A 56,656-nucleotide genomic window follows, 5' to 3' on the forward strand; every position below is an offset into this window, starting at 1 on the left:
CCCGTGGGATGATTGGCCACGACGACGCAACGCCCGGCGGCGGGCAGGCGGTCGAGATTCAGCGCCGCCACCCTGAGGTCCAGCAGGTCCGAGATCTGCTCCAGCGCTTCGTGACCGGGGCTGTCTGCGACCATGTCGGCCATGCGCCGGGCTTGGGCGTAGCCCAGCAGGCGGTACAGGCCCGGCCGCACCAGGGGCCAGGTCCACGACCCCGTCAGACGCGGGGCGCGCTCGGCGATCAGGACGTCGACGATGTGGGGCGAAGCGGCGCTCATCCATGCGGTTGTCGCCGCTCCCGCGCGGCCGGGCAAGCGACGATCAGGGCGGGGCTGACCGGGCGGCGCGCCCCGTGCTACGGCTCGGGAAAGCCTTCGGAGGATGCCCATGCGCAGCGCGCTTCTGTTCTCGACCGCCCTGGCGGCGCTGGCCCTGGGCGTCGCCGCCCCGGCCGCGTCGCAGGAGATCGACCGCTTCACCTATGACGACCTGATCCTGGTCAACCGCCTGTCGGACCCGCAGGTCTCGCCCGACGGCGCCGGTGTCGTCTATTCGGTGCGCGCCACCGACCTGCCGAACAACCGCGGCGTCTCCAGCCTCTATCTCCAGCCGCTGGCCGGCGACGGCGAGGCGCGGCGTCTGGCCATCTCCGACGGCGGGGCCAACACCGCGCGCTGGGCGCCGGACGGCAAGCTGTACTTCCTGTCGGGCCGTTCGGGCTCCAGCCAGGTCTGGGTCTCGGCCGATCAGGGCGCCAGCGCGTCGCAGGTCACGGACCTACCGGTGGACGTCCAGACCTATCGCCTCAGCCCCGCGGGCGACCGCATCGCCGTTGCCCTGGCCGTCCACCCCGACTGCGCCGACCTGGCCTGCTCGGTCGCGAGGACCGAGGCGGAGGCGGCTTCGAAGTCCACCGGCGTGGTCCACGACCGCGTCTTCGTGCGCCACTGGGACGCCTGGAACGACGGTACGCAAAACCACCTGTTCGTCGCGCCGATCGGCGCCGACGGCCGAGCCGGAGAGGCGGCCTGGGTGACCAAGGGCTTCGACGGCGACACCCCCTCCAAGCCGTTCGGCGACGAGAACGACTTCACCTTCACGCCCGACGGTCAAGGAATCGTCTTCTCCGCCCGCGTGGCCGGCAAGACCGAGCCATGGAGCACCAATTTCGACCTGTTCCGCGCCGATCTGTCCGGCTCGGGTAACTTCACCAACCTGACCGACGCCAACGACGCCTGGGACGCCGGCCCGGTCTTCTCGCCGGACGGCAGGACCTTGGCCTATCGCGCCATGGCCCGCCCGGGGTTCGAGGCGGACCGGCTGGTGGTGCAATTGATGGACGTGGCGACGGGCGAAACCCGCGCCCTGACCGCCGACTGGGACCGCTCGGCGGACGGTCTGCAGTGGTCGCCGGACGGCCGGACGATCTACGTCACCGCCGGCGACGTGGGTCAGACGCGGCTGTTCGCCGTGGACGTCCGCTCGGGCGACGTCGTCCCCATGACGGGCCCCGGTCACGTCGGCGCCTTCGACCTGACGCCGACCGGCTTCGTCTTCTCGCGCGACGCGCTCGATTCCCCGGCGGAGCTCTGGTTCAAGACCTATCGCGGGCGCGAGATGCCGCGCCGGATCACCCGCGTGAACCCCCAGCTGGCCGACGAGACCTTCGGCGAGGCCGAGCAGTTCAGCTTCCCCGGCTGGAACGGCGAGACCGTCCACGGCTACGTCATCAAGCCGGCCGGGCTGGCAGAAGGCGAAAAGGCGCCGGTGGCGTTCCTGATCCACGGCGGGCCGCAGGGGTCGTTCGGCAACGCCTGGTCCTATCGCTGGAACGCCCAGACCTACGTCGGGGCGGGCTATGCGGTCGTCATGATCGATTTCCACGGGTCGACCGGCTACGGCCAGGCCTTCACCGACTCGATCTCCCAGCACTGGGGCGACCGCCCGCTGGAGGATCTGCAGAAGGGCTGGGCCCACGCCCTGTCGACCTACGACTTCCTGGACGGCGACCGCGCCTGCGCGCTCGGCGCCTCCTACGGCGGCTACATGGTCAACTGGATCGCCGGCAACTGGAAGGAGCCGTGGAAATGCCTCGTGAATCACGACGGCATCTTCGACACCTTCGGCATGGGCTACGCCACCGAGGAGCTGTGGTTCACCGAGTGGGAAAACGGCGGCACGCCCTACGACGTCCCCGAGAACTATCAGAAGTTCAACCCGGCCAATCACGTCCGGAACTGGTCGACGCCGATGCTGGTCATCCAGGGCGACCTGGACTTCCGCGTGCCCACCACCCAGTCGCTGGCCACCTTCAACGCCCTGCAACGGCGCGGGATCGAGAGCCGTCTGCTGGTCTTCCCGGACGAGAATCACTGGGTGCTGAAGTCGGCCAACAGCCTGCAGTGGCACCAGACGGTGTTCGGCTGGCTGGACCAGCACCTGAAGGCCGAGTGACCGGGCACGAAAAAGGGGCTGAGTCGGCGACTCAGCCCCTCATGCGGTTCGCGATCGGATCAGCGCGCGCGGACACGGGCCTCGTTGACGCGCACCAGTTCGGCGTACTCGCGCTCGCTCATGCAGCGCGGGGCCTGCCAGCCGGCGTCGGCCTCCAGCACCTGGCGCGCCGTCATGAAGACGGGCCGCTCGCCATAGGTCCGCTCATAGCTGCGCGCCGTCGCCGCGTCCTGACCGCAGACCATGACGGCCTTGGTCACGGGGTCGGACGGGGTCGCGAGCGCGGGCGCCGCGCCGGCCGCGACGGCCGCCGCCAGGACAAGGGACGAAGTGAATTTCCGAAACATAGATGCGCCTCCAAAGCGATTAAAAAGTCAGAACCCGGAGCGAATGATGCGCCGATTTCGCTCGATGTAAAGCTTTTACGACAACTAATCCGCAATCGACTCATATGACGCGGAAATTTCACGCATCGGAAGGCGCCGCCGGGCCGTTGGTGGTCCCGTATCTGCCCACCATGACCCGTCGCGCCGTGATCGCCTCCGCCCTCGCCTCCCTGGCCGCCGCCTGCTCGCCGCTGGCGGCGCTGAACGCGCTCGGCCCGCGCGACCGCAACGCCCGGCGGGTCGCGCGCGACCTGCCCTACGGCGACGATCCGCGGCAGAGATTCGACCTCTACGCTCCGACGAACGGGAACGACGCCCTGGCGACCCTGGTCTTCTTATACGGCGGCGGCTGGGACTCCGGATCACGAGCCGAGTACGGCTGGGCCGCCCAAGCGCTGGCGGCCCAGGGCTTCCTGGTCGCCCTGCCCGACTATCGCGTCGTGCCCCAGGTCCGGTTCCCCGCCTTCATCGAGGACGCGGCGGCGGCGACGGTTCGCGTGGCCCAGGTCGCGCGCGATCACGGCGGCGATCCCGACCGGCTGGGCGTGCTCGGCCACTCCGCCGGGGCCCATCTGGCGATGATGATCACGTTGGACCGGCGCTACATGGCCGCCGTCGATCGGCCGGATCTGATCCGTGCGGCGGCGGGGCTGGCCGGCCCTTATGAGTTCCTGCCCTTCAACGTCCCGGCCTCGATCAACGCCTTCGGCCGCGCGCCGGACCCGACGCTGACCCAGCCCGTCACCTTCGCCCGCGCCGACGCCCCGCCGATCTGGCTGGGCCATGGCACGGCCGACGTGGTGGTCCACGCCGAGGACACCGAGATCCTGCGCGACCGGCTGCGGGCACTGGGCGCGCCGGTCGAGGCGAAGCTCTACGCCGACCTCGACCACGCCGACCTGATCGCGACCTTCTCCCCCCTGTTCCGCAAGAAGGCGCCGGTGCTGGACGACGTCGCGGGGTTTTTCAGAAGGACGCTGGCTTAAGTCCCTCTCCCGATGGGAGAGGGCTTGAGCGCCCGAGAGCGCAGCGATCGGTCTTGCGCGAAAGGGTGAGGGTCCGCTGGTTGAGGGTAGCCCCTCACCCTTTCGGCTGGCGGCTCGCAGGCTCACCGAGCCTCAAGCCCTCTCCCGCCGGGAGAGGGACCGGTGACCATCTCGCCTTCGTCACGTTCCTCCGTTAAGGGAGGCCATGACAGAACAGATGAACGCACAGGCGGCGCTGGACCGCCTCGAAACCCTCTACACGCAATCGGTCTCCAACCTCCGCGCGGCGGTGAAGACCTTCCTCGACACCGGCGAACGCGCCGACCCTCAGGCCCGCGCGAACGGCCTGTTCGCCTACCCCCGCCTGAAGGTGACCTGGTTCGGCGAGCGGCCCGCCAATCTGGAGGCCCGCGCCTATGGCCGCATGTCGCGCCCGGGCGTCTATTCCACCACCGTCACGCGGCCGGACCTCTTCCGGCCCTATCTGACCGAGCAACTGAACCTGCTGGCCCGCGACTACGGCGCCACCTTCGAGGTCGAACCGTCGGATCAGGAGATCCCCTTCCCCTATGTGCTGGACGGCTCCGACGTGGTGCTGGACCGCACCCAGACGGCCGCCATCGCCCGCTGGTTCCCGACCACCGACCTGGCCCACATCGGCGACGAGATCTCCGACGGCCTGTTCGATCCCGGCGAGGACTTTCCGCTGGCCCAGTTCGACGGCCTGCGCACCGACTTTTCCCTGGCGCGGTTGAAGCACTACACCGGCACGCCGGTGGAGGCGGTGCAGAGCTGGATCCTGTTCACCAACTACAACCGCTACGTCGACGAGTTCGTGCGTTGGGCCGTGGCCCAGCTACGCGACCCGGACAGCCCGTATGAGAGCTTGGTCTGCTCCGGCGGCGTCGTCGTGGACCGCAACACCGCCGATCCCGAGGCCGCGGTCATGGACGCGGCCTGGAAGAAGCACCAGATGCCGGCCTATCACCTGACCGCGCCGGGGCATGAGGGCGTCACCCTGGTGAACATCGGCGTGGGGCCGTCCAACGCCAAGACGATCTGCGACCACCTGGCGGTCACGCGCCCCCACGTCTGGATGATGATCGGCCACTGCGGCGGGCTGCGTCCCAGCCAGACGATCGGCGACTATGTGCTGGCCCACGCCTATCTGCGCGACGACCATGTGCTGGACGCCGTGCTGCCGCCGGACATTCCGATCCCGAACATCGCCGAGATCCAGCGCGCCCTCTACGACGCCGCCAAGGCCGTTTCCGGCATGCCGGGCGAGGACGTGAAGCGCCGCCTGCGGACCGGCACCGTGGTCACCACCGACGACCGGAACTGGGAGCTGCGCTACACGAAGTCGGCGCTGCGCTTCAACCAGAGCCGCGCCGTCGCCATCGACATGGAGAGCGCCACCATCGCGGCGCAGGGCTATCGCTTCCGCGTGCCCTACGGGACGCTGCTGTGCGTCTCGGACAAGCCGCTGCACGGCGAGATCAAGCTGCCGGGTCAGGCCAACCGCTTCTACGAAGGCTCCATCTCCGAGCACCTGCAGATCGGCATCCACGCCGTCGACCTGCTGCGTCAGGAGGGCCAGCGGGTCCATAGCCGCAAGCTCCGCGCCTTCGACGAGCCGCCGTTCAGGTGATCTTGCGGAACAGATACAGCCCGAACCCCACATAGGGCCGGCCGAAGTCGAACATGGCCTTCACCCGGTCGGCCGAGGCCCGCACGATCTTGTGCTCGGGCGCCTCGGGATTGGCGTCCAGCCAGGCGCGGGCCGCGCCGTCCATGGTCGCCAGATAGCGGTTCCACGTCGCTTCTGACGAGACCTCGGCGGACACCACCTCATAGCCCGCGGCCCGCGCCGCCGCCTGCCAGCCGTCATGGGTGTCGTGCAGATTGGTCATCTCCATCAGCTGGCGCAGGGGCTCGGGCGGCTCGGCGGCCCAGAACAGGTCGCCCCAGATCAGGAAGCCGCCGTCGCGCAGGTGCGGCCTCAAGCCTTCCAACATGGCGCGCGGCGCCCGCACCCCCTCCCCGACCGGATCCGTGACCCCGATCGCGGTGATCAGGTCCAGTCCGTCCATATCCGCCAGCAGCACCTCGGACCTCAGCCGGTGCAGAATGACCCGGTCGGCCACGCCCGCCGCCGCGATCCGCGCCTGGGCCAGGGTCGTCATGCCCCAGTCCAGCTCGACCGCCTCGACCCGCAAACCGAAATCCCGAGCCAGGATCACGCTGACGGTCCCGTTGCCTGCGCCGATCTCAAGCGCGCGGGCGCCGGGCGTCAGCCCCGTCCGCGCCACGCAAGCGGCCAGCGTCTCGGGCTCCAGCGCGTTGCAGACCTCCAGCGCCTCATAGGCGATCTGGTGGAAGTTGCGCCTCACCCGCGCGGCCCGAACGGCACGATCTTGTTGCCCCGGTCGTGGCCGATGTCGGCCGTGCCGAGGTAGGGGATGCCCGACCGTTCGCACCAATAGCGGGCGATCTCGTCGGCCGTCAGGCCGAAGTCCGGGTCGTTCTCGACCACGTTCGAGACCCGCCCCATGCGGATGCCGGCCACCTTGCGGATGCTGTCCTGACCCGTGACGTGGAACATCATCCGGTCGATCCGGTACATAGGCTCCGACACGTCCTCCAGCATCAGCACGTGGCCGGTCAGATCCGGCTCCAGCGCCGTGCCGACCAGGGCGTCGAGGATCGACAGGTTGAAGGCCACCGCCGGCCGCGCATCCTCGTGCAGGCTGGGCTCCCAGCCCTCGGCGTCGCCCGACTTCAGCCAGTTCAGCGCCCGGATCGCGGTCGGGTCGTTGCGCACCGCATCCGACGCCATCGGCCCGTGCGCGACCTCGCCGATTCCGTGCTTGTACAGCAGCGCCAGCAGACTGCCGGCGTCGGAGTATCCCAGGTACCGCTTCTTCCGCGCCGCCGGACCCAGACGAGGCAGCACGGCTTCCGCGATGCGGCAGGCGCCGTAGCCGCCGCGCGCGAACCAGACGGCGTCCATGCGCGGATCGTTGGCGAACTCCACGAAGGCCTCGGCCCGCGACCGGTCGTCGCCGCCGAAGTGGCCATGCTTGCCGAATGTGGCCGGATGGAACACGACCTGCACCGAGCGGTCCGGCAGGTGCTCGGCGAACCACTGCTGGATAGCGATCGCCCGATCCGGGTCGAAGCGCGAGCTGGCGTTGACGATGCCGATCTTCATCTGTGGTGCGCGCCCGAGCCCGTGCTAGTCACACCCGACCCTCCCCGGTTTCGCCCCTCCGGATCAAGCATGAATCAGGCCTCCTACTTCTTCTGCGGCATCGGCGGGTCCGGCATGCTGCCGCTGGCGCTGATCGTCGCCGCCTCAGGCGCGTGCGTCGAAGGCTCCGACCGCAGCCGCGATCAGGGCCGCACCCCGGAGAAGTTCGCATGGCTGGAATCGAAGGGCTTCACCCTGTGGCCGCAGGACGGCTCGGGCGTGACGTCTGCGGACCAGATCGTCGTGGCCTCCGGCGCCATCGAGGACACCGTGCCCGACGTCGCGGCCGCCCGACGCGTCGGCGCCACCCTGCTGACCCGGCCCGAACTGCTGTCGCGCCTGTTCAATGCGGCGAAGACGTCGGTCGGCGTCGCCGGCACCTCGGGCAAGTCGACCGTCACCGGCATGATCGCCCGCATCCTCGCAGACGCCGGGCGCGACCCCACGGTCATGAACGGCGCGGTGATGAAGGACGTGTCAGACCCGTCCAACCCCTTCGCCAGCGCCCGCGTCGGCTCGCCCGACCTGTTCGTCGCCGAGGTGGACGAGAGCGACGGCTCCATCGCCCGCTATGACGCCACCGTCGCGGTGGTGAACAACGTGGCCCTGGATCACAAGTCGCTGGAGGAGCTGCGCGACCTGTTCGGCGGCTTCGCGCGCCGAGCCGGACGCCTTTTGGTCAACCTCGACAACCCCGGCACCGCGGCGCTGGCGGCGGAGTTTCCCGACGCGATCACCTTCTCCCTGACCGATCCGTCCGCCGCCCTGTTCGCCGACCAGGTGACGCCGCGCCCCGACGGCATCGCCTTCCGCCTGACCCCGCGCGGTCAGATCCCCGTCTACGTCGCGCTCAAGACCCCCGGCGCGCACAACGTCGCCAACGCACTGGCGGCGATCGGCGCCGCGATGGCGCTGGGCGTCGAACCGGCCGAGGCGGCTCAGGCCTTGTCGCGATTCGCGGGCATCCGGCGCCGGCTCGAGGTCGTCGGCACGGCGGGCGGCGTCACCGTGATCGACGACTTCGCCCACAACCCGGACAAGATCGCCGCCACGCTGAAGACCCTGCGCGACTTCCCCGGCCGCCTGCTGGTCTTCTTCCAGCCGCACGGCCACGGCCCGCTGAAGCTGATGGGCGCGGAACTGGCCGCAACCTTCCATCAGGGCCTGGCCCCCGACGACGTCGTCATGATGCCGCAGCCCGTCTACTACGGCGGAACCACGGACCGCAGCGTGGGTTCGGAAGTCGTGATCGGGCCCCTGTCCTCTTCCGGCCGCACGGCCGAGGTCGTCGCCTCGCGTGAGGCCGCCGCCGACCGCCTGCTGGGCCTCGCGCGACCGGGCGACCGCATCGTCGTCATGGGCGCGCGCGACGACACCCTGACCGAGTTCGCCCAAGACCTGCTGGCCCGCCTCGCCTGATGTTTCAGGATCCGCCGGTCACCGTCGTCGACGAGGTCGTGGTCACCGCGCCGCGCCTGCCGCCCGCCGCCGGCGACGCGGCCTTTTCCGTCACCCGGATCGGACCGGAGACGCTGGACGGCGAGGCCCGGCTGGACGAGGCCCTGGGCACGGTTCCCGCCGTCGGCCTGTTCCGACGCACCACCAGCCTGACCGCCAATCCGACGACCCAGGGCCTGTCCCTGCGCGCCGTAGCCCCCACCGGCGCCGGCCGCGCGCTGGTCACCCTGGACGGCGTGCCGCTGAACGACCCTTTCGGGGGCTGGGTGATCTGGAGCCGCCAGCCGGTGGAGGGCCTGTCCGGTCTCGACGTGGTGCGCGCCGGCGGCACGGGGCCCTATGGCGCGGGGGCCCTGACCGGCGCGGTGGTCCTGCGCGAGCGCGACGACGGCGGCGCGATCACGGCCGCGGTCGGCCAGCGGGGATCGGCGCGCGTCGCCGCGTCCGGCACGGGCGACCTCGGTCCCCTGCGCTGGGTCGCCACGGCGGGGCATGAGAGCACCGAGGGTCACGTGCCCGTCCGCGCGCCCGATCGCGGGGCCGCCGATCGCCCGCTTGATCTCGACGCCCTGTCCGGCTCGCTGCGCCTCGACCTGCCCGCCGGCCCGGTCCTCATCTCCGCCCGCGCCTCGGCCTACCGCGAGGACCGCGGCTCCGGCCTCGACGGCGCCCGTGCCACCGTCGAGGGCACGGCCCTGTCCCTGACCGCCGCCCGCGCGCCGACGGACCAGGCTCCCGGCTGGCGCGTGCAGTTCTGGCGCGGCACGTCCGATCTCCAGAATTCCTCCGTCGCGGTTGCCGCCGACCGGTCCATGACCACGCCCGCCAACGACCAGTTCGCCACCCCGGCCGAGGCTTGGGGCCTCAACGCCGCCTGGCGCGGCCGGCGCGGCGGGCTTGAAGGCGAGCTGGGCCTCGACGCCCGCATCGCCGAGGGGGAGACCAACGAGCGCTTCCGCTTCATGGGCGGCCAGTTCACCCGGACGCGTCAGGCGGGGGGCGAGACTTCGGTCGTCGGCGCCTATGCGGAAGGGTCGTGGACCGGCGGCCCCTGGCTGGTCGCGGGCGGCCTGCGGCTCGACCGATGGGAGGCGACCGGCGGCTTCCGGCGAGAGGCCGACGCCCAGACCGGCGCGCCGACGCTCGACAGCCCCTCTCCCGATCGGTCCGGCGAGGTGGTGTCAGCCCGACTCGGTCTGCGCCGCGCGCTCACGCCCGACTGGTCCGTCCGCGCCGCCGCCTACACCGCCTTCCGGCCCGCCACGCTGAACGAGCTTCACCGGCCGTTCCGCGTCGGCGCCGACGTCACCGAGGCCAACGCCGCGCTGGAACCGGAGCGCCTGTCCGGCGCCGAGATCGGGCTCGCGCGCGAGACGGCGCGGCTGGACCTGCGCGCCACCGCCTTCGCCGTCCGCGTCGAGGACGCGATCGTCAACGTGACCGTCGGCGCCGGTCCCGGCACTTTTCCGGTCGCCGGCTTCATCCCGGCGGGCGGCGTCCTGCGCCGGCGGCAGAACGCGGGGAGCATCGACGCCATGGGGCTGGAGCTCGACGCGGCGTGGCGGCCGACCGACGGCCTGACCCTGCGCGCCGCCGTCTCCGCCACCGACGCCAGGCTGGACGGCGGCGCGGCGGCGCCCCAGCTGACCGGATTGCGCCCGGCCCAGGCCCCGATCTGGTCCGCGACGGCGGGAGCCGACTGGGTCTTCGCGGCCGGCTGGACCCTGTCCGCCGACGCCCGCTGGGAGAGCCGCCGCTTCGACGACGACCTGAATTCGCGCGCTCTCGATCCGGCTCTGACGCTGGACGCCCGCGTCGAACGCGCCTTCGGCCCGACCACCCTCTGGATCGAGGCCCTGAACCTGACCGACGCCGACCTTGAGACGGCCGAAACCGGAACCGGCGTCGCCTCCTATGGCCCGCCGCGCACGCTGTGGGTCGGGGTGTCGAGGCGGTGGTGAGACTTGGCGTCTCCCTGCCCGTCAAGGGAGGGTGGCCGAGCCGCTGGCGGGGTCGGGTGGGAGGGACGCGGCGCAACACGCTCGGGTCCGAATTCCGGGCCACCGCAGCCCTTCCAACCGGTCGCTGCGCGACTACCCTCCCCTGACGGGGAGGGAGACGCTATGGCGTGCACATGACCGACCCCGCACCGCTCGTCCTGATCCCGCGCGTTTCACCCCCCCCGGCCCCGGCCCCCGCCGGGCCGGTCTACGATCTGGCCGACGCGGCCTTCGGCGCCGCGTGGCGCGCCCAGGTCGTCGTGCCGCCGGGCGTTCCGGCGCCGGAACTGCTCGACGCCTGTCGCGACGAACTGGCGAAGATGGAGGCCGTCTTCAGCCGCTGGTCCGAGGCCAGCGAAATCTCGCGCTTCAACGCCGCGCCCGCCGGAACCTGGGAGCTGTCGAACGAGCTGTGGGAGCCGCTTATCGCCGCGCTGGACCTCGGCGACGACACCTCCGGCGCCTTCGACCCCACCCTGGGGGCCCTGATCGATCTGTGGGGCTTCGGCCCCAGCGGGCGGCGCCCGGTCCTGACGCCCACGCCCGACGAGGCCGAGATCGAGCAGGCGACGGCGCGCAGCGGCTGGATGAAGCTGCGCCTGAATCGTGAGGCGCGTGCGGCGGTCCAGCCCGGCGGCATGAAGCTGGACCTTTCGGGCATGGCCAAGGGACTGGCGCTGGAGCGGATGTCGCGGCGCCTGACCGGCATGGGCGCGACCTCGCACCTGATCGACTTCGACGGCGACGTGAAGGGCCGCGGCGTCCGCCCCGACGGCCGACCCTGGTCGGTGACCCTGCCGCCGCTCCCCGGACCCGCGACCCGGCCGCTGGTCGTCGCCTGCGCCGATCTGGCCGTCGCGACGTCGACGGTCTTCCGCAAGGGCTTCCGCCACGGGCCGCGCGTGGTGTCGCACCTGATCGACGGCCGCTCGGGGCGCGCCGTCGACGTCGACACCGTGTCGGTCACCGTGCTGCATCCCAACGCCGTGCGCGCCGACGCCCTGTCGACGGCCCTGATCGTCATGGGCCGCTACGAAGGCTTCGACTGGGCCGAGGAGGCCAAGGTCGCGGCCGTCTTCGTCAACGACGACCCCCGCGGGCGGACGGTCAAGCTGACCAGTGCGGCGGAGGCGATGGCGGGGGAGGGCTGAGGTTCTCCCTCCCCCTTGTGGGGAGGGACAGGTGGCGCAGCCGCCAGGGTGGGACATTTTCGGACCTCCACACCCTGTCGTCGCTGCGCGCCAACATCCCCACAAGGGGGAGGGAGAGGATTCAGCTCCCCGGACGCCCCACCACCGCGTCCACGCTGCCGGTCGTGATCGGGTGATACAGCGGCCGGGCCTTGGTGTAGATGCGCGTCGCCCAGCCGCGGCCCCAGTCGCCTTCGCCCCACATCGTCGTGAACAGCGGCAGCACGAACTTGCGCCGGCCCATCGACAGCAGGAACTGTTCCGCGCTGACCGCCGCCGGCTCGTACCGGTGCGCCAGCCCGATCTGCAGCCAGGCGAAGCGCACCTCGGCATTGCCTTCGTCGGCCAGGTCCAGCGCCTGGTCCAGCGCCGCCAGCCGATCGCGGTTCAGCCAGTCGGCGCCGGGCTGAAGCTCCTCCGGCCGCCAGGCCAGGAAGCGCTGACGCTGCTGGGTGTTCCAGCCTTCCCACAGGGCCCGCGGCGGCGGCGCGCCGTCGACGAAGGTCGCCCGGGCCGCCGCATCCACCGGCACGAAGGCGTCCGACGTCGGGGCCATGGCGTTGGACGGCAGGCCCGGTTGATAGATCCAGGCGTCCATCATCAGCTGGGCCTCCAGCGCCTGATCGCCTCGGATCAGGTGGGTGCGGATGTCCTCCAGGAACAACTCCGTCGTCATCGGCACGAAGGCGTTGCGCTCGAAATAGCCCTTCAGCCAGGCGTCGAACCGCTCGCGCCCGACCACGCGCTCGATGGTGCGCAGGAAGAAGGCGCCCTTCTCATAGGCGACGTCGGTCAGACCCTCGTCCGGGTCGCGGCCCTCCAGATCCAGCTTCAGCCGCGTGTCGGCCGTCGGCAGATCGGCGATCGTGTCCTGCAGGCTCTGCCAGCCCAGCACCTGCTCCATCATGGCCCGGTCGCGGCCGTAGACGGCCTCCATGATCCGGTTCTCGAAATAGACGGTGAAGCCCTCGTTCAGCCAGAAGTCGTCCCAGGTGGCGTTGGTCACCAGATTGCCCGACCAGCTGTGCGCCAATTCATGCGCCACCAGCGACACCAGCGACTGGTCGCCGGCGATGATGGTCGGCGTGGCGAAGGTCAGCCGCGGGTTCTCCATCCCGCCGAACGGGAAGGACGGCGGCAGCACCAGAATGTCGTACCGACCCCAGCGATAGGGGCCGTACAGCGCCTCGGCCACGTCCACCATCTCGGCGGTCGGCATGAGTTCGTCGTGCGCCGCGTGCAGTTTCGACGGCTCCGTCCAGACGCCGGTCCGTTCGTCGATGTCGGCGAAGGCCACGTCGCCGACGCCGAGCGCGATCAGATACGGCGGCACCGGATTGGTCATGGCGAAACGATAGGCCGTCCGCCGCTCGCCCGCCGGTTCGCCGTTCGGCGTCAGGCTCTCGGCGCTCATCACCGCCTTCAACTCAGACGGCACGACGATGCGCGCGGCATAGGTCTGGCGGATGCCCGGGCTGTCCTGGGTCGGCACCCAGGTGCGCGTCAGGATCGCCTGGCCCTGGCTGAACAGATAGGGCTTCTGACCACCCGCGGTCTGGGCTGGCGTCAGCCATTGCAGGGCCGCCGCTTCCGGCCGGGTGGCGTAGTCGATCACCACCTTGCGCGTCTCGCCCTCGCGCAGCGCCGGCAGGGTGATGGTCAGCGGGCTGCCCAGAAACTCCTTCGCCGCGCCGACGGTGAACGGCAGCGCCGCCCCGCTCGCGTCGCGCACCGCCCGCACGTCCAGATCGCGCACGTCCAGGATCAGCTCGGTCGCGCCCGCCCGCCCCTGAACGTCCAACGTCGCCGTGCCCGACAGGGACCTGGCCGCGAAATCGGTGGTCAGATTCAGATCGACGTGCGTCACGCGCGCGATCTCCGGCCGCGCATAGGAATGCACGTCGCGCACCCATTGGATGGGACGGGTGGCACGCGGCGGCGCGACGGGGTCCGGCTCACGCGCCGGAGGAATGAACAGGTCGGGTTCCATGCCGCCTCCCGAATTCATGCCGCCCATCTGGGCGCAGCCGGACACGGCGACGGCGCAGGCGCCGGCGAGCAGCAGGGATCGGACGGACATGGGGCAAGCTCCGGAAACATCGGGGCGCGGATCACGCCCCGCCCGGCCGCTCAGGTCAACCCTGCGTCGGGACGGCCGCCGCGTTGCGCGCCGTGAACAGCCGCCCGCCCTCGGCCCACAGCACGCAGGCCAGCGCCAGCAGACCCATGACCGTCAACCCGACCGCGAACGGCCGCGCCGTCCCGTCGAACGCCTGGCTGATGCCGAAGCCCAGCAGGGCGCCGAACGTCGACGAGATGAAGCCCTGCAACGCCGACGCCGTGCCGGCGATCCTGCCCATCGGCTCCATCGCCATGGCCCCGAAGTTTCCGGCGATGAAGCCGAAGAAGAACATGGTCAGCGTCTGCAGCACGCCGAAGGTCCAGATCGACTCCAGCCCCGCAAGCGTCACCGCCGCGTGGACGGCGCCCATGACGATGAAGCCGATCAGGGCGCCGTGCGACAGCAGCCGCGATCCGTGCCGCTCCACCAGCCGCGCGTTCAGGATCGACGCCAGAGCGATCCCCGATGCCATGATCCCGAACGCCAGGGCGAACACACCCGCCGCGTCGAACACGTCGAAGAAGACTTGCTGGGCCGACCCGATGAAGCCGAACAGGGCTCCGGTGATCGCGGTCATCGCCAGGGTGTAGCCCATGCCCTGTCGGCTCCTCAGCGCCTCGCCGAAGGCCGCGGCGATCCGGTCGACGCGGATCGGCACACGGTTCGCCGGATCCTGCGTCTCCGGCAGGCGGATCGCCGCCCAGATCAGATAAGCCCCGCCGCCCGCCGCCAGCACGCCGAAGATCCAGCGCCACGGCTGCCAGGCCTCCGGCACGATCGACAGCACGGCCTGTCCGACGGTCGGCGCCAGGATCGGCACGCCCAGGAAGACGAGGAAGCTCAGGGACATCACCCGAGCCATGGTGCGCCCGACATAACGGTCGCGCACGATCGACACGGCCAGCACCCGCGTCGCCGCCGCCCCCACGCCGGTCGCCACCCGCGCGGCGATGAGCGTCTCATAGGTCGGGGCGAAGGCCGCCACGGCGCTGAACGTCACGTAGACCGCCAGCGCCCCCATCAGCACAGGCTTGCGCCCGTACCGGTCCGCCAGCGGTCCATAGGCCAGCTGGGCCACGCCGAAGCCCAGCACATAGGCCGTCACCACCCACTGACGGTCGTTGTCACGCGCCACGCCCAGCGCCTCGCCGATCGCCGGCAGGGCGGGAAGCATGGCGTCGATCGCCAGCGCGTTCAGCGCCATCATCAGGGCGATCAGGCAAACGAACTCCGCGAAACCGGGCCCGGAGGTCTTCGTCGGATCGATCACGGAGGGCGCGGCGCTCATCCGGGCCAGATGCGCGCCCTTGCCCCGAACCGCAACCTTCGCAAGTGCGAAAAGCGCCGCCGGAAACGCGTCGTGACCGGCTTGCCGCTCGGGCTGCCCCGCCGCATCCTGCGGCCATGACCGTCACCGTCTTCCACAATCCGAACTGCGGCACCTCCCGCAACGTGATCCAGCTCATCCGCGACGCCGGGCATGAGCCCGAGGTGGTCGAGTATCTGAAGACCGGCTGGACCCGGCTCCAGCTGACCGACCTTCTCGTCCGCATGGGGGCCCGCCCGCGCGACGTCCTGCGCGTCATGGGCACGCGGGCCGAAGCGGACGGCCTGACCGATCCCTCGGTTTCCGACGACGTCCTGATCGACGCCATGGTCGCCGATCCCGTCCTGGTGAACCGGCCCATCGTCGTCACGCCCGCCGGGGCCGTGCTGGCCCGGCCGAAGGAGGCCGTCCTGCCTTTGCTGGACGGCCTGTGACCGACGCCCTTCCGGCCGAGGAGCTATGGCGCGGCAAGCCCGTGCCGCCACCCGATTCCTGGCCCGGGGCGCGCGTCTTCGACCGCTCGCCCCTCTGCCGCCAGGCGGATTTCGAGACCGGCTGGTTCGCCTGGTGGGCCGAGAGTCTGGGCGAACGCCTGCGCTATCACCGCAAGCTGTGGGAGTTCGCCTTCATCGCCCAGGCCTTGCACGAGCGCGGCCTGTTGCGGCTGGGCGCGCGCGGTCTGGGCTTCGGCGTGGGGCAGGAGCCCCTGCCCGCCTGGTTCGCCGCCCGCGGCTGCCGCGTCACGGCCAGCGATCAGGACGTCGCGGCGGCCGAGCAGGCCGGCTGGACCCGGAGCGACCAGCACTCGGCCGGGCTGGAAGCGCTTCAGCGTCCGCATCTGTGTCCGCCCGAAACACTCTTCCGATCCGTGGTTTTCCGGCCGGCCGACATGACGGCGATCCCGCCGGACCTCACCGGCTTCGACTTCTGCTGGTCGGCGTGCGCCCTGGAGCATCTGGGCTCCATCGCCGCCGGCTTGGACTTCATCGAGGCCTCTCTGGAGACCCTGCGCCCCGGCGGCGTCGCCGTGCACACGACCGAGTTCAACCTGACCTCCGACGACGACACGGTGGACCACCAAGGCACGGTGCTGTTCCGCGCCCGCGACTTGCACGCGCTCGCCGATCGGCTGACCGCCGCCGGCCACCGCGTCGCCCCGCTGGACCTGACGCCCGGAGACGCCCCGTTGGACCGACATCTGGACCTGCCGCCTTACCGGCCCGAGCCGCACCTCAAGCTGGCGCTGGAGGGGCATGAGACCACCTCCGTGGGGATCATCGTCACGCGCGGGGGCTGATCAGTTCCAGTCCCGCTCCGGCCGCCTCGCCGGGCAGGCGCGTCACCACGTCCAGGCGCGCGTCCAGAATCACCCCCGACATCGCCTCGTCCATCAGCCCGGGCAGGATGCCGGCGTCCTCCGGCGCCATGCGCACGTCCAGCAGGAAGCCGGCGTCGGGATCGCCGGCCCAGCGCGCCAGGGCCAGCCAGGCCCCCTTCACCTGGGGCGTCGCGCCCAGCACCCGCGTCACGCCCTCGACCAGGCCTTCGGGCGTGGTCCTGGGCCGCGCCAGATGCGTCGGCCGCCGCACCCCGTCCGCCGGCGACGGATCGCCCAGCAGGGCGCCGATCGCCGCCGAGCTCCACCGCACCCCATGGCCGTGGCCGGGATTGAGAACCGCGTCGCGCCCCCGCACCGACTGCAACAGATCGGCGCCCATGAACGCCACCGGCGTCGCCTGCGGCAAGGTCGCGATCGCCCTCTCCCGGGCCGTGAACAGGGCCGTGGCCACCGACCCGTCCTGACCTCGTCCGGTCACCAGGGTCAGGGGATCGCCCTGCGGATCCGCGCCCGCCGGCACGGCCGCCCACAGCTCGTGGTCCAGCGCCGCCGACTCAAACGCCTTCCGCTCGCGCTCGCCTCCTCCGGTCGCGGCGACCAGCAGGCGTTCGAGATCGTTGAGGGGCGTGAAGTCGGTGACGGCGGTCATGGGCGATCCTGGATTCTGCGGCGAACGGCGAGCGGGTCTCTTCAATCCCCGTCCATCTTCAGCGCGGCGATGAAGGCTTCCTGCGGGATCTCGACCTTGCCGAACTGGCGCATGCGCTTCTTGCCTTCCTTCTGCTTCTCCAGAAGCTTCTTCTTCCGGGTGGCGTCGCCGCCGTAGCACTTGCTGGTCACGTCCTTGCGCAGGGCGCGCACCGTCTCGCGCGCGATGATCTTGCCGCCGATGGCCGCCTGGATCGGGATCTGGAACATGTGCGGCGGGATCAGCTCCTTCATCTTCTCGACCATGCCGCGGCCGCGCGTCTCGGCCCGGGCGCGGTGGACCAGCATGCTGAGCGCGTCGACGGGCTCGGCGTTGACCAGGATCGACATCTTCACCAGGTCGCCCTGTTTGTAGTCGGTCAGCTCGTAGTCGAAGCTGGCGTAGCCCTTCGAGATGGACTTCAGCCGGTCGTAGAAGTCGAACACCACCTCGTTCAGCGGCAGCTCATAGACCACCATGGCGCGCGTGCCGACGTAGCTGAGCTCCTTCTGCTCGCCGCGGCGGTCCTGACACAGCTTGATGACCCCGCCCAGGTATTCGTCGGGGGTCAGGATGGTGGCCTTGATCCACGGCTCGTGGATCTCGAGGATCTGCATCACGTCGGGCAGGTCGGCCGGGTTGTGCAGATCGATCGTCGTGCCGTCGCGCTGCTTGATCTTGTAGACGACCGACGGGGCGGTCGCGATCAGGTCCAGGTTGAACTCGCGGGACAGGCGCTCCTGGATGATCTCCAGGTGCAGCAGGCCCAGGAAGCCGCAGCGGAAGCCGAAGCCCAGCGCGGCGCTGGATTCCATCTCATAGGTGAAGCTGGCGTCGTTCAGCCGCAGGCGGGCGATGGCGGCGCGCAGATCCTCGAAGTCGGCGGCGTCGACGGGGAACAGGCCGCAGAACACCACCGACTGCACCTCCTTGAACCCCTTCAGCGGTTCGGCGGTGGGCTTCTTCTCGTCGGTGATGGTGTCGCCGACGGCGGCGTGGGCGACCTCCTTGATCTGGGCGGTGATGAAGCCGACCTCACCCGCCGACAGGGCGTCGACCGGCGTGTTCTTGGGCAGGAAGACGCCGACGCGGTCGACCAGATGGGTCGTGCCGTTCTGCATGAACTTGACCCGCTGGCCGGCCTTCAGGACGCCGTCGAACACCCGAACCAGCAGGACCACGCCCAGATAGGGGTCGTACCAGGCGTCGACCAGCATGGCCTTCAGCGGCGCGGTCGGGTCGCCCTTGGGCGGCGGCAGGCGGGTGACGATGGCCTCCAGCACCTCGTCGATGCCGAGGCCGGACTTGGCCGAGCACATGACGGCGTCCGAAGCGTCGATGCCGATGACCTCCTCGATCTGGGCGCGCACGCGCTCCGGCTCGGCTGCGGGCAGGTCGATCTTGTTCAGGACCGGCACGATCTCGTGGTCGTTCTCGATCGCCTGATAGACGTTGGCCAGGGTCTGGGCCTCCACCCCCTGCGACGCGTCCACGACCAGCAGGCTGCCCTCGCACGCCGCCAGCGACCGGCTGACCTCATAGGCGAAGTCCACGTGCCCCGGCGTGTCCATCAGGTTCAGCACGTAATCGAGCCCGTCCTTGGCACGGTAGTTCAGGCGCACGGTCTGCGCCTTGATCGTGATCCCCCGCTCCTTCTCGATGTCCATGTTGTCGAGGACCTGCGCCGACATCTCGCGCGCGGTCAGGCCGCCGGTCACCTGGATCAGGCGGTCTGACAGGGTCGACTTGCCGTGGTCGATGTGCGCGACCACGGAGAAGTTTCGGATGCGGTCGATGGGGGTCTTGGGGCTCGTCATGGCCGGGCGCGGTTAGCATGGGTGCGGGCCGGACGCCACGGCGCGCGACGCCACGCCTTCGCCCACGTCATGCGCTGCAACATTACTTTAGCGTAACGGCGTCGCGCCCCCTTGGGCTTGGCCGTGGAACGGAGTATGCACCGGCTTGTCAACGACGGTGGACCTCCCCACCTGCCGTCCATCCAGAACTTGAGGTGTCTCCGTGAAGATTGCGCGTCGACTGGGCGTCCTGGCCGTCGGGCTTGCGATGCTGGGCGTCCTGGCCGCGTGCGGCGGGCATTCCGAAGAGGCCGCGGCGTCGGACGAGAACCGCGGGCGTCAGACGGTCACGGCCGCCGCCGTCCGGCTGGTCGATCTGCCGCGCGTGCTGACGGCGTCCGGCACGGTGTCGCCATGGGAAGAGGTGCCGGTGGGGGCCGAGACCGGCGGGCTGGTGGCCACCGCCGTCTACGTCGACGAGGGCGCCTATGTCCGGCAGGGCCAGCCGCTGGTTCAGCTGAACGATTCCCTGTTGCGCGCCCAGGTGCGCCAGCAGGAGGCCCAGGTCGCCACCGCCCGCGCCAATCTGGCCCGCGACGACGCCGCGTTGACGCGCGCCCAAGAGCTGAAGGAGCGCGGCTATCTGTCCCAGGCGGGACTGGACACGGCCGTGGCCAATCAGCGGTCCTCGTCCGCGGCGCTGCAGGCCGCGGAGGCGGCGCTGTCGGAATCGCGCACGCGCCTGTCCCAGACCGTCATCCGCGCGCCCGTCGCCGGCCGCGTCATCAGCCGCAGCGTCACGCGCGGCCAGATCGTCCAGCCGGGCGCCGAGCTGTTCCGCATGGTCCGCGACGGCCGTCTGGAGCTGGACGCCCAGATCCCGGAGGCCGACCTGCCCCTGGTCCGCGCCGGACAGACCGCGACGGTCAGCGGCGACGAAGGCCTGGCCGTGACCGGCACGGTTCGCATCGTCACGCCCGAGGTCGACGGCCAGACGCGTCTGGGCGTCGCCCGCATCGCCCTGCCCGCGGGCGCGACGGTTCGCCCCGGCATGTTCGCGCGGGCCGAGATCGACGTGGGCGCCCAGCCGTCTTTCGTCGTGCCGTCCGGCGCGATCGTCTATCGAGAGGGCAAGCCCGGCGTCTACGTCATCGGGGCCGGCAATGCGGTGACGTTCCGTCCCGTGACCACCGGGGGCCGCCAGGGCGACGATCTGGCCGTCACCGGCGTGCGCGCCGGTGAACGTGTCGTCGTTTCGGGCTCGGGCTTCCTGGGCGACGGCGACCGCGTGACCGTCGCCGCGTCTCCCGCCAGGGCCACGGCCCCGGCCAAGGCTCCGGCTCAGGCGGCCGCCCGATGAACTTCAACAACATCTCCTCCTGGTCGATCCGGAACCCGATTCCGGTCGTCCTGCTGTTCATCGTCCTCACCGTCGCGGGGGTCATGAGCTACTTCCGCCTGCCGGTGAACAACTTCCCCAACGTCGACCTGCCGGTCGTCTCGGTGACGGTCATCCAGGCCGGCGCGGCGCCGACGGAGCTGGAGACCCAGGTGACCCGCCTTGTCGAGGACGCCGTGGCGGGCCTGGGAGAGGTGGACGAGGTGCGCTCGACGGTCAACGACTCGGCCTCGACGACGTTGATCACCTTCCAGCTCGGCGTCGACCTGGAGAAGGCGACCAACGACGTCCGCAACGCCATCGCCGGCGTCCGTCAGGAGCTGCCCGCGGACGTTCAGGAGCCGATCGTCCAGCGCATCGAGTTCACCCAGCAGCCGATCGCCACCTATGTGGTGCGCGCGCCGGGCATGAATCCGGAGGAGCTCAGCTGGTTCGTCGACAACACCGTGGCCAAGCGACTGCTGTCGATCGAGGGCGTAAGCCAGGTCAGCCGCGACGGCGGCGTCAACCGCGAGATCCGCATCAAGCTGGACCCCGCAAAGCTGGCCGCCCAGGGCGTCAGCGCCGCGGCGGTCTCCAACCAGTTGCGGGCGTCGAACATCAACCTGCCCGGCGGACGCGGCGAGATCGGCGGCTCGGAACAGGCCATCCGCACCTTGGGTTCGGCCCAGAGCGTCGACGACCTGCGCGAGACCCTGATCCCCGTCGGCGGCCGGACGATCCGCCTGGGCGACCTGGGCGAGGTGACCGACGAGTGGTCCGAACCGCGCGGCCGCGCCCGCTTCAACGGCGGCGAGGTGGTCGGCTTCTCCGTGTCGCGCTCCAAGGGCTCGTCCGAACTCGACGTCTATGAGACGTCCAAGGAAGAGATCGCCCTGCTGGACAAGGAACTGCCGGAGGTCACCATCGAGGAGGTGACCAACACCACCCAGGACGTGATCAACAACTTCCATGCCTCGGTCGAGGCCCTTCTGCTGGGCGCGGGCCTGGCGGTCCTGGTGGTGCTGATCTTCCTCAGGGACTGGCGCGCGACCCTGATCGCGGCGGTCGCCATGCCCCTGTCGCTGATCCCGACCTTCCTGGTCATGGATCTGATGGACCAGTCGCTGAACGTGGTGACGCTGCTGGCCCTGTCGCTGACCATCGGCATTCTGGTGGACGACGCGATCGTGGAGATTGAGAACATCGTCCGGCACATCCGGGACGGAAAGGCCCCCTATCCCGCCGCCATGGAGGCGGCCGACGAGATCGGCCTGGCGGTCATCGCCACCACCGCGACCCTGATCGCCGTGTTCGCGCCGACGGGCTTCATGCCCGGCGTGGTCGGGCAGTTCTTCAAGAGCTTCGCCATCGCCACCTGCGTCAGCGTGTTCTTCTCGCTGGTCGTGGCGCGGACGCTGACGCCGCTGATGGGCGCCTACATGCTGAAGGCGGACCAGGGCAAGGAGCACGCCGATCCGAAGTGGATGCAGCTCTATCTGCGCGTTCTGCGCTGGGTTTTGCCCGAGCGCAGCTCGACGACGGACGAGGCACGTCGCACGCGGGGGGGACTGTGGACGCGCGCCAAGCGTCGTCTGACCGACCACCGCGCCTGGGTCATGCTGGGCGGCACCCTGTTCTTCGTCGGCTCGCTGGGCCTGGCCTCGCTGTTGCCGTTCGAGTTCATCCCGGTGGAGGACGTGTCGCGCTCCAACGTCACCATCCAGCTGCCGCCCGGTTCCACCCTGGCGGAGACGGATGCGGTCGTCCGCCGAGTGGACGAGGAGCTGCGCAAGCGGCCCGAGGTCCGCTCCGTCTATGCCTCCATCGGCTCGGCGACCACCAGCTTCGGCCCGGGCGGCGGCGGCAGCGCCGGCGAAGTCCGCCGGGCGACCGTCACGGTGAACCTGGTCAAGAAGTCCGACCGCAACATCCGCCAGCAGGCCTTTGAGCAGGAGATGGGGCCCATCCTGCGCGCCATCCCCGGCGCCCGGGTCCAGTTCGGGGTCGAGGGCGGCGGCGGCGGTCAGGTGTCGATCCAGCTGGTCGGCGACGATCCGGCCGTCCTGGTCCCGGCCGCCGCGGCCGTCGAGCGCCAGATGCGCGACATCGACGGACTGTCGAACGTCATCTCGACGTCGGCGCTGGTGCGTCCGGAAATCCTGATCACGCCCAAGGCCGACGTCGCCGCCTTGCAGGGAGTCGCCGCCTCGGACATCAGCGCCGTCGCGCGCGTCGCCACACTGGGCGACGCCGACCAGCTGCTGCCCAAATTCAATCTGGGCGACCGCCAGGTGCCCATCCGCGTCATGCTGCGAGAAGACGCGCGCGAGGATCTGGCCACCCTGCAGACCCTGCAGGTGCCGACCGCGTCGGGACAGACGGTTCCCTTGACGTCCGTCGCCGACATCAGCTTCGGCGCGGGCCCGAACCAGATCGACCGCCTGGACCGCAAGCGCGTCGCGGGCCTGACGGCCGAACTGGCCGGGATCACCCTGGGTCAGGCGTCGCAGCGCGTCGACGCCCTGCCCGCCATGCAGAACCTGCCGAACGGCGTCGAACAGGCCGTGTCGGGCGAGCTGGAGAACCTGCAGGAAACCGCGACCGGCTTCATGTTCGCCATCGTGACGGGCATCCTGCTGATGTACATCGTGCTGGTGCTGCTGTTCGGCAGCTTCTTCCACCCGGTGACCATCCTGGCGGCGCTGCCGGTGTCGTTCGGCGGGGCCTTCTTCGCCCTGCTCATCACCGGCCGGTCGCTCTCGATGCCGGCCCTGATCGGCATCATCATGCTGACCGGGATCGCGGCCAAGAACTCCATCCTGCTGGTCGACTACGCCATCATCGCCATGAAACAGGGCATGAGCCGGCGCGAGGCCCTGATCGACGCGGCCCACAAGCGGGCGCGGCCGATCATCATGACCACGCTGGCCATGGGCCTGGGCATGCTGCCCATCGCCATGGCCATCGGCGAGGGGACCGAGTTCCGGTCGCCCATGGCCATCGCGGTGATCGGCGGCCTGATCACCTCCACGGCCCTGTCTCTGGTCTTCGTCCCGGCCGCCTTCAGCCTGATCGACGGCGGCAAGTCCCGGATGGAGAGCTGGCTGAGCCGTCGCTTCCGCCACCAGCGGGGAACCGACGGCGCCGTGGAGAAGCCGGCTGAATAGGTCGCGGAGGCGATCGGCCCGCCTCCCGGCCCCGACCGTCGCGACCTCGGTCACCCTTCGTCCTTGACCCTGGGATCGGACGTCGGGGCAGGCCGCACTGAACTTGCGGCAGGCTTCCGAAACCCCGCTCAGCTGGCGGCGCGGGGACAGGGACGCCGGTGCTTTGCGCAGACTCGGGGACGTTCGACGCCCGCCGTGCGACCCGAAGTCGACGGTGTCGAGCAAGTCTCGTCCGATGTGGCGCTCATGTCCTCGGGATTGTCGCTCTTGTCCCGCCGAACATGTCCTGCCTTCAGCCCATGAAGAAACCGGCCGGGGATCGCTCCCCGGCCGGTTCCCGTTTCAGGCCGTGGCCCGCGCGATCAGTAGCGATAGCGCAGGGTCATGCCGTAGGTCCGCGGCGCGCCGTTGAAGGCGTTGTAGGTCTGGCTGTCCAGCGCCGGGTTGTAGAAGGTGCCGTTCGGCTGAACCGTCGACTGGAACGCCGAGCCCTGCAGGAAGGCGTTGTAGGCGACCTGGATGTATTCCTCGTCGGTCAGGTTCTGCACCCAGCCTTCCAGGGTCCAGCGCTCGTCCTCCGTGCCGATCGACACGCGGCCGTTCAGCATGGTGAAGGCTTCCTGGTCCTTGAACGGGATCAGGTCCGAGCCGGTGTTGTACTCGCTCATGTATTTGGCCGAGAGCGAGAACCCGCCGCGCAGGCCGCCGCCCAGGCTGCGGTCGAAGTTGACCGAGGCCGAGCCCGACCATTCCGGAGCGAACGAGGCCGTGGCGCCCGGCAGCAGGGACAGTTGCGGGAAGTTGCCCGGGTTGGCCAGGTCGGCGGCGACGAACTCGCCGTACTGGGTTTCGGTGTAGGTGACGCCGCCCGAGAAGCTCAGACCCTCGACCGGAGTGAACCACACGAAGTCCGCATCGACGCCGCGAGAGGTCAGCTCCGGGATCGACTCGACTACGAACGACGTGCCCAGGAAGGTGTTCAGCTGGAAGTCGGTGAAGGTCTGGTCGAAGTAGGTGACGTTCAGCAGCACGGTGCGGTCCAGCAGCGTCAGCTTGGCGCCCAGCTCATAGCTGTCCACGACTTCCGACGGGAACAGCAGCGACGCGTTCGGCGTGATGCCGGTCTGCACGCGGTCCAGATTGTAGCCGAACGACTTGTACCCGCGGGCGTACGAGCCATAGACCATGGCCTCGGGCGAGATGCGGTAGGACGCCTTGATGGTGCCCGACACCTCGCCGTCGCTCTCGGCCTCGTTGACCGCGCGGTTGTTGTAGAACGGGTTGGACCACGGCAGGCACAGGCGACCCAGGATGCTGGACGTCGTCGATGCGCCCAACAGACCGGCGATCGCGGCTTGGTTCCCCAGACCTGCGGCGCAGGTGGCCGCCGCTGCGCCGGTTCCGTTGCGCTGCCGACCTTCGAGGCCCTTGTCGTCGTAGGTGTAGCGAAGGCCCAGGGTGATATCGAGCTGGTCGGTCACCGAGAAGGTGTTGTTCGTGAAGACGGCGAACGAGTCCGACCGCTGGAGATAGACGTCCTCCAGCGACTGGCCCGCCGCGAAGGCCGGGCCGCCGCCGAACACGGCGCCGCCGGTGCCGAGGCAGCTCTGCAGGCCCACCGACGTCTGTGCGGTCCGGGTGAAGCAGGGGATGATGGAAGGACTGACCGGGAAGGCCGGGACCGCCGCGTTCAGGGCCGCCGAAATCTGGAACGACAGCACCGGGGCGTAGTCGGCGCCCAGGTAGAAGCTGTCCCGACGTTCGATGTCCTCACGCGTGGCGAACACGCCGACCAGCCAGTCCAGGCGATCCGTCGCCCCGGCCAGCCGGAACTCCTGAGTGGCGTTCTCGACGCTGAAGCCGAAGTCGCCGTCCTTCAGGCGATAGGCGATGTCGGCCCCGGTGAAGTCCGCGTCCTGGCCGTTGACGAAGCTCCAGTCGCGGACCGAGGTTATCGACGTCAGCGTGGCGCCGCCGAACAGCGACGGAAAGTCGATGTTGGTCTCCAGCGAGAAGCCCTTGTCTTCGACTTCCTGGCCGGTCGATCGGTTGGCGAAGGCCGTACGTGAGAACGGCAGTGCGCCGAAGCCCGGCGCCGGCGGACGCTGCCCCGTTCCCGTCGACGTGCCGTCGATGAACGGATAGGTCGGGCCGGTCCGCACCTGGGTGCCCACGCAGCAGTATTCGTCGCGCTTCGAATAGTCGGCGATGAAGCGCATCGAGATGCCGTCGGTCGGCAGCCAGAGCAGCTGGCCGCGGACGGTGCCGAAATCCTGGTTGTTGTCGTCGGTCTCCGGCCGCGGGCCGTCGCCGGTGTCAATGGTCATGAAGCCGTCGCGCAAGCGGCGGCCGGCGTACAGGCGGAACGCCAGGGCGTCGGTCAGAGGACCGGACACCGAGCCCGAGATCGCCTTGGCGTCATAGTTGCCGACGGTGGCCTCGAAGTTGAACTCGGGCGTGAACGACGGCTGCTCGGTGATGATGTTGATGACGCCGGCCGAGGTGTTCTTGCCGAACAGGGTGCCCTGCGGGCCCTTCAGAACCTCGATGCGCTGCAGTTCGCCCAGGTCGCCGAAGCCGACCGAGTTCCGCGAGCGATAGACGCCGTCGATCACGACCCCGACCGAGCTTTCCAGGCCGGGGTTGTCGCCCACAGTGCCGACGCCGCGGATGCGCGCGGTGGTCGAGGCTTCCGAGGCGGTCGACGTCACCGTCATGCCCGGCGTCAGGATCTGCAGATCCTTGATGTCGCGCACGCCGGCGTCCTCCAGCATCTCCTGCGACAGGGTCGTGACCACGATCGGCACGTCCTGCAGGCTTTGCTCACGCTTTTGGGCGGTGACGATGATGTCGTCGACGCGGGTGACCTCCTGTTCCTGGGCGGCGGCGACGCCGGCGGCCCCGAACACGGCCGTCCCGACGACGGCTGCGGACACGGTGGTGCGAAGAATGTGGTTCAGACGCATGTCTATCCCGGCTCCTAGAGCCCGGCCGGGTCGGCCGGGCGTTCCCAATCCCTGAAGACCCCGTCCTTCTGACGTGACGAGGGTTCCGATCATCCGGGGTAATCCAAGCCGGGCCGTGGAACAAGGATCACGCCGCGTTACAGCCGCCGTGACGCCGCGCGACGGCCTCGACTGTGACAAGAAAGCGACGGAAACGCCTGACGCAAGGTCAATGTTCGTGCGTCAGGCGACAGTATTCGCGGCCGTGACGGCCAATTTCTTGCGCCGTCGCGCGGCCACCGCCAGCACGATTCCACCCAGGACGCCCGACAGCAGCGAGCCGCCCAGCACGCCCAGCTTGACCTCGACCTGCTCGGGCGAGTCGATCGCGCCCGGAAAGGCCAATGCTCCGATGAACAGGCTCATGGTGAAGCCCACGCCGCACAGCAGGCTGACGCCGTAGACCTCCAGCCACGTCGCGCCGGTCGGCTTCTTGCCGATCTTCAGCGCCGAAGCCAGCCAGGCCATGGCGAGCACGCCGACCTGTTTTCCGAGGAACAGGCCCAGCGCGATCCCGGCCACCAGCGGCGCCGCGGCCTGCTCAAGTCCGATCCCGGCGAAGCCGACGCCCGCCTTGGCGAAAGCGAACAGCGGCAGGATGATGTAGGCGACGTAGGGATGCAGGTCGTGCATCGCCTCCTTCAGCGGGGCCTGGCCGTCGCGCCGCTCCTTGATCGGCACGACGGCGGCGAAGGCCACGGCGGTCAGGGACGTGGACAGACCCGCCTCCACCGTCAGCCACCACGACAGACCGAAGCCCAGCACCCAGAACGGCGCCGGAACCTTCTTCCACTGCGCCGCCACCGCGCCCAGCGCCAGCAGGGCGCCGACCCACGCCAGCGGAATCCAGTCCACGCCCTGCGAGAACAGAACCGCGATCAGCGCGATGGCCCCCAGATCGTCGACGATGGCGAGGGTCAGCAGGAAAACTCTGAGCGAGGACGGCAGCCCCCGCGCCGCCAGGGCGAAGACCGCCAGGGCGAAGGCGATGTCGGTGGCCAGCGGGATCGGCCACCCCTGCGTCGGCCCGCCGAGCGCGGACACCACGCCCAGATAGACCAGCCCCGGCGCGATCATGCCGCCCAGCGCCGCCAGAACGGGCGTCGCCAGCTTCCTCGGGTCGCTCAGTTCGCCGCGCAGGATTTCGTATTTGATCTCCAGCCCCACCACGAGGAAGAAGATCGCCATCAGGCCTTCCTTGATCCACTCCGAGATCGACATCTTCAGGATCGCGGGCCCGACCTGCAGCACGTGCTCGGACTTCAGCAGGGCGAAATAGTCCGCCGACAGGGGCGAGTTGGCGACGACCAGCGCGCTCAGCGCCGCCAGTCCCAGCACGGCGCCGGAGCCGGCCTCGGTCTTCAGGAATTCGAGCGTCAGTCTGCGTGCCATGGCGGCCTCCGGGATCACGAAAGGTCGGGGCGCCAGGTTATCGACGGACGCCGGACCGGATTCGCCTCGAAACAAGGGCGCCGGCCTGGCCCGCCCCGACGGCGGCGGGCCTGATCTCTGGTCTCAGGATACCGCCGGCGACCGCCGCGTCCAGAGCGCCAGCGCCAGACAGGCCGCGCTCGTCAGGATGGCGACGCCCAGCATCGGGCTCAGCGCGCCTTCCCCCATCTGCCGCGCGGCCGCGACCGAGAAGACGCCGAGGGCGAAGGCGGCGGGCGGGATCAGGGCCAGCGGCGCGATCCGGGCGGGCAGCAGCGCCGCGCCGATCAACGCGACGGCCAGGATCAGGTCCGGCACGACGAAGTCCGCGTCGTCCATGCCGCCGGTCAGGACCGGAGCGGCCGTGCCGACCGCGGTTCCGCCGGCAAGCAGGCGGGCAAGGAGCAGCTTCATGATCGCTTCCCGAGGTTTCCGGCGGGGGCGACCTTGCGAAGCCGCCCGTCCGCGCGCAACTGGACACGATGCCGCCGTCTCCCGTCTATCGCCCCGAACCGCGCTTCTTCGATCTGGGCGAGGACTACGGCGACGCCGTGCGGGCGGCGGCCTTTCCCAGGGCGATCCTTCGTTTCCGCAACGACCGGGCGGCGGCCGAGGTCGGGCTGGAGACGCTGTCGGACGCCGAGTGGATCGATCACTTCGGCCGGTTCGCGCCCCTGCCCGGCCAGCCGGGCCCGATCGCCATGCGGTATCACGGCCATCAGTTCCGCACCTACAACCCCGATCTGGGCGACGGTCGCGGCTTCCTGGCGGCGCAGATGCGCGACTCGGCCGGGCGGTTGCTCGATCTCGGGACCAAGGGTTCCGGCCAGACGCCGTGGTCTCGCGGGGCCGACGGACGGCTGACGCTGAAGGGCGGGGTGCGCGAGGTGCTGGCGGCCGAGATGCTGCGACGCCTCGGCGTGCCGACCAGCCGGGCCTTCAGCCTGATCGAAACGGGCGAGGCGCTGGAACGCGGCGACGAGCCGTCGCCCACGCGCTCGGCCGTGCTGGTGCGCCTGTCGCATTCCCACATCCGCTTCGGCACATTCCAGCGCGCGGCGTATCTGGGCCGAAAGGACCAGTTGGAAACCCTGCTGGAGCACGCCCGGTCGACCTATCATCCCGACGTGGCGCCGGGGGAGGCCGCCGGATTTCTGGCGGCGGTCGTGAGCGCCTCGGCCCGGCTGGCGGCGCGGTGGGTCGCGGCCGGCTTCGTCCACGGCGTCCTGAACACCGACAATCTGAACGTCACGGGCGAGAGCTTCGACTACGGCCCCTGGCGCTTCCTGCCGCATTATGAGCCCGGATTCACCGCCGCCTATTTCGATCAGTTCGGCCTCTATGCCTTCGCCCGCCAGCCCGAGGCGGTGTTCTGGGCCCTGACCCAGCTGGGGGGCGCGCTGAAGCCCCTCGGCGACGCCCAGGCGCTGACGGACGCCCTGAACGGCTTCGGACCCGCCTACATCCGCGAACTGCGCGCGGCCTTCCTGGAACGTCTGGGCGTCCTCAGCCTGGGCGAGGCGGCGGACCAGCGGCTGGTGGACGCCGCCCTGGCGCTGCTGCGCGAAGGCGGCGAGGCGATGCGGTGGGAGCCGCTGTTCCACGACTGGTTCGCCGGCTTCGCCTCCTCGGCGCGCGCCCTGTCGGGCCCCCGGGCCGCCCTGTATCGGAGCAAGGCCTTCGCCGACTTCCGCTTCGCCCTGTTCGAACACGAGCCGGACCGGCCGGAGCGCCTCGAAGCGCCCCGCTTCGCCGTGGCGGAGCCCGAAGAGATGCGGATCGACGAGGTCGAGGCCATCTGGGCCGCGATCGACCGCGACGACGACTGGGGCCCGTTCGAAGCCAAGATCGCGCGCCTTCGCGCCGACTGAACCGCTGCTGACAGCACCTTGGCAGCAGCCCGCCGCTAGGGTGATCACGCGGTCGAAATCCGGCCGCCCCGAACGTCTCCTCGATGCGGCGACGGGTCCGCGGCAACGCTTCCTTACGGATTCTTATGCATACGGTCACGCTTCGGCCCCGTAGCTCACGCAGAAGGCGATCACGGATGGTTACGCTCAAGCTTCGAGCCCTTGCGGGATGGGGCCGGCGAACCGATCTCGCCACTGTTACGAATAAAAACCGGAGCGCCTCTCCCCAGGCGACTTTGAGAATGAGCTCTCAGGCCCTTTCCCCCTCGCAGGTCCGCCTGCGCCGAAGCTATCGCAACCTGACCCTGTGGACCCTCCAGGGCTGGCTTGCCATGTTCTTCCTCGCCGCCGGCTGGGCCAAGGCGACCGAGCCCGTGACCACCCTGTCCGAGCTGATGTCCTGGACCGCCCGCGTGCCGGTCGAGATGGTTCAGGGGCTCGGCCTGGCCGAGATCACCCTGGCCGTGCTGCTGCTGGCGCCGCTGGCGTCGTGGAAGTGGGGCCGCCCACTGATGGTCACCGCCGCCGTCGGCCTGCTGGCGCTCGCCACGGCAATGCTGAGCGTCCACGCCCTGGCGCTGGAGCCGGTCCCGGCCCTGACCAACCTCGCCCTGATCGCCGCCGTCGCCCCGGTCCTGTGGATGCGGGCCCGCGAGACCCGCTGACTTTCAGCCGTCGCGGCACCTGTCCGAGCAGTACCTCACCTGATCCCAGTCGCGCGCCCACTTGCGGCGCCAGGTGAAGGGCCGGCCGCAGGCGACGCAGGTCTTCTGCGGCAGGTCGCCCTTCTTCGTGCCGACGTCGTTGACGTGCTTGCGGGCCATGGCGCGACGAAGCCTTCCCTTTACGTGCGCGTCAAGTTCGGGCAAGGATGCCCGCCATGGCGAGCGCCGACGACCATCGCACCTATTCCATCCGCCAGCTGTGCCGCGAATTCGGGGCCACGGCGCGGGCGCTGCGCTTCTATGAGGACAAGGGCCTTCTGACGCCCGCCCGCAAGGGCCAGACCCGCGTCTATTCGGCCCGCGACCGCGCCCGGCTCAAGCTTATCCTCCGCGGCCGCCGCATCGGCTTCTCCCTGGTCGAGATCCAGGAGATGCTCGACCTCTACGACCACAAGGACCACAACGCCCATCAGATGGCCGTGGCCCTGCGCCGTCACCGGGCCCAGATCGAGGCCCTGAAGCAGCAGCGCGACGATCTGGACGCCGCCATCGAGACGGCCGAGGAAGCCTGCGCGGTGATGGAGGCGCGCCTGGGCGAGCACCGCCCCGACCTCTTGCCCGGCGCCGACGAATACGCCCAGCTGCTGAAGGCCCGGCTGAACCCGGACCCGATGCACGACGCCCACCTGTCCCGACTGCACCCCCTCAAAGCGAGAGCCTGACCCATGGCCTACAAGGCGCCCGTCCGCGACCTGACCTTCGTGCTGAACGAGGTTCTGGAGGTCGAACGCCACTCCAACCAGCCCGGCCTGGCGGACGTGTCGCCCGACCTGATCGGCCAGATCCTGGAGGAAGGCGCCAAGTTCGCCGAACAAGTCATCGCCCCCCTGAACCGCATCGGCGACCAGGAAGGCTGCAAGTGGGACGCCGGCCGGGTCACCGGCCCGACGGGCTGGAAGGACGCCTACAGGCAGATGGTCGAGGCCGGCTGGGTCGGCCTGTCGTCCGAGGCCGAGCACGGCGGCCAGGGCATGCCGGCCATCGTCGGCATGGCGTTCGGCCAGTTCACCGCCGCCGCCTCGCCCGCCTTCTCCATGTACCCGGGCCTGACGCACGGCTGCTACGAGGCGCTGAACGCCAACGGCTCGGAGGAGCAGAAGGCGCTCTACTGCCCCAAGCTGGCGACCGGCGAGTGGGGCGGCACCATGAACCTGACCGAACCCCAGTGCGGCACCGACCTGGGCCTGATCCGCACCAAGGCCGTGCCGAACGGCGACGGCAGCTATTCCATCACCGGCCAGAAGATCTGGATCAGCTCGGGCGAGCACGACTTCACCGACAACATCATCCATCTGGTGCTGGCCCGCATCGAGGGCGCGCCGGAAGGCATCAAGGGCATCAGCCTGTTCGTCGTGCCCAAATCCTTCGCGGGTGAGGACGGCTCGGTGGGCGACCGCAACGAAGGCGTCCAGTGCGCGGGCCTGGAGCACAAGATGGGCATCCACGGCAACGCCACCTGCGTCATGGCCTATGAGAACGCCAAGGGTTGGCTGGTGGGCCAGGAGAACAAGGGCATGGCGGCCATGTTCGTCATGATGAACGAGGCGCGCCTGGGCACGGGCCTTCAGGGTCTGTCGATCGGGACCGCCGCCTATCAGGCCGCCGTCGAGTTCGCCAGGGACCGCGTCCAGGGCCGCTCGCTGACCGGACCCAAGAACCCCGAGGGCCCCGCCGACCCGATCATCGTCCACCCCGACGTGCGCCGCATGCTGCTGGAGGCCAAGGCCTTCGTCGAGGGCGGCCAGGCCTTCATCCTGTGGACCGCGCTCCAGGCCGACCTGCAGAAGTCCGAGGATGAGGCCACCGCCGTCAAGGCGCGCGACTACATGGGCCTGATCACCCCGGTGCTGAAGGCCTATCTGACCGACAAGGGCTTCCACGTCGCCTCGCTGGCCATGCAGGTGCACGGCGGCTCGGGCTACACCGAGCACTTCCCGGCGTCGCAGTACCTGCGCGACGCCCGCATCACCATGATCTACGAGGGCGCCAACGGCATCCAGGCGCTGGATCTGGTGGGCCGCAAGCTGCCCGCCAACGGCGGCCGCGCCATCATGACCTGGTTCGGAGAGATCGACGGCTTCGTGTCGGAGAACGCCGGAAACGAGGCCATCAAGCCCTTCGTCGACGGCCTGGCCGACGCCAAGAAGAAGCTGCAGGAGGCCACCATGTGGCTGATGCAGAACGGCATGCAGAACCCGGACAACGCCGGCGCCGCCTCCACCGACTACCTCAACGTCTTCGGCCTGACGGCGCTCGCCTACATGTGGGCCCAGATGGCCAAGGCGGCGCAGGCGAAGATCGACGGCGGCTCCGACGATCCCTTCTATGCCAACAAGCTGGCCACCGGCCGCTACTTCGTCGAACGCATCCTGCCCGACGCCGGGGCTCACCTCGCCAAGCTGAAGACCGGCGCCGACGTCCTGATGAGCGTGCCGGCGGAGGCGTTCTGAGCATCAGAAGGGGAGAGCGAGCGGCTCCGGCAAGGCCCGCCGCTTCGCTTCTTCACGGAAATCAGCCTCAGTGTAGGGACCCAAGACGTCATGGCCACGACCCGTGCCGGTGCGGTTTATGACGTAATACTCAAGGACGCTTTCTCGTTGATAGGCCCCAGGAGCAGGGCCGTCGATATTGTAGGGCAATCGGATAGCGACGCTGACGTCACCCTTCCGCGCCCAAGCGACAACCGCGCCGCTGACCAGGTGCTGACACTCGCCGTCCACAATCGCACAGAGGGAAAAGTCATCTCGGCCGTCGATGGACAGCAGGGCGTAGTCGTCATCCAGGGACCGCCTATAGAAGTCGAAGATGCACCCCGACAAAGCGATCGCAACGACTGCACAGCTTACGATTTTCAGCGCTCGCATGATGCCCTCCAACTCTTGATCTAGAGCCTAGCATGAACGTCCTCGCCGCCCCCGATCCCGATTTCATGCAGGAAGAGGAGATCACCCTCTTCTCCGACTCGGTCTCCAAGTGGATCGACGAGCACGCGCCGCCCGAAAAGGTGCAGCAATGGATCGCCGACTCCTCGGTGCCGCGCTCGCTTTGGAACGACGCGGGCGACGCAGGCCTGCTGGGCCTGTCGATGCCCGAGGAAGACGGCGGCTTCGGCGGCGACTATCGGCACGAGGTCGTCTTGATGCGCCAGCTGGGCTGGAAGGGCGCGGACCACTTCGGCATCAGCCTGCACAACGCCATCGTCATGCCGTACGTCTGGCACTACGGCACCGCGGAGCAGAAGGCGCGCTGGCTGCCGCGTCTGGTGTCCGGCGAGCTGGTCGGCGCCATCGCCATGACCGAGCCCGGCGCGGGCTCGGACCTTCAGGGCGTCAAGACCACCGCCATCCGGCAAGGCGACCACTATGTCGTCAACGGTTCCAAGACCTTCATCACCAACGGCCAGCTGGCCAACTTCATCATCGTGGTGGCCAAGACCGACCCGGCCGAGGGGGCCAAGGGCACGAGCCTGATCGTCGTCGAGACCGACGGGCTGGCGGGCTTCGAGCGCGGGCGGAACCTGCACAAGATCGGCATGGAGGGGAACGACACCTCCGAACTGTTCTTCAACGACGTGAAGGCGCCCGTCGAAAACGTCATCGGCGGCGGCGAGGGTCAGGGCTTCGTCCAGCTGATGCAGCAGCTGCCGCAAGAGCGGCTGAACATCGCGGTGCAGGGCGTCGCCGCCGCCGAGCGCGGCCTCCAGGAGACGCTGGCCTACGTCAAGGAGCGCAAGGCGTTCGGGAAACGCGTCATCGACTTCCAGAACACCCAGTTCAAACTGGCCGAGGTCAAGACCAAGCTGACGGTGGCCAAGGTGTTCGTCGACTGGTGCATCGGCCTGCACCTCAAGGGCCAGCTGGACGCCGCCACCGCCTCCATGGCCAAATACTGGGTCACCGACGTCCAGGGCGAGACCATCGACGAGATGCTCCAGCTCCACGGCGGCTACGGCTACATGAACGAGTATCCCATCGCCCAGCTCTACAAGGACGCGCGCGTCCAGCGCATCTACGGCGGCACCAACGAGATCATGAAGCTGCTGATCGCGCGGACGCTGTAGGGTACTCATTATCCGCTCATTCCCGCGAAAGCGGGGACCCAGTCCTTTCGGGGGAACCGGGACGGTGGACTTCTTCACCTACATCGTCGCCAGTCGACGCAACGGCACGATCTACACCGGATCGACCGACGACGTTTACGTCCGAACCGTCGAGCACCGCGAGAGGATGCGGAAGGGCTTCACCGCCAGACACGGCTGCACCATTCTGGTCTGGTATGAGCGCCACCCGACGCGACACGAGGCGTTCGTGCGGGAGCGCCGCATCAAGAAATGGAACCGCGCGTGGAAGCTGGAGCTGATCGAGAGGACGAACCCCGGCTGGCGCGACCTTTTCGACGACCTGTCCTGAAGCTCTCACTGGGTCCCCGCTTTCGCGGGGATGAGCGGAGAGAGGGGGCTGCGAAGTGACCCGCCTCCACATCCCCCAACCCCTGTCCGAAGGCGCCGCCCTCGCCCCCACGCTGGATCAATCGCGCTACCTGACCCAGGTCATGCGGCTGAAGGCGGGCGACGCCGTCCACGTCTTCAACGGCGCGGACGGCGAGTGGCGCTGCACCGTCGCCGAGGTGCTGAAGAAGGGCGTGGTCCTGCGCGCCGAGCAGAAGATCCGCGACCAGATCACGCCGCCGGACGTCCACCTGCTGATCGCCGTCGTGAAGAAGTCGGCGCTGGAGTTCGCCGTGGAAAAGGCCACCGAGCTGGGCGCCGCGCGCATCCGTCTGGTCGTCACCGCCCGCACCCAGGCCCAGCACGTCCGCATGGACCGGCTGGACGCCATCGCCGAGGAGAGCGCCGAACAGACCGGCCGCCTGGACGTCCCGCCCGTCGACGCCCCTCAGAAACTGGACGCCCTGCTGGCCGATTGGAACCCGACCCGCCGCCTGATGTTCTGCGACGAGACCGGCGGCGCGCCGGCGACGCGCGCGCTGGCCGAAGCCGGCGGGGGCCCCTGGGCCGTCCTGATCGGGCCGGAAGGCGGCTTCACGCCGGAGGAGCGCGACCGCCTGCGCGCCCTGCCTTTCGCCCTGGCCGTGTCGCTGGGCCCGCGCGTCCTGCGCGCCGACACCGCGGCGACCACCGCCCTGACGCTGTGGCAGGCGGCCGTGGGCGACTGGGACTGCTGACCGCCTGCGACCGAATCCGACGCAGGCCCGTGCCACTCTCCGGGTCGCCAAGGCCGGATCCGGAGAAATGTGCACGATGTGCACCCTGTTTTTTCAGAGTGCACATTTCGCCTCTCCGGCCGGGCCTTGTGCGCCTCCTCGCGACCGCCCATCTCGCGGCGACCGAGGGGCTGGGAACCACTGCCGCATGACCGACGCGCCGTTGAACCGGACGGACCTGATCGAGGCCCTGTCCAAGGGGGCCAAGCCGCGCGCCCAGTGGCGCATCGGCGCCGAGCATGAGAAGTTCGGCTTCGACCGTGAGACGCTGCGCCGCCCGGCCTACGACGGCCCCAGCGGCATCCGGGCCATGCTGGAGGGCCTGACCCGCTTCGGATGGTCCGACGTGTATGAGGGCGACCATGTCGTCGCCCTGGAACGCACCACGCCCGAGGGGCTGACCTCCTCCATCTCGCTGGAGCCCGGCGGACAGTTCGAACTGTCCGGCGCCCCGCTGAAGGACGTGCACGAGATCTGCGACGAGACCGGCCGCCACCTGATGGAGGTCAAACAGGTCGCCGACCAGCTGGGCCTGGGCTTCCTCGGCGTCGGCTTCGATCCGCTGTGGGCGCGCGAGGACGTGCCCGTCATGCCCAAGGGCCGCTACGACATCATGCGCGCCTACATGCCCAAGCGGGGATCGCTGGGCCTCGACATGATGCTGCGCACCTGCACCATCCAGTCCAACCTCGACTTCGAGACCGAGGCCGACATGGTGCGCAAGTTCCGCACCTCTCTGGCGCTTCAGCCGATCGCCACGGCCCTGTTCGCCTGTTCGCCCTTCACGGAGGGTCGGCCCAACGGCTTCCTGAGCGCCCGCGCCAACGTCTGGACCGACACCGACCCGGACCGCACCGGCATGCTGGATTTCGTCTTCCAGGACGGCTTCGGCTTCGAGCGCTACGTCGACTACGCCCTGGACGTGCCGATGTACTTCGCCAAGCGCGACGGGAAATACGTCGATCTGTCGGGCCGGTCGTTCCGCCGCTTCCTGGACGGCGGCCTGGACGACCTGCCCGGCGACCGGCCGACGAAGAAGGACTGGGCCGACCACCTGACCACCCTGTTCCCCGAGGTGCGGCTGAAGTCGTATCTGGAAATGCGAGGCGCCGACGGCGGGCCGTGGAGCCGCATCTGCGCGCTTCAGGCCCTGTGGGTCGGCGTGCTGTACGACGACGCGGCCCTGAGCGCGGCGTGGGATCTGTGCAAGGGCTGGGACATCGCCGACCACGAGCGCCTGCGCCGCGACGTGACGCGACTGGGCCTGAAGGCCGAGGTCGCGGGCCGCACGGTGCGCGACGTCGCCGTCGACATGGTCGCGATCGCCAAACAGGGGCTGAAGGCCCGCGCGCGCTTCTCGGGCGGCATGGTGGACGAGCGCGGCTATCTGTCGGAACTGGAAGACATCGCCGACTCGGGCGTCACCCCCGCCGAGCGCCTTCTGGACCTGTTCCACGGCGCCTGGGAGCGCGACCTGTCGCGCCTGTACCGCGACTTCGCCTACTGACGGAACGCCCCGCCCAGCTTGGGCATTCAACGGGCATGAGCGATCCGATCCTGCCGCATACCCAGCCGAAGCCCGAGGGCGACGGCCCCGTCGTCGCCGAGACGCGCGCCAAGCAGGGGCGCGGCGGGATGCACGTGCTGACGATCATGATCGTCTCGGCGACGCTGGTCGCGATCGCCTTCGCGGTGATCTGGTTCGCCTACCGTCCGGGCCTGGACGCCGCCGAGGATCGGACCGAGGCGGAGGCGACGTCGCTCGAATCGGCTCAGCCGCTGCCGGAGCGGCCCACGACCACCCTGCCGGCCGATCCTCAGCCGGCCACGCCCGACGCGCCGACCGCCCCCTCGGGCGAACCTGCGGCCTGACGTCGGACCAGTGCGGTCGCCAGCGCGACGCAGGCGGCGAACAGGGCGCCCTCCAGCGTCGCGGTCACGGCGGCGGCGACGGGCCCGAAGCCGTCCTCTCCGATCAGCCGGCCCACCGGCGCCAGGCTGAGGGGCGCCTCGGGGAAGGCGCGCAGCAGCAGGTCCAGACTGCCGCCCAGCAGCCGGCCGCCGAGCAGCGTGATCCCCAGCCCCGCCGCCGCGCCGGCCGCGCCGCCGAAGGCCGCCGCCGTGCGCGCCTTCAGCCCCGGGCGCGTCGCCAGCCAGGCCCCCAAGCCCGCCGCCGCGCCCAGAGCCAGCCCCTCGCCCGCCCCGGTCATGTCCGCCGGCGCGACGCCGGTCAGCAGGCGGAAGGCGTCCAGCGCGATCAGGCGGGTCAGTCCGCCCACCAGCGCCCCGCCCAAGGCGCCCCCGAGGACGGCGCCCCACGGTCCGTCCGCGCGCCACAGCCGTCCCGCCGCCACGCCCAGTCCCACCGACGCCCCGGCGGCCAGAGCCAAAAGGGTGGTCGCGCAGACCAGCACGATCAGGGTCGAGGCGCCGCCCATGCCCTGCGGCGCTGCGGCCAGGCCGTAGAACAGCCCGCCCGCGACCCCGGCCAGCCCGCCGCCGGTCATCCCCGCCCCCGCGTCCGGGACCAGGCGTCGCCAGAGGGGCTCGGAAGCCGGCGAGGAGGCCGCAGGCGCGGGGTTGGATGGGACGCCGGTCCCCGTTTCGTCTCCGTCCGTCACCTCGGCGACGAAGCGATAGCCATGCTTGGGCACGGTCTCGATGAAGCGAGGCCGCGCCGCGTCGTCCCCCAGCTCGCGCCGCAGGGCCCGGACGCACTGGGTCAGGGCCTCGTCGGTGACGGGCACGCCCTTCCAGACCTCGTCCATGAACCGGTCCTTGGTCACGAGCCGGCCACGCTCGGCGACCAGCAGGGCCAGGGCGTCCAGATACCGGCCGCTGATCTCCACCGTCTCGCCGTCGCGCGTCAGGCGACGGTCCTGCGGGTCCAGGCGGAAACGGTCGAAGCGGCACGCGGTCATCGGCGGGACGGTCGATCATCCGCGCGGCGAAGGCAATGCCCCTACCCGCCCGCGCCGCGCCATGGCATCGTGACGCCGTTCAGGGAGGGATGTGACATGACCGACGCCGACGTCAAGCTGAGGGAACAGGCCGAACGCCGCGTGGAAGCCAAGCGCAGCGTGGTCTCGCACCTGATGGTCTTCGTCATCGTCAACGCCGGCCTGTTCGCCATCGACTGGTGGACCGGCGGCGGCATCAACTGGGCCTTCTGGCCGCTGCTCGGCTGGGGCATCGGCCTGGCCTCGCACATGGCCTCGGTCTGGATGGCCCTGTCCGGCAGTCATGAAGCCGCCGTCGAGCGCGAAATGGAGCGGCTGCGCCGCCAGCGCCGGTGAGCGGCGTCGTCAGGGTCGGCATAGGCGGCTGGACGTACGAGCCGTGGCGCGGGGTCTTCTATCCGGAGAAGCTGAGCCAGAAGAAGGAGCTGGAGTTCGCCAGTCGGGCGCTGACGTCGATCGAGATCAACGGCACCTATTACTCGACCTTCAAGCCCGACAGCTGGATGAAGTGGCGCGACGAGACGCCGGACGGCTTCGTCTTCGCGGTCAAGGCCAGCCGCTACTGCACCAACCGCAAGGTGCTGTCGGACATGGGCGAGTCGATGGACCGGTTCCTGGGTCAGGGGCTGACGGCGCTGGGGGACAAGCTGGGGCCCATCAACTGGCAGTTCATGGGCACGAAGAAGTTCGACGCCGACGACTTCGAGGGCTTCCTGAAGCTGCTGCCGCCCGAGCGGGACGGCGTGCGGCTGAGGCATGCGCTGGAGGTGCGGAACCCGACGTTCCAGACGCAGGCCTTCTACGATCTGGCGGCGAAATACGGCGTCGCCATCGTCTATGCCGAGGACGACGAGGCGCCGGAGTGGCCGCGCATCGATGAGGCCACCGCCGACTTCACCTATGCCCGGCTGATGTCCAGCCGGGAGGAGGAGCCGACCGGCATGACGGCGCCCGAGTTGGACGCCGTCGCCGGCCGGTGTCGCGACTGGGCGAAACGCGGCGACGTCTTCGCCTATTTCATCGCCGGGGCGAAGGTCCGCAATCCGGCCGCGGCGCGGGCGCTGATCGCGCGCCTGGGCTGAGCTTCGGTCTCAGAAGGTCTTGCGCACCCGAACCTGGAAGAAGGTCCGGGGGTCGACGTCGCGCACCTCGACGTAATCCACCGCCTGGGTCGTGCGGTTCGCATAGACGGTCCGGGTGATGGTGAAGTCGTCCCAGATGTTGACCTGGGCCCGCAGCGACAGGTCCGCCGTCGGCTTCCACTCCGCGAACAGGACCCGATAGTTCCGCAGCCGGACGTCCTGGCGGACGTTGGGATCGAAGTTGGCCTCGTCGAACCCGCGCAGCCATTCGAAGCCCCACTGGGTCTTCAGCGACTGGATGTCCTGGGTGAAGCTGACGTTCGCGTCGAAGGGTCGGATCCCGGAAATGGTCCGCTCACGGCCCGTCGTCGGATCCGTGACGCTGGAGTCCTGCCAGGTCGCGGTGGTGCGCAGGCGCCCCCCGGAGATGCCCAGGCGGTCCGTGGGCAGGGTGAGCGACAGCCGGGCCTGATCATAGGTCCCGTCGCCGATGTTGCCGACCGCCGTCGGGCCCGCGACCAGCGGGACGCGGTCGATGACGTCGGAGATCTCGTCGTGGCGCAGGGTCAGCGAGACCACGCCGTCGCCCCAGAAGCGGCGCTCATAGGTGCCTTCGAAGATCCAGCGCTGGTCCGGCTCCAGGTCGACGTTGCCGCCGAACACCTGGTCGTTCTGCAGATTGGCCGAGGCGGCGAAGTCGTTGAAGTTCAACTGGCCCACGTCGCGCTCGACCCGGAACCGGAACTGGTTTCCCTCGCCTGGAGTCCAGGTCAGCTGGACCCGGGGCTTGGCGTAGAACAGATCCTTCTCCGCGTCGGCGTCGCCGCTCTGGGTGATCGTGGACGACTCCAGCCGGAGGCCGGTTTCCAGGGTCAGGGCGTCGTCGATGCGCCAGGTCGATCGGGCGAAGGCCTCCATGCGGACCTCCTCGACCTTGATCTGGTCCGACGGCAGCGGAATGGGCGCGCCGCCGACCGTCAGGGCCTGGGTCGTGTCCAGCACGTTGTAGGCGGTCTCGGCGCCGACTTCGGTGGTGACGCCGCCGTTTTCGTGACGCAGCTGGCCCCGCACGATGCTTTCGGAGGACTTGGCGTCGAAGCTGAAGATCGACTCGGGCTGGTCCACGCCGCCCAGGCGCGTGCGGTTGACCGCGGCGCCTTCCGTCTCGTTGAAGGTGTGGATGACCCGCCCTTCGAACTTCAGCGCTGGGCTGAGCGGCCGCTCGTAGACGGCGCCGACCTCGCCGCTGGTCGAGTCGTTGGCGTTGACGTTCTCGCGCAGGACGCCGGACGCGGTCTGAACGCTTTCCTGCCGGAAGTCCCCGACGCCGTACCGGCCGGTCAGATCGATCTTGCCTCCGGCGAACGGCCCGGCCCAGGTGGCGCGAGCGGACTGGCCGCCGCCGCCGGCGAAACCGTCGATCGCCTCGTCCCGCGTCACCACGTCGGCGGCGTTGGTCCGCGTGACGCGGCCGGGGCCGTTGCTGTCGCTCATGCTGACGCCGTCGGACAGGGTCAGGCTCCAGTTCGTGTCGCCGTTCCGGGCGGTGACCTGATAGCTGCCGCCGTAGAGATCGGGGGCGCCCTCGAAGAAGAAGGCGTTGGCGTTGACCACATGCTGGATCGTGGCCTGGCTCTTGAGGATCACGTTCACGACCAGGGGGAAGCCCTGCATGTCGACGCCCGGCGCGCCGCCGCGGACCAGCTCGATCCGCTCCACCTGCGAGGCCGGGGTGCGGGACAGCACGGACGAGCCGGTGTCGGTCTTGGAAGCCGGCCGCGCGCCGTTGATCAGGACGTTGCCGACCGCGCCCTCGAATCCGCGGCTGCCGTCGCCGTCGACGATGCCGAAGCCCGGCACCCGCTGGACCATCTCCAGAGCGGTGTTCGGCCGCGCCTGGGCGAAAAAGTCCGGCTGGTAGACGATGACGCCCGAGGCCGTCTCGGTGGCGGACGCCGTCGCCGGGGCGGGGGCGGCCTCCTGGGCCTGGGCGGCCGTGGCGGCCAGGGCGAGCGCGGCCGCGCCGGCGAGCAGGATCGACTTCTTCACGGGGTTCCCTCTCCTTCGATGGCGGGAACCTGACGAGGCGAAATGTCCGTTTCCAGTTACAAGCTGGACAGGTAGGTTAAATGACCGTCATAAATAAGGTGTTGATTGTTTCGAAACTGTAATCATTGAGGCAGAAAGAAGTCTATGCGTGTATTCACCGTCGTCTTTTTCTGCCTTTCCTTGCTGGTCGTGCCGGCAATCGCCCATGCTCAGGACGGCGAGGCGACCGAGGTCGACGAGGTGGTCGTCGAGGTCCGTCGCTCGGGCGCGCCGACGTGGGAAGTGACGCGCGGCGGATCGACCCTGCTGCTGGTCGGCGCGATCCAGGCCCTGCCCAAGAGCCTGGACTGGCGGGCCGACGCCCTGGAGCGGGCGGCCGAGCGGGCCGACCGGGTGCTGTATTCGCACGTCGCCAACGTGTCGCCGGGCGACATCCTGCGGCTCATCTGGCGGTCGGGCACCCTGACCCGCATGCCGCGCGGCAAGACCAGCGCCGATTATCTGTCGCCCGAGTGGAACCAGCGGCTGGTGGCCTTGGACGCCCTGACGCGGGACGACCTGACGCGGCAGAGCTTCTTTCTGACCCGCACCGAGCTGCTGTTCGGCCTCACCCGGCTGAACCGTGACCAGGGCGCGTCGGTCGAGGATGCGGTGCGCCGCGCCGCACGCCGCGGCCGCACGCCCAGCCAGCGAATCAGCGAGGTGCGGGGCGACGAAATCATCGACGCCCTGCTGACCCTGCCGCCGGAGAGTTGGGTGACCTGCATTCAGCTGGGCATCGTGGCGGCGGAAGCGGGCGAAACAGGCATGCTGGAACGCGCTGCGGCCTGGCGCAGGTTCGACGTGCCGACCGTCATGAAGTCGCCCCTGGAGATCGCGCTGACCGAATGCTGGCCGTGGGGCGACCCGGAGTGGGGCGCCCTGCTGCGCCGCCAGTGGCTGGCCGGCGCCGAAGGCGCCCTGGCCCAGGACGGCACGACCCTCGCCGTCGCGCCCCTGCGCGTGCTGGCCGAGCCGAACGGCTTGCTGGACACGCTGGAGGCGCGCGGCTTCGAGATCGTCGGCCCGGCCTGGAAGCGCTGAGGCGGCGAAGCCTCGGCGGCAAGGTCGTGTGCACAAGGTGCACTCCATGCACTGCACCGGAATTTTTGAGTGCATGGAGTGCACGGAGTGCACATGAAGAGCCCCGCGCGAACGCATGGCGGAATGCTGGCGCCGCCATGAACCGACGTCGGCAAGTCGCGCTCAGATCAGACCTGCCTCTTGTTTCATAAGGACAAGTCGGGAGAAGTCGTCACGACTTCGCCGGTCTTTCCGTCGTTTCGACGCTCAGGGTCAGACCGCCGTGCCGCCCACGGTCAGACCGCCGATCTTCAGGCTGGGCTGGCCGATGCCGACCGGAACGCCCTGCCCCGCCTTGCCGCAGGTACCGACGCCGGGGTCGAAGGCGAAGTCGTCGCCGATCATCGTGACCCCCTTCAGCGCCGTCGCCCCGTCGCCGATCAGGGTCGCCCCGCGCACCGGCGAGGTGATGCGCCCATCCTCGATCAGATAGGCCTCGGTGCACTGGAAGACGAACTTGCCGTTGGTGATGTCGACTTGGCCCCCGCCGAAGTTGGCGGCGTAGACGCCGCGCTTCGTCGAGGCGATCATGTCGGCGCGGCTGTCCTTGCCCCCCTCCATGAAGGTGTTGGTCATGCGCGGCATGGGGATGTGGGCGAAGGACTGGCGCCGCCCGTTGCCGGTCGCCTTCTGGCCCATCTGACGGGCCGACAGACGGTCGTGCATCAGGCCGACCATGATCCCGTCCTCGATCAGCACGGTGCGCGAGGTCGGCGTGCCCTCGTCGTCCACCGTCAGCGAGCCGCGGCGACCGGCGATGGAGCCGTCGTCGACCACGGTCACGCCCGGCGCGGCCACGCGCTTGCCCATCATGCCGGTGAAGACCGACGAGCCCTTGCGGTGGAAGTCGCCCTCGAAGCCGTGGCCCACCGCCTCGTGCAGCAGCACGCCGGGCCAGCCGGCGCCCATGACCACGTCCATCTCTCCGGCGGGGCAGTCGACCGCTTCCAGATTCACCAGCGCCTGACGCAGGCATTCGTCGACCTGGGCCCGCCAGCGTTCGGGCGCGGTCCATTCCTCGAAGCCCGCGCGGCCGCCGGCGCCCGCGGACGCGGTCTCGCGCCGGCCGTCCTTCTCCACCGTGACCGAGACGTTGAAGCGGACCAGCGGGCGCACGTCGCGAACGGAGCGCCCCTCGGCGCGGAGGATCTCGATGGAGCGGCGCTCGCCGATCAGGCTGGCCGAGACCTGCACCACGCGCGGGTCGCGGGCACGGGCCCAGGCGTCGATCTCCTGCAGCAGGGCGATCTTGTCCGAAAATCCGGGCGCCGCCAGCGGATCCAGCGGCGGGTACAGCGACTGGTTGGTGGCGCGCGGACCCTCGGCGGTCACGCCTGCATGGCCCGCCTTGGCCAGCGACGCCGCCCCGGCCGCGCGACGGATGGCGTCGGCGGTGATCTCGTTGGCATGGGCATAACCGGCGGTCTCGCCCGCCACGACGCGCAGGCCGAAGCCTTCGGTCGCGTCGTAGTTCGCCCCCTTAAGCCGTCCGTCGTCGAAGACGAGGGATTCCAGCTCGGACCGCTCCAGGAACAGCTCCCCGTCGTCGGCCCCGGCCAGGGCGCCGCGCAAGATCGACAGGGCCTCTTCGGGATCGACGCCGGCGGTTTCGAGCAGGGGCGGCGGGGGGACGTGTGCGGTCATGCCGTGCAGATAGGACGGCGGAAGGGGCGCGTCACCCCCGACGGCGCCCCCGCGGAGAAGCCGGCTGGTTCTTCACCAAGGACACCAAGGAAGGGAAAGCCACGAAGGACACCAAGCCACCGAGCGCGAACACGCCGCAGGCGTTCCCTTCGTCGAAGGGAGACGAGGATGCGCTGCGCGCAGCCGCTGGGCACAGGCCTCTTAGTGCCCTTCGTGCCTTCTTGGTGTCCTTCGTGACGAACCAGCCCTGTCGGCACGGACGTAGGCGGAAGGCGTTCGCACTCCTTCCGCCTTGTCCGTCACCAGGCGTCGTTGACGTCGCCGGAGCCCGAGACGTTCGACTGGACCGAGGTCGGTCGGCGGGTCAGGTCGACGTCGCCCGAGCCCGAGATGTCGATCGTCGCGCGGCCGGTGGGGCCGACGTCCACTTCGCCCGAGCCCGAGACGTCCACGTCGGCGTCGACGACCGTCAGGGCCGTCAGGTCCGCCTCGCCCGAGCCGGAGACGTCCAGATCCAGCGTCTGGGCGCGTCCCTCGGCCACGACCTCGCCGGAGCCGGAGATGGCGATCCGCAAGGTCGGCACGTCGATGGCGCGGAGGGACAGCTCCTGCGAGCCGTTCAGCTCGAAGGTCGAGACGTTCGGCGCGGTGATGGTCACGCGGACCTGATCGCGCCACCCGCCCCAGACCTCGGCGCCCTCGACGAACAGGCGGCCGTTCTCCAGCTTCAGCGCGTTCACGCGCCGCTCCGGACCGGTGACGGTGACCGAGGCCACGTCGCCCTGGGTGAAGACCACGTCGGCGGCGGCGTCCAGGACCAGGCGGTCGCCGCCGGTCCATTCCAGGGTGCGGGTGATCTCGGGACCGCGATCGCCGCGGCCCTCGTGACTGACGCGGACCCAGTCGCCCTCGCCGTCCCAGGTCCAGCTAAAGCCATCGCGCATGATGGCGGGGCCGCCGACGGCGAAGGCGCCGCCGATGCCGACCACGGCCATGACCAGGCCCACGCCCATGATGATGAGAAGATTGCGGATCATGTCAGTCCCTCCCTCAGATCCGGCCCTGGTCGAGCGCGGGCTTCAGCACGCGATAGTGCAGGCGCGCGTACCAGACCGTGGCGTCGATCAGCCATTTGACGAAGACGGCGCACAGCGCGGTCATGAAGATGCCCAGACCCATGACGCCGACGCCGCCCAAGAGCGCTACGGCCGGTCCGCCCGGGGGGTCCAGGAACGGCCCGGCCACCAGGGTGAAGCCCCCGGCCAGGAAGACGCCGATGCCCGACACCAGCACCGCCACCAGGCTGCCGAACACCGGCAGGACGATGGGCAGCAGGATCAGGATGTCGATGGCGCCCAGGCCGATGATGGCGAAGATGGCGCCCGCGGCGGACGAGGCGCCCGGCTGCTGGTTCCAGGCGCGGGCGCCGGCCTCGGCCCGCAGCTCGCGGGCCAGACGGTCGGGGTCGCCGAGCGCGGCGGCCACCTCGGCCTCGGAACGGCCGTCGGCCGCGCCGGCGTCGAAGTGCGCCTCATAGTCCTGGACGATCTCGTCGGCGGCGGGGGCGGACAGGCCCACCAGCCCCTTCTTCAGGCGCGAGATGAATTCCGCGCGGGTCATGTGGTCAGCTCCCCTTTGGTTTCGGCCGGCGCCGGAACGGGCTCGGCCAGGACGGCCTCGACCGCGTCGGCGAAGGTGCGCCATTCCGCGGTCTGGGCTTCGAGCGCCCGACGGCCGGCGGCGGTCAGGCGATAGTATTTGCGGGACGGCCCGGCGGCGGATTCGACCAGATAGGTCTCGACCAGTCCGTCGGTCTGCATCCGCCGCATCAGCGGATAGATGGTGCCTTCGCCCATGCCGATGGCCTTCGAAAGGTCTGCGGCGATGTCGTAGGCGTAGCCGTCGCGCCGGTTCAGAAGCGCCAGGACGCAGAGCGTCAGCACCCCCTTCTTCAGCTGCGTGTCGATGTGCTCGGGCACGGTGTGGGTCTCCCTTGACGACCCCATGCGTATGACAAGGTAGCTTGCGTGGCAAGGTAGCTTGCGAAACATGACGGCGAATTCATGCGGCGCGCGGACGCGGTGCGGGATCAGGTCGCGCCCCGCCGCCTTGGCAAAGGGCTCCGCGGGCGATAAGGACCGCCCCAAAGCCGCCGGGACCTCGTCCCGGGGGCCGTTCGGCGACCGCTCCGCGCCGGGAAATCGGCGGGGCAAGGACTAGGGAAACCACGCATGAAACCAGGCACCTCCGCCCTGGCGATTTCGGCCTTCATCGGCTCGGTCATGGCGACCGGGGCGACGCAGGCGCAGGAGTATCTGGGCCAGCCCACGCCGGGCGGCATCGGTCTGCAAGACAGCGCCTCGCCGCTGAAGGAACAGGCCACCTGGTTCCACAACTGGGTCCTGATGCCGACCATCGTGTTGATCAGCCTGCTGGTGCTTGGCCTGCTGATCTGGGTGGTGATCCGCTACAACAAGAAGTCCAACCCGGTGCCCGCCAGGTGGAGCCACAACACCGCCATCGAGGTGCTCTGGACGATCGTGCCGGTCTTCATCCTGGTGGGGATCGCCCTGTTCTCGTTCCGCCTGCTGTTCGCCTATGAGAACATGCCGGAGCCCGATCTGACGGTGAAGGTCACCGGCAACCAGTGGAACTGGGCCTATGAGTACCCGGACCAGGGCGTGGCGGAATACATCTCCAGCATGCTGCCGGAAGACGAGGCCCGCGCCCGCGGCGTGCCGTATCGCCTGGCCGCCGACGAGCCGATGGTGGTGCCGGTCGGCCAGACCGTGAAGCTGCTGGTCACCGCGTCGGACGTGATCCACGCCGTCGCCCTGCCGGCCTTCGGCCTGAAGACCGACGCCGTGCCCGGCCGCACCAACGAGACCTGGTTCCGCGCCGACCGCGTCGGCACCTATTACGGCCAATGCTCGGAGCTGTGCGGCGTCGACCACGCCTTCATGCCGCTGGAGATCCGCGTCGTGACCGAGGCCGAGTTCGCCGCCTGGGTCGCCTCCAGGGGCGGCTCCATGACGCCGGCGGCCCCCGCCGCCGTCCCCGCCGCGACCGCTCCGGCCGCCGCCCCGACCGTGGGCGCGACCACCGACGCGGCCGCCCCGGCCCCGACCCAGACCGACCCTGCCGCGGCGCCCGCCGCCGCTTCCGCTCCGGCCGCCGCGCCGGCCGCCGCCCAGTAAAGAGACGCGAGAGAGCCGACAGACATGGCCACCGCCGCCGCCTACGGTCACGACGACCACGACCACAAGCCGGGCTTCTTCACCCGCTGGTTCCTGTCCACCAACCACAAGGACATCGGCACGCTGTACCTGCTGTTCGCCATCATGGCGGGCATCGTGGGCGGCGCCCTGTCCGGCCTGATCCGCTGGGAACTGGCGGAGCCGGGCATGCAGGTGTTCGCCGAGAACTCCTCGATCAGCCTCCTGGGCCTGATCGAACAGTCCAAGCACGGCTACAACGTCACCGTCACGGCCCACGCCCTGATCATGATCTTCTTCATGGTCATGCCGGCGATGATCGGCGGCTTCGGCAACTGGTTCGTGCCGATCATGATCGGGGCGCCGGACATGGCCTTCCCGCGCATGAACAACGTGTCGTTCTGGCTGCTGGTCGCCGCCTGGGTGCTGCTGTGCCTGTCGATGTTCGTGGACGGCGGGCCCGGCAAGGGCTTCGGCGGGGGCTGGACCATCTATCCGCCCCTGTCCACGACCGGCCACACCGGCCCGGCCATGGACCTGGCCATCTTCTCGCTGCACGTGGCGGGGGCCAGCTCGATTCTGGGGGCGATCAACTTCATCACCACCATCTTCAACATGCGCGCGCCGGGCATGACCCTGCACCGGATGCCGCTGTTCGCCTGGTCGGTGCTGGTCACGGCCTTCCTGCTGCTGCTGAGCCTGCCGGTCCTGGCGGGCGCCATCACCATGCTGCTGACCGACCGCAACTTCGGCACGTCGTTCTTCGACCCGACCGGCGGCGGCGATCCGGTGATGTTCCAGCACCTGTTCTGGTTCTTCGGCCACCCGGAGGTCTACATCCTGATCCTGCCGGGCTTCGGCATCATCAGCCACATCGTCTCGACCTTCAGCCGCAAGCCGGTCTTCGGCTATCTGGCCATGGCCTATGCGATGGTGGCCATCGGCTTCATCGGCTTCATCGTGTGGGCGCACCACATGTACACGGTCGGCATGACGGTGAACCTGCGGGCCTATTTCATCGCCGCGACCATGATCATCGCCGTGCCCACGGGGGTGAAGATCTTCAGCTGGATCGCCACGATGTGGGGCGGCTCGCTGGACTTCAAGACGCCCATGCTGTGGGCGATGGGCTTCATCTTCCTGTTCACCGTCGGCGGCGTGACCGGCGTGGTGCTGTCCAACGCGGGCATCGATTACAGCCTGCACGACACCTATTACGTCGTGGCGCACTTCCACTACGTGCTGTCGCTGGGCGCGGTGTTCGCCATCTTCGCGGGCTTCTACTACTGGTTCGAAAAGATGTTCGGCGTGAAGTACAACGAGTTCCTGGGCGCCGCGCACTTCTGGATCATGTTCGTCGGCGTGAACGTGATCTTCTTCCCGCAGCACTTCCTGGGTCTGCAGGGCATGCCGCGCCGCTATGTGGACTATCCTGAGGCCTACACCCTGTGGAACCAGGTCTCGTCCTGGGGCTACGCCATCACGGCGGTCGGCGTGGTCGTCTTCCTGGCCGTGCTGGTCGAGGCCGCGGTGCGTCGCCGCAAGGGCGTGCCGAACCCGTGGGGCGAGGGCGCGACGACGCTGGAATGGACCCTGTCCAGCCCGCCGCCGCACCACCAGTTCAACGAACTGCCGGTCATCAAGCCGACCGAGCGCCACTGAAGAACGTCACCTCCCCGTGCGCGAAGGCGCATGGGGAGGACCGGTCGCGACAGCGACCAGGAGGGGGCGGCTCAGGCTGATGGTCCGAGCCTCTGATCCTCACGTCGGCGTCGCCCCCTCCTGGCGCCTTCGGCGCCTGTCCTCCCCACCGCCCTTCGGCGATGGAGAGGTGACTGGACCCATGACCCCTCCCGCGCCCCCCACAGTCCTGAGCACCACCCAGCCGGAGGAATGGTTCCAGCTGCTGAAGCCGCGGGTGATGTCGCTGGTGGTGTTCACCGCCCTGACCGGCCTGTTCGCGGCGCCGGGCGATCCGCGACTGTGGGAGGGCCTGATCGCGGTCCTGTGCATCGCCGTGGGGGCCGGGGCGGCCGGCGCCTTCAACATGGCGCTGGAGAGCGAGACCGACGCCCTGATGCGCCGCACGCGCGGGCGCCCGACCGCATCGGGCCGCGTGCGCAAGAACGACGCCCTGGCGTTCGGCGCGGTGCTGAGCCTGTTCTCGGTCACCCTGCTGGGCATGAACGCCAGCTGGTTCGCCGCCGGCCTTCTGGCGATGACCATCGTCTATTACGCCGTCTTCTACACCCTGATGCTGAAGCGGCGGACCGCCCAGAACATCGTCATCGGGGGCGCGGCCGGCGCGTTCCCGCCGGTGATCGGCTGGGCCGCGGCCACCGGCGAGGCGCCGTGGCAGGCGTGGCTGCTGTTCCTGATCATCTTCCTGTGGACACCGCCGCACAGCTGGGCCCTGGCGCTGTACTCGGCCGGCGACTACGCCCGCGCCGGAATCCCCATGATGCCGGTGGCGCGCGGCGCCAGGTCCACGCGGCTGCAGGTGCTGCTGTATTCTTTGATCCTGGTCCCGGTCGCGGTCCTGCCCGCCTTCGTGGGCCTGGGCGGGCGCGGCTATCTGGCGGTGTCGGTTGCGGGCGGGGCGCTGTTCCTGCTGCTGGCGTGGCGCCTGTATCGCAGCCGCGCGGGCGACCAGCCGGACAAGGCCGAGGCCGTGGGTCGAGAGGCCGCATTGTACGACGTCCGCGCCGAGGCCAAACCGGCGCGAAACCTGTTCGCCTATTCGATCCTGTGGCTGTCGGCGCTGTTCGCCGCCCTGCTGATCGAACATCTGCCGGCGAGCGCTCTGGAGTGCCCCACATGCGTCTGACCGATCAGGAACTGGCCGCCCGCAAGCGCCGCAATCTGTGGATCGCCGGCGGTCTGGTGGCCTTCATGGTGCTGGTCTTCCTGACCACCTTCCTGCGCATGCAGCGCAACATGGAAGAGGCCCGCGCCATGCGTGCCAACGCCGTCGCGGAGGCTCCGCGATGAGGAAGGACCACGCCATCGCCGCCGCCTGCGCCGGGACCGTCCTGCTGATGACCGGCGCCGCCTTCGCCGCCGTGCCGCTGTACGACCTGTTCTGCCGCGTCACCGGATTCGACGGCACGACCATGCGGGCGGACGAGCCTTCGAAAATCGTGCTGGAAGACACCGTCATGGTGCGGTTCGACACCAACGTGCGGGACCTGCCCCTGACCTTCAAGGCGCGCCAGGTTCGCCAAAGGCTGCGCATCGGCGAGACGGGCATGGCCTGGTTCGACGTCACCAACACGTCCGACCGGCCCGTGGGCGCCACGGCCGCCTACAACGTCGTGCCGGAGAAGGCGGGCCCCTATTTCCAGAAGCTGCAGTGCTTCTGTTTCGAGGGCCAGGTGATCGCGCCGGGCGCCACCGTGGCCTTCCCGGTCCAATACTTCATCGCCCCGGAGATGGCGACCGACCGCGAGGGTCGCGGCATCGCCGAAATCACGCTCAGCTACACCTTCTGGCCGACCAAGGACTTCGATCAGGCCGTGGCCGGTTGAGGTCTGGCGTCCCGCCGAGGCGGGCGCTATAGCCACCCCCAAATCCCGTTTCCCAAGAGACGACCGAGACACATGGCCGACGCCCACGCCGCCCCGCACCACGACTATCACCTGGTCGATCCCAGCCCCTGGCCGCTGGTCGCCTCCATCGCCGTGACGGTGATGATGATCGGCGCGGTGGCTTGGATGAAGGGGGTGCTCGGCCTGCCGGAGGGGACCAGCTGGCTGTTCTTCGCCGGCCTGGCGGGGGTGCTGTACTCGATGTTCGGCTGGTGGTCGGACGTGATCAAGGAAAGCCACAAGGGCGATCACACGCCGGTGGTGTCGATCGGCCTGCGCTACGGCATGGTGCTGTTCATCGCCTCGGAGGTGATGTTCTTCGCCGCCTTCTTCTGGATGTTCTTCGAGATGGCGATCTTCAACGAAGCGCGCGCCGCCATCCCGCAGGTGGGCCTGTGGGCCGACACGGCGGCCGCCTGGGCCGGTTCCGACGGCGGCATGATCTGGCCGCCGCGCGGCGTGCACACCCTGGACCCCTGGGCCCTGCCGCTGCTGAACACCGTCATCCTGCTGCTGTCGGGCACCACCGTGACCTGGGCCCACCACGCGCTGCAGGTCGGCGACCGCAAGGCGGCCAAGACGGGCCTGCTGATCACCGTCCTGCTGGGCGTGCTGTTCACGGCGGTTCAGGCTTATGAGTACCAGCACATCATCCACGAGAACCTGTTCTTCAACGAGGCGGCGGCCAACTCGGGCCTGTACGGCTCGATCTTCTTCATGGCGACGGGCTTCCACGGCTTCCACGTGCTGATCGGCACCCTGTTCCTGACGGTCTGCCTGCTGCGCCTGATGGCCGGCCAGTTCTCGCCGGAGAAGCATTTCGGGTTCGAGGCCGCGGCCTGGTACTGGCACTTCGTGGACGTGGTCTGGCTGTTCCTGTTCGCCTTCGTCTACGTGACGTTTGGGTGAGTGATCTTTCTCCCCTTGCGGGAGAAGGACGATGAAGCGTTTCCCCTGGATCCTGACCGTCGTCACCGTCGCGGCCCTGGCGGCTCTCGTCTCTCTGGGCACGTGGCAGTTGCGGCGGCTCTCGTGGAAAGAGGGGCTGATCGCCCAAGCTGAGGCGGCGCGCGACCAACCGCCCGTCGATCTGGCCGAGGTCGGCGACCTCCCCGATCCGGAGTTCCGCCGCGTCGTCGCCGGCTGCGACATGCGCAACCGGCCCTACGTCGAACTGCAGACCATCCACGAGGGCGAGCCGGGCGTGCGCCTAATCTCCGCCTGCCGGGGCTGGTTGGTCGACATGGGCTTCGTGTCGGAAAAGATCAGCGCGCGGCCGCCCGCCACGAACGTCCCTCCGGCCGGCCCCGGCCTCATTCCCTATTGGACGGCCCAGGTGCGCGCCGTCGACGCGCCCAGCCCCTTTGCCCCGCCGCCGTCGAACGGCCGCTTCTTCGCCCGCGACGCCGCCGCCATGGGCGAGGCCCTGGGCCTGAGCGAGCCGCCTCCGCCTTGGGTGCTCTACGCCGAGACCTCGCCCCTGCCCGAGTGGCTGGCCTTGCAGGCCGCCCCCCCGCCGCCCGCCTTTTCCAACAACCACCTCGGCTATGCCCTGACGTGGTTCGGGCTGGCGATCGCGCTGGTCGGCTTCTATGTGGCCCTGCTTCGCCGACGCCTGAGAAAGCCCGCGCCCTGACCCCCACGCTCACAACCCTGTCCAACGGCGTCCGCGTCACAGCCGACCCCATGCCGGGGCTGAAGACCTTCGCCCTGACCGTCACCGTCGGCGGCGGCTCCCGTTGGGAGGGGCCCGCCCGCGCCGGCTGGTCGCACTTCCTGGAGCACCTGGTCTTCAAGGGCGCCGGCGACATGGACGCGCGCGAGATCGTGGAGCGCGTGGAGCGCGAGGGGGGTCATGTCAACGCCGCCACCGGCCACGAGCGCACGTCGTTCGAGGTGCGCGGCGTCGACGGCTCGCTGGACATGGCGCTGCAGGTCGTCTCCGACCTGATCCTGCGGCCCACGCTGGATCCGGCCGAGATCGACCGCGAGAAGGACGTGGTGGCCCAGGAGATCGCCGACGCCTTCGACACGCCCGACGACCACGTCTTCGAAATGGCCCAGGCCCAGGCCTATCCGGACCAGCCGCTGGGACGGCCGATCCTGGGCACGGTCGCGGCGCTGAAGCCGGCGACGCGCACGGACGTCGAGGCCTGGCGCGCGGCCCTGTATGCCCCCGAGCGGCTGGTGGTCGCGGCCTCCGGCGCCGTCGATGCGCACCGGCTGGTCGAGGCGGTGGCCCGCCGGTTCGGCGACGCGTCCGGGCCCGCCGCGACGCCGCCGGAGACGGCCCGTTTCGTCGGGGGTCAGGCGGCGCTTCGGCGGCGGATCGAGCAGGCCAATCTGGTCTTCCTGGCCCCGGCGTGCGGCGTGCGCGACGCGCTGTATCCCGCGACCCGCCTGCTGGCCGAAATCCTGGGCGGGGGCATGGCGTCGCGTCTGTTCCAGAAGGGGCGCGAGGAGCTGGGGCTGGCCTATGCGATCGACGCCTGGTTCGACGCCTATGACGAGACCGGCCTGATGGGCGTCTACGCCGGCTGCGCGCCCGACCGCGCTGAGACCCTGGCCCGGGTCTGCGCGCGCGAGATGCACGACCTGGCGACGCGGGGTCCGACCGAGGCCGAGCTGGCGCGGGCCAAGGCCGTTCAGGTCGCGGGGCTGCTGATGTCCGACGAGAGCCCGACGTCGCGCGCGGGCCGGGCGGCGGCCCAGACCCTGATCTTCGGCGCGCCGATTCCGGCGGAGGTTTCGGTGGCCCGCGTGCGCGAACAGACCGTCGAGACGGTGCGCGCCGCCGCCCGGCTGGCCCTGGACGGACGCAGCGCCGCGGCCGTTCTGGGCCCCGCCGCGGCGCACGGGGCCGGGCGCGTCTTCGCCGAGGCGCTGGCCGGTTAGGCTCACGGAGGTCCGCGCGCCGGTTGCCGAACGGGCGTTTCGGGCGTTAGCTGATCGACATGGCCCTGCTGGACTGGATCGGCGAGCGGATGAGCCCGGGCGTGGCCGCCCACGGCGTCACCCTGCGCGCCCCTCGTGCCGGAGATCATGCGGCCTGGGCCGCGCTGAGGGCCGAATCGCGCGACTACCTGACGCCGTGGGAGCCGACCTGGCCTGAGGACGATCTGAGCCGCACCGCCTTTCGTCGCCGTTTGGCGATCTATGCGAGGGAACAGGAGGCGGGGGCCGCCTGGCCCATGTTCGTCTTCGCCCGGGACGATCTGGTCGGGGCCATCACCCTGTCGAACGTGCGGCGCGGCGTGGCCGAGACGGGCACCCTCGGCTACTGGATCGGGCGTCCCTTCGCAGGGAGGGGGCTGGGCACGGCCGCCGTGCGGGCCATGGTGGATCACGCCTTCGCCGATCTGGGTCTGCACCGGGTGGAGGCGGCCTGCGTCCCCACCAACCACGCCTCGCGCCGGGTGCTGGAAAAGGCGGGGTTCGAGCCCGAGGGCCGGGCGCGGGCTTATCTCAAAATTAACGGCGAATGGGCAGATCATCTTCTGTTCGGGAGGGTGCGCGACGCGCCATGACGGCCCGGGCGCGTCAAGAATTTCAGGGAGCCCCTGGGGCGTGCAGACCCGGTCCAGAGCCCTCGCGTGGGACGCGACCACAGCGATCGAGGCTCTGGCGGGAGCCGAGGCCGCGCTGTGGGAGTGGACGCCGGGGGCCGACCGCCTGCGCTTCACCGGCGCTACCGGCGCCCTGGGGCTGGGCCCTCTGGCCCCGGAATGCTCCAGCGCCGCCTTCGTCGCCCTGACCCTGCCGCAGGACAGATCGCTGGCCGAAGGCCTGCTGAAACCTCAGCCTGAGGGCGCCGAGGTCGCGCTGCGTCTGCGCATGCGCGACGGCCGCCTGGCGGTCTGGCGCGGCGTCTGGCTGGAGGACGGGCTGAGGGCGGCCGGCCTCGTCGCCTGCGACGTGAAGTTTTCCGGCTCCGACCGCGACCCCCTCACAGGTCTGCTGGACCGCCGCGCCTTCGTCGCGCGGGTGGCCGAGACCCTGTCGCGGACGGGCCCGGTGGAGATCGTGGTGGCCGACGTGGACCGGCTGCGCCGCCTGAACGAGGCGTTGGGGCACGAGCGGGCCGACATGGTCCTGTCGGCGCTGGGTTCGCGCCTGGCCGCCGCCTTTCCGCCCGAGGCCGCGCCGTCCCGCATCGGCGAGGACGAGTTCGCCGTGGTGTGCCGCGCCTCGCCCGGCGGCCGCGCGCCCGCCGACCGCCTGCGCGAGGCGCTGGAACAGCCGCTGCGCGTCGCCGGCTTCGACATCTATCCGACCGTCTCCATCGGCGCGGTGGACGCCGAGGGCGGGCCCGACGCGCCGGACGCGGGCGAACTGCTGCGGCGGGTCGAGCTGGCGGTGGAACAAGCCAAGACCGCCGGGCGCGGCGGGGCCGCCGCCTATGGCCGCGCGCTGGAAAGCGACAGTCTCAGCCGGCTGGCCATGGAGGCGGACCTGCGCAACGCCTTCGTGCGCGGCGAGATCGAGCCCTTCTTCCAGCCGATCGTGAACCTGTCGAGCGGCGCGGTGGCCGGGTTCGAGGCCCTGGCCCGGTGGCGGCATCCGACGCGCGGCCTGGTGCCGCCGGACGAATTCCTGGGCCTGACCGACGAGATGGGCCTGATGAACGATCTCGGCCTGCTGATGATGACGCGGGCGTCGCGCCAGCTGGCGGAATGGCTGCGGCGCCACCCCTCGGCGGGCGCCCTGTTCTGCAGCGTCAACCTGTCGGTGGGCGAGATCGAGCGGCCCAATCTGGTGGAGGACGTCTCACGCGTCATCGCGGACGCCGGCCTGCCGCGCGGCGCGCTGAAGCTGGAGGTCACCGAGGGCGACATCATGCGCGACACCGCGCGCGCCGCCGAGGTGCTGAGCCGGCTGAAGGCCGCAGGGGCCTCGCTGGCGCTGGACGACTTCGGCACCGGCTTCTCGTCCCTGACCTGGCTGGCCAAGCTGCCCTTCGACACGCTGAAGATCGACCGCTACTTCGTGCTGACGATGGACAAGGACGAGGGCTCGGCCAAGATCGTGAAGTCGGTGGTCGCCCTGGGGCGCGACCTGTCGCTGGAAGTGGTGGCCGAAGGGGTCGAGAACGCAGGCCTGGCGCGCCGCCTGATCGACGCCCAGTGCCACTACGGCCAAGGCTTCGGCTACGCCCCCGC

General features: G+C 69.9%; 51 protein-coding genes (2 of these 51 cut by a window edge). 32 read left to right on the plus strand and 19 right to left on the minus strand.

Annotated elements, in window-relative coordinates; translation table 11 throughout:
• On the minus strand, positions 1-275 hold the 5' end (the start) of the coding sequence (locus tag VGN45_RS01425; protein ID WP_327458529.1) for a GNAT family N-acetyltransferase. The gene continues 562 nt to the left of window position 1, outside the view; the window shows 275 of its 837 coding nt (coding positions 1-275); it begins with the start codon at positions 273-275; its stop codon lies beyond the left edge, outside the window.
• 109 nt (positions 276-384) lie between these two features.
• Between VGN45_RS01425 and VGN45_RS01430 the strand changes: the two genes are divergently transcribed.
• Positions 385-2,451: a S9 family peptidase gene (locus VGN45_RS01430; RefSeq protein ID WP_327458531.1), complete on the plus strand. Its 2,067-nt coding sequence runs from the start codon at positions 385-387 to the stop codon at positions 2,449-2,451.
• 59 nt (positions 2,452-2,510) lie between these two features.
• On the opposite strand, the gene VGN45_RS01435 is transcribed toward VGN45_RS01430, so the two are convergent.
• Positions 2,511-2,798 (minus strand): hypothetical protein, encoded by a 288-nt coding sequence (locus VGN45_RS01435; RefSeq protein ID WP_327458533.1) that lies wholly within the window; start codon positions 2,796-2,798, stop codon positions 2,511-2,513.
• Between the two features lie 170 nt (positions 2,799-2,968).
• Between VGN45_RS01435 and VGN45_RS01440 the strand changes: the two genes are divergently transcribed.
• Both VGN45_RS01440 and VGN45_RS01445 read left to right on the plus strand, forming a co-directional pair.
• Entirely contained in the window at positions 2,969-3,823 is an 855-nt protein-coding gene (locus VGN45_RS01440; protein ID WP_327458535.1) for an alpha/beta hydrolase, read from the plus strand.
• A 205-nt stretch (positions 3,824-4,028) separates the two neighbouring features.
• Positions 4,029-5,474: an AMP nucleosidase gene (locus VGN45_RS01445; RefSeq protein WP_327458537.1), complete on the plus strand. Its 1,446-nt coding sequence runs from the start codon at positions 4,029-4,031 to the stop codon at positions 5,472-5,474.
• Here VGN45_RS01445 and VGN45_RS01450 read toward each other — a convergent pair.
• Together VGN45_RS01450 and VGN45_RS01455 are read right to left on the minus strand one after the other, a co-directional pair.
• Positions 5,467-6,216 carry an SAM-dependent methyltransferase gene (locus VGN45_RS01450; RefSeq protein WP_327458539.1) on the minus strand — a complete coding sequence of 250 codons (750 nt, stop codon included), beginning with the start codon at positions 6,214-6,216 and terminating at the stop codon, positions 5,467-5,469. The two genes, VGN45_RS01445 and VGN45_RS01450, sit on opposite strands and share 8 nt — an antisense overlap.
• Positions 6,213-7,037, minus strand: a complete 825-nt coding sequence (locus VGN45_RS01455) for an LD-carboxypeptidase (RefSeq protein WP_327458541.1) — start codon at positions 7,035-7,037, stop codon at positions 6,213-6,215. The genes VGN45_RS01450 and VGN45_RS01455 overlap by 4 nt, the downstream gene beginning before the upstream one ends.
• Before the next feature lie 69 nt (positions 7,038-7,106).
• Between VGN45_RS01455 and VGN45_RS01460 the strand changes: the two genes are divergently transcribed.
• The 3 genes from VGN45_RS01460 (at position 7,107) to VGN45_RS01470 (ending at position 11,685) form a co-directional block, all read left to right on the plus strand.
• Positions 7,107-8,495: a glutamate ligase domain-containing protein gene (locus VGN45_RS01460; protein WP_327458543.1), complete on the plus strand. Its 1,389-nt coding sequence runs from the start codon at positions 7,107-7,109 to the stop codon at positions 8,493-8,495.
• Positions 8,495-10,495 carry a TonB-dependent receptor gene (locus tag VGN45_RS01465; protein WP_327458545.1) on the plus strand — a complete coding sequence of 667 codons (2,001 nt, stop codon included), beginning with the start codon at positions 8,495-8,497 and terminating at the stop codon, positions 10,493-10,495. Before VGN45_RS01460 ends, VGN45_RS01465 begins: the two co-directional genes overlap by 1 nt.
• A 173-nt stretch (positions 10,496-10,668) precedes the next feature.
• On the plus strand, positions 10,669-11,685 hold the full coding sequence (locus tag VGN45_RS01470) for an FAD:protein FMN transferase (protein ID WP_327458547.1): 1,017 nt from the start codon (positions 10,669-10,671) through the stop codon (positions 11,683-11,685).
• Between the two features lie 121 nt (positions 11,686-11,806).
• Here the strand turns inward: VGN45_RS01470 and VGN45_RS01475 are convergent, their stop codons facing one another.
• The gene (locus VGN45_RS01475) at positions 11,807-13,804 is read right to left on the minus strand and encodes a M1 family metallopeptidase (RefSeq protein WP_327458549.1); all 1,998 of its coding nucleotides are present in this window, start codon (positions 13,802-13,804) and stop codon (positions 11,807-11,809) included.
• Positions 13,805-13,859: 55 nt separating this feature from the next.
• A complete protein-coding gene (locus VGN45_RS01480; RefSeq protein WP_327458551.1) occupies positions 13,860-15,134 on the minus strand; it encodes a multidrug effflux MFS transporter in 1,275 nt (424 codons plus the stop codon).
• Positions 15,135-15,250: 116 nt separating this feature from the next.
• Here VGN45_RS01480 and arsC point away from each other — a divergent pair, with 116 nt between their 5' ends.
• The gene (gene arsC / locus VGN45_RS01485; RefSeq protein WP_327458553.1) at positions 15,251-15,607 is read left to right on the plus strand and encodes an arsenate reductase (glutaredoxin); all 357 of its coding nucleotides are present in this window, start codon (positions 15,251-15,253) and stop codon (positions 15,605-15,607) included.
• Positions 15,604-16,470: a class I SAM-dependent methyltransferase gene (locus VGN45_RS01490; RefSeq protein ID WP_327458555.1), complete on the plus strand. Its 867-nt coding sequence runs from the start codon at positions 15,604-15,606 to the stop codon at positions 16,468-16,470. Before arsC ends, VGN45_RS01490 begins: the two co-directional genes overlap by 4 nt.
• Here the strand turns inward: VGN45_RS01490 and VGN45_RS01495 are convergent.
• Together VGN45_RS01495 and lepA are read right to left on the minus strand one after the other, a co-directional pair.
• On the minus strand, positions 16,454-17,161 hold the full coding sequence (locus VGN45_RS01495; protein WP_327458557.1) for an SseB family protein: 708 nt from the start codon (positions 17,159-17,161) through the stop codon (positions 16,454-16,456). The genes VGN45_RS01490 and VGN45_RS01495 overlap by 17 nt on opposite strands.
• Before the next feature lie 41 nt (positions 17,162-17,202).
• On the minus strand, positions 17,203-19,017 hold the full coding sequence (lepA, locus tag VGN45_RS01500) for a translation elongation factor 4 (protein WP_327458559.1): 1,815 nt from the start codon (positions 19,015-19,017) through the stop codon (positions 17,203-17,205).
• Between the two features lie 202 nt (positions 19,018-19,219).
• On the opposite strand from lepA, the gene VGN45_RS01505 reads away from it, so the two are divergent.
• A complete protein-coding gene (locus tag VGN45_RS01505) occupies positions 19,220-20,356 on the plus strand; it encodes an efflux RND transporter periplasmic adaptor subunit (RefSeq protein WP_327458561.1) in 1,137 nt (378 codons plus the stop codon).
• Positions 20,353-23,544 carry an efflux RND transporter permease subunit gene (locus VGN45_RS01510; RefSeq protein WP_327458563.1) on the plus strand — a complete coding sequence of 1,064 codons (3,192 nt, stop codon included), beginning with the start codon at positions 20,353-20,355 and terminating at the stop codon, positions 23,542-23,544. The genes VGN45_RS01505 and VGN45_RS01510 overlap by 4 nt, the downstream gene beginning before the upstream one ends.
• Before the next feature lie 362 nt (positions 23,545-23,906).
• Here VGN45_RS01510 and VGN45_RS01515 read toward each other — a convergent pair whose 3' ends face one another.
• From VGN45_RS01515 to VGN45_RS01525, 3 genes are all read right to left on the minus strand, one after another.
• The gene (locus VGN45_RS01515; RefSeq protein ID WP_327458565.1) at positions 23,907-26,510 is read right to left on the minus strand and encodes a TonB-dependent receptor; all 2,604 of its coding nucleotides are present in this window, start codon (positions 26,508-26,510) and stop codon (positions 23,907-23,909) included.
• A 222-nt stretch (positions 26,511-26,732) separates the two neighbouring features.
• Entirely contained in the window at positions 26,733-27,941 is a 1,209-nt protein-coding gene (gene nhaA / locus VGN45_RS01520) for a Na+/H+ antiporter NhaA (protein WP_327458567.1), read from the minus strand.
• Positions 27,942-28,064: 123 nt separating this feature from the next.
• On the minus strand, positions 28,065-28,394 hold the full coding sequence (locus VGN45_RS01525) for a hypothetical protein (RefSeq protein WP_327458569.1): 330 nt from the start codon (positions 28,392-28,394) through the stop codon (positions 28,065-28,067).
• Between the two features lie 68 nt (positions 28,395-28,462).
• Here VGN45_RS01525 and VGN45_RS01530 point away from each other — a divergent pair, with 68 nt between their 5' ends.
• Together VGN45_RS01530 and VGN45_RS01535 are read left to right on the plus strand one after the other, a co-directional pair.
• Positions 28,463-29,851, plus strand: a complete 1,389-nt coding sequence (locus tag VGN45_RS01530; protein WP_327458571.1) for a protein adenylyltransferase SelO — start codon at positions 28,463-28,465, stop codon at positions 29,849-29,851.
• A gap of 281 nt (positions 29,852-30,132) precedes the next feature.
• Positions 30,133-30,555, plus strand: coding sequence for a DoxX family protein (locus VGN45_RS01535; RefSeq protein ID WP_327458573.1), 423 nt, complete (start codon positions 30,133-30,135; stop codon positions 30,553-30,555).
• 3 nt (positions 30,556-30,558) lie between these two features.
• Here VGN45_RS01535 and VGN45_RS01540 read toward each other — a convergent pair whose 3' ends face one another.
• Positions 30,559-30,714, minus strand: a complete 156-nt coding sequence (locus VGN45_RS01540; protein ID WP_327458575.1) for a DUF2256 domain-containing protein — start codon at positions 30,712-30,714, stop codon at positions 30,559-30,561.
• Positions 30,715-30,770: 56 nt separating this feature from the next.
• Here VGN45_RS01540 and VGN45_RS01545 point away from each other — a divergent pair, with 56 nt between their 5' ends.
• Positions 30,771-31,277 carry a MerR family DNA-binding transcriptional regulator gene (locus VGN45_RS01545; RefSeq protein ID WP_327458577.1) on the plus strand — a complete coding sequence of 169 codons (507 nt, stop codon included), beginning with the start codon at positions 30,771-30,773 and terminating at the stop codon, positions 31,275-31,277.
• Positions 31,278-31,280: 3 nt separating this feature from the next.
• On the plus strand, positions 31,281-33,065 hold the full coding sequence (locus VGN45_RS01550) for an acyl-CoA dehydrogenase C-terminal domain-containing protein (RefSeq protein ID WP_327458579.1): 1,785 nt from the start codon (positions 31,281-31,283) through the stop codon (positions 33,063-33,065).
• A 3-nt stretch (positions 33,066-33,068) separates the two neighbouring features.
• On the opposite strand, the gene VGN45_RS01555 is transcribed toward VGN45_RS01550, so the two are convergent.
• Positions 33,069-33,479: a hypothetical protein gene (locus VGN45_RS01555; RefSeq protein WP_327458581.1), complete on the minus strand. Its 411-nt coding sequence runs from the start codon at positions 33,477-33,479 to the stop codon at positions 33,069-33,071.
• Positions 33,480-33,511: 32 nt separating this feature from the next.
• Between VGN45_RS01555 and VGN45_RS01560 the strand changes: the two genes are divergently transcribed.
• From VGN45_RS01560 to VGN45_RS01580, 5 genes are all read left to right on the plus strand, one after another.
• The gene (locus VGN45_RS01560; RefSeq protein ID WP_327458583.1) at positions 33,512-34,675 is read left to right on the plus strand and encodes an acyl-CoA dehydrogenase family protein; all 1,164 of its coding nucleotides are present in this window, start codon (positions 33,512-33,514) and stop codon (positions 34,673-34,675) included.
• A gap of 64 nt (positions 34,676-34,739) precedes the next feature.
• The gene (locus tag VGN45_RS01565; RefSeq protein WP_327458585.1) at positions 34,740-35,024 is read left to right on the plus strand and encodes a GIY-YIG nuclease family protein; all 285 of its coding nucleotides are present in this window, start codon (positions 34,740-34,742) and stop codon (positions 35,022-35,024) included.
• Between the two features lie 55 nt (positions 35,025-35,079).
• A complete protein-coding gene (locus VGN45_RS01570) occupies positions 35,080-35,799 on the plus strand; it encodes a 16S rRNA (uracil(1498)-N(3))-methyltransferase (protein WP_327458587.1) in 720 nt (239 codons plus the stop codon).
• A 187-nt stretch (positions 35,800-35,986) separates the two neighbouring features.
• Positions 35,987-37,345 carry a glutamate--cysteine ligase gene (locus VGN45_RS01575; protein WP_327458589.1) on the plus strand — a complete coding sequence of 453 codons (1,359 nt, stop codon included), beginning with the start codon at positions 35,987-35,989 and terminating at the stop codon, positions 37,343-37,345.
• Between the two features lie 35 nt (positions 37,346-37,380).
• Positions 37,381-37,710 carry a hypothetical protein gene (locus VGN45_RS01580; protein WP_327458591.1) on the plus strand — a complete coding sequence of 110 codons (330 nt, stop codon included), beginning with the start codon at positions 37,381-37,383 and terminating at the stop codon, positions 37,708-37,710.
• Here VGN45_RS01580 and VGN45_RS01585 read toward each other — a convergent pair.
• Positions 37,656-38,759: a transcriptional regulator gene (locus VGN45_RS01585; RefSeq protein WP_327458593.1), complete on the minus strand. Its 1,104-nt coding sequence runs from the start codon at positions 38,757-38,759 to the stop codon at positions 37,656-37,658. The genes VGN45_RS01580 and VGN45_RS01585 overlap by 55 nt on opposite strands.
• Before the next feature lie 96 nt (positions 38,760-38,855).
• Here VGN45_RS01585 and VGN45_RS01590 point away from each other — a divergent pair, with 96 nt between their 5' ends.
• Entirely contained in the window at positions 38,856-39,134 is a 279-nt protein-coding gene (locus VGN45_RS01590) for a 2TM domain-containing protein (RefSeq protein WP_327458595.1), read from the plus strand.
• Entirely contained in the window at positions 39,131-39,880 is a 750-nt protein-coding gene (locus VGN45_RS01595) for a DUF72 domain-containing protein (protein ID WP_327458597.1), read from the plus strand. Before VGN45_RS01590 ends, VGN45_RS01595 begins: the two co-directional genes overlap by 4 nt.
• 9 nt (positions 39,881-39,889) lie before the next feature.
• Here VGN45_RS01595 and VGN45_RS01600 read toward each other — a convergent pair whose 3' ends face one another.
• The gene (locus VGN45_RS01600) at positions 39,890-41,929 is read right to left on the minus strand and encodes a TonB-dependent receptor plug domain-containing protein (protein WP_327458599.1); all 2,040 of its coding nucleotides are present in this window, start codon (positions 41,927-41,929) and stop codon (positions 39,890-39,892) included.
• 144 nt (positions 41,930-42,073) lie between these two features.
• Here VGN45_RS01600 and VGN45_RS01605 point away from each other — a divergent pair, with 144 nt between their 5' ends.
• On the plus strand, positions 42,074-43,012 hold the full coding sequence (locus VGN45_RS01605; RefSeq protein WP_327458601.1) for a TraB/GumN family protein: 939 nt from the start codon (positions 42,074-42,076) through the stop codon (positions 43,010-43,012).
• Between the two features lie 252 nt (positions 43,013-43,264).
• Here the strand turns inward: VGN45_RS01605 and tldD are convergent, their stop codons facing one another.
• The 4 genes from tldD to VGN45_RS01625 form a co-directional block, all read right to left on the minus strand.
• The gene (gene tldD, locus VGN45_RS01610) at positions 43,265-44,695 is read right to left on the minus strand and encodes a metalloprotease TldD (protein ID WP_327458603.1); all 1,431 of its coding nucleotides are present in this window, start codon (positions 44,693-44,695) and stop codon (positions 43,265-43,267) included.
• A 299-nt stretch (positions 44,696-44,994) separates the two neighbouring features.
• Positions 44,995-45,732 carry a GIN domain-containing protein gene (locus VGN45_RS01615; protein ID WP_327458605.1) on the minus strand — a complete coding sequence of 246 codons (738 nt, stop codon included), beginning with the start codon at positions 45,730-45,732 and terminating at the stop codon, positions 44,995-44,997.
• 13 nt (positions 45,733-45,745) lie between these two features.
• Positions 45,746-46,315 (minus strand): DUF1700 domain-containing protein, encoded by a 570-nt coding sequence (locus VGN45_RS01620; RefSeq protein ID WP_327458608.1) that lies wholly within the window; start codon positions 46,313-46,315, stop codon positions 45,746-45,748.
• On the minus strand, positions 46,312-46,674 hold the full coding sequence (locus VGN45_RS01625; RefSeq protein ID WP_327458610.1) for a PadR family transcriptional regulator: 363 nt from the start codon (positions 46,672-46,674) through the stop codon (positions 46,312-46,314). The genes VGN45_RS01620 and VGN45_RS01625 overlap by 4 nt, the downstream gene beginning before the upstream one ends.
• A 252-nt stretch (positions 46,675-46,926) precedes the next feature.
• Between VGN45_RS01625 and coxB the strand changes: the two genes are divergently transcribed.
• The 10 genes from coxB to VGN45_RS01675 form a co-directional block, all read left to right on the plus strand.
• On the plus strand, positions 46,927-47,892 hold the full coding sequence (gene coxB / locus VGN45_RS01630; RefSeq protein ID WP_414643374.1) for a cytochrome c oxidase subunit II: 966 nt from the start codon (positions 46,927-46,929) through the stop codon (positions 47,890-47,892).
• 24 nt (positions 47,893-47,916) lie between these two features.
• Positions 47,917-49,572, plus strand: a complete 1,656-nt coding sequence (gene ctaD / locus VGN45_RS01635) for a cytochrome c oxidase subunit I (protein ID WP_327458612.1) — start codon at positions 47,917-47,919, stop codon at positions 49,570-49,572.
• A 181-nt stretch (positions 49,573-49,753) separates the two neighbouring features.
• Positions 49,754-50,737 carry a heme o synthase gene (locus tag VGN45_RS01640; RefSeq protein WP_327458614.1) on the plus strand — a complete coding sequence of 328 codons (984 nt, stop codon included), beginning with the start codon at positions 49,754-49,756 and terminating at the stop codon, positions 50,735-50,737.
• Positions 50,728-50,901 (plus strand): hypothetical protein, encoded by a 174-nt coding sequence (locus VGN45_RS01645; protein ID WP_327458616.1) that lies wholly within the window; start codon positions 50,728-50,730, stop codon positions 50,899-50,901. Before VGN45_RS01640 ends, VGN45_RS01645 begins: the two co-directional genes overlap by 10 nt.
• A complete protein-coding gene (locus tag VGN45_RS01650; protein ID WP_327458618.1) occupies positions 50,898-51,437 on the plus strand; it encodes a cytochrome c oxidase assembly protein in 540 nt (179 codons plus the stop codon). Before VGN45_RS01645 ends, VGN45_RS01650 begins: the two co-directional genes overlap by 4 nt.
• A 72-nt stretch (positions 51,438-51,509) precedes the next feature.
• On the plus strand, positions 51,510-52,406 hold the full coding sequence (locus VGN45_RS01655; protein ID WP_327458620.1) for a cytochrome c oxidase subunit 3: 897 nt from the start codon (positions 51,510-51,512) through the stop codon (positions 52,404-52,406).
• 31 nt (positions 52,407-52,437) lie between these two features.
• Complete coding sequence (locus VGN45_RS01660) at positions 52,438-53,133, plus strand: SURF1 family protein (protein WP_327458622.1); 696 nt, start codon at positions 52,438-52,440, stop codon at positions 53,131-53,133.
• Positions 53,134-53,183: 50 nt separating this feature from the next.
• Positions 53,184-54,392 carry a pitrilysin family protein gene (locus VGN45_RS01665; RefSeq protein ID WP_327458624.1) on the plus strand — a complete coding sequence of 403 codons (1,209 nt, stop codon included), beginning with the start codon at positions 53,184-53,186 and terminating at the stop codon, positions 54,390-54,392.
• 59 nt (positions 54,393-54,451) lie between these two features.
• Positions 54,452-55,024 (plus strand): GNAT family protein, encoded by a 573-nt coding sequence (locus tag VGN45_RS01670; RefSeq protein WP_327458626.1) that lies wholly within the window; start codon positions 54,452-54,454, stop codon positions 55,022-55,024.
• Between the two features lie 40 nt (positions 55,025-55,064).
• Positions 55,065-56,656, plus strand: the 5' portion of a protein-coding gene (locus tag VGN45_RS01675; protein ID WP_327458628.1) for a bifunctional diguanylate cyclase/phosphodiesterase. Its footprint extends 82 nt past the window's final position; only the first 1,592 of its 1,674 coding nucleotides appear in the window; it begins with the start codon at positions 55,065-55,067; its stop codon lies beyond the right edge, outside the window.

Source organism: Brevundimonas sp., from assembly GCF_035999125.1.
Lineage (GTDB): Bacteria > Pseudomonadota > Alphaproteobacteria > Caulobacterales > Caulobacteraceae > Brevundimonas.

Excerpts from the sequence above, each read along its gene's own strand:
- VGN45_RS01430 (WP_327458531.1), top strand. The coding sequence starts at position 385 with ATGCGCAGCGCGCTTCTGTTCTCGACCGCCCTGGCGGCGCTGGCCCTG.
- VGN45_RS01435 (WP_327458533.1), bottom strand. The coding sequence starts at position 2,798 with ATGTTTCGGAAATTCACTTCGTCCCTTGTCCTGGCGGCGGCCGTCGCG.
- VGN45_RS01440 (WP_327458535.1), top strand. The coding sequence starts at position 2,969 with ATGACCCGTCGCGCCGTGATCGCCTCCGCCCTCGCCTCCCTGGCCGCC.
- VGN45_RS01445 (WP_327458537.1), top strand. The coding sequence starts at position 4,029 with ATGACAGAACAGATGAACGCACAGGCGGCGCTGGACCGCCTCGAAACC.
- VGN45_RS01455 (WP_327458541.1), bottom strand. The coding sequence starts at position 7,037 with ATGAAGATCGGCATCGTCAACGCCAGCTCGCGCTTCGACCCGGATCGG.
- VGN45_RS01460 (WP_327458543.1), top strand. The coding sequence starts at position 7,107 with ATGAATCAGGCCTCCTACTTCTTCTGCGGCATCGGCGGGTCCGGCATG.
- VGN45_RS01465 (WP_327458545.1), top strand. The coding sequence starts at position 8,495 with ATGTTTCAGGATCCGCCGGTCACCGTCGTCGACGAGGTCGTGGTCACC.
- VGN45_RS01470 (WP_327458547.1), top strand. The coding sequence starts at position 10,669 with ATGACCGACCCCGCACCGCTCGTCCTGATCCCGCGCGTTTCACCCCCC.
- VGN45_RS01475 (WP_327458549.1), bottom strand. The coding sequence starts at position 13,804 with ATGTCCGTCCGATCCCTGCTGCTCGCCGGCGCCTGCGCCGTCGCCGTG.
- VGN45_RS01480 (WP_327458551.1), bottom strand. The coding sequence starts at position 15,134 with ATGAGCGCCGCGCCCTCCGTGATCGATCCGACGAAGACCTCCGGGCCC.
- arsC (WP_327458553.1), top strand. The coding sequence starts at position 15,251 with ATGACCGTCACCGTCTTCCACAATCCGAACTGCGGCACCTCCCGCAAC.
- VGN45_RS01495 (WP_327458557.1), bottom strand. The coding sequence starts at position 17,161 with ATGACCGCCGTCACCGACTTCACGCCCCTCAACGATCTCGAACGCCTG.
- lepA (WP_327458559.1), bottom strand. The coding sequence starts at position 19,017 with ATGACGAGCCCCAAGACCCCCATCGACCGCATCCGAAACTTCTCCGTG.
- VGN45_RS01510 (WP_327458563.1), top strand. The coding sequence starts at position 20,353 with ATGAACTTCAACAACATCTCCTCCTGGTCGATCCGGAACCCGATTCCG.
- VGN45_RS01515 (WP_327458565.1), bottom strand. The coding sequence starts at position 26,510 with ATGCGTCTGAACCACATTCTTCGCACCACCGTGTCCGCAGCCGTCGTC.
- nhaA (WP_327458567.1), bottom strand. The coding sequence starts at position 27,941 with ATGGCACGCAGACTGACGCTCGAATTCCTGAAGACCGAGGCCGGCTCC.
- VGN45_RS01525 (WP_327458569.1), bottom strand. The coding sequence starts at position 28,394 with ATGAAGCTGCTCCTTGCCCGCCTGCTTGCCGGCGGAACCGCGGTCGGC.
- VGN45_RS01530 (WP_327458571.1), top strand. The coding sequence starts at position 28,463 with ATGCCGCCGTCTCCCGTCTATCGCCCCGAACCGCGCTTCTTCGATCTG.
- VGN45_RS01535 (WP_327458573.1), top strand. The coding sequence starts at position 30,133 with ATGAGCTCTCAGGCCCTTTCCCCCTCGCAGGTCCGCCTGCGCCGAAGC.
- VGN45_RS01540 (WP_327458575.1), bottom strand. The coding sequence starts at position 30,714 with ATGGCCCGCAAGCACGTCAACGACGTCGGCACGAAGAAGGGCGACCTG.
- VGN45_RS01545 (WP_327458577.1), top strand. The coding sequence starts at position 30,771 with ATGGCGAGCGCCGACGACCATCGCACCTATTCCATCCGCCAGCTGTGC.
- VGN45_RS01550 (WP_327458579.1), top strand. The coding sequence starts at position 31,281 with ATGGCCTACAAGGCGCCCGTCCGCGACCTGACCTTCGTGCTGAACGAG.
- VGN45_RS01555 (WP_327458581.1), bottom strand. The coding sequence starts at position 33,479 with ATGCGAGCGCTGAAAATCGTAAGCTGTGCAGTCGTTGCGATCGCTTTG.
- VGN45_RS01560 (WP_327458583.1), top strand. The coding sequence starts at position 33,512 with ATGAACGTCCTCGCCGCCCCCGATCCCGATTTCATGCAGGAAGAGGAG.
- VGN45_RS01575 (WP_327458589.1), top strand. The coding sequence starts at position 35,987 with ATGACCGACGCGCCGTTGAACCGGACGGACCTGATCGAGGCCCTGTCC.
- VGN45_RS01580 (WP_327458591.1), top strand. The coding sequence starts at position 37,381 with ATGAGCGATCCGATCCTGCCGCATACCCAGCCGAAGCCCGAGGGCGAC.
- VGN45_RS01585 (WP_327458593.1), bottom strand. The coding sequence starts at position 38,759 with ATGACCGCGTGCCGCTTCGACCGTTTCCGCCTGGACCCGCAGGACCGT.
- VGN45_RS01590 (WP_327458595.1), top strand. The coding sequence starts at position 38,856 with ATGACCGACGCCGACGTCAAGCTGAGGGAACAGGCCGAACGCCGCGTG.
- VGN45_RS01605 (WP_327458601.1), top strand. The coding sequence starts at position 42,074 with ATGCGTGTATTCACCGTCGTCTTTTTCTGCCTTTCCTTGCTGGTCGTG.
- tldD (WP_327458603.1), bottom strand. The coding sequence starts at position 44,695 with ATGACCGCACACGTCCCCCCGCCGCCCCTGCTCGAAACCGCCGGCGTC.
- VGN45_RS01615 (WP_327458605.1), bottom strand. The coding sequence starts at position 45,732 with ATGATCCGCAATCTTCTCATCATCATGGGCGTGGGCCTGGTCATGGCC.
- VGN45_RS01620 (WP_327458608.1), bottom strand. The coding sequence starts at position 46,315 with ATGACCCGCGCGGAATTCATCTCGCGCCTGAAGAAGGGGCTGGTGGGC.
- coxB (WP_414643374.1), top strand. The coding sequence starts at position 46,927 with ATGAAACCAGGCACCTCCGCCCTGGCGATTTCGGCCTTCATCGGCTCG.
- ctaD (WP_327458612.1), top strand. The coding sequence starts at position 47,917 with ATGGCCACCGCCGCCGCCTACGGTCACGACGACCACGACCACAAGCCG.
- VGN45_RS01640 (WP_327458614.1), top strand. The coding sequence starts at position 49,754 with ATGACCCCTCCCGCGCCCCCCACAGTCCTGAGCACCACCCAGCCGGAG.
- VGN45_RS01645 (WP_327458616.1), top strand. The coding sequence starts at position 50,728 with ATGCGTCTGACCGATCAGGAACTGGCCGCCCGCAAGCGCCGCAATCTG.
- VGN45_RS01650 (WP_327458618.1), top strand. The coding sequence starts at position 50,898 with ATGAGGAAGGACCACGCCATCGCCGCCGCCTGCGCCGGGACCGTCCTG.
- VGN45_RS01655 (WP_327458620.1), top strand. The coding sequence starts at position 51,510 with ATGGCCGACGCCCACGCCGCCCCGCACCACGACTATCACCTGGTCGAT.
- VGN45_RS01660 (WP_327458622.1), top strand. The coding sequence starts at position 52,438 with ATGAAGCGTTTCCCCTGGATCCTGACCGTCGTCACCGTCGCGGCCCTG.
- VGN45_RS01665 (WP_327458624.1), top strand. The coding sequence starts at position 53,184 with ATGCCGGGGCTGAAGACCTTCGCCCTGACCGTCACCGTCGGCGGCGGC.
- VGN45_RS01670 (WP_327458626.1), top strand. The coding sequence starts at position 54,452 with ATGGCCCTGCTGGACTGGATCGGCGAGCGGATGAGCCCGGGCGTGGCC.